The sequence below is a fragment of the Priestia sp. TSO9 genome (genome assembly GCF_021029645.1).
Classification (GTDB): Bacteria; Bacillota; Bacilli; order Bacillales; family Bacillaceae_H; genus Priestia; species Priestia megaterium_E.
On the sequence record NZ_JAJEKD010000015.1, the window covers coordinates 1,827,189 to 1,878,916 of the forward strand.

At 38.5% G+C, this 51,728-nt stretch carries 52 protein-coding genes, 3 tRNA genes, 2 riboswitches and 1 other annotated feature (1 of these 58 only partly in view); of the genes, 18 read left to right on the top strand and 37 right to left on the bottom strand.

Features of this window, described 5'->3' with window-relative positions; all coding sequences use genetic code 11:
- The 6 genes from leuS to LJC66_RS24620 all read right to left on the bottom strand — a co-directional run.
- Positions 1-1,351: the 5' portion of a leucine--tRNA ligase gene (leuS, locus tag LJC66_RS24595; RefSeq protein WP_230933692.1), read on the bottom strand. The gene continues 1,064 nt to the left of window position 1, outside the view; the window shows 1,351 of its 2,415 coding nt (coding positions 1-1,351); its start codon is at positions 1,349-1,351; the stop codon falls past the left edge of the window.
- A 64-nt stretch (positions 1,352-1,415) separates the two neighbouring features.
- Positions 1,416-1,634: a binding site (T-box leader), on the bottom strand.
- A gap of 243 nt (positions 1,635-1,877) precedes the next feature.
- Positions 1,878-2,069, bottom strand: coding sequence for a hypothetical protein (locus tag LJC66_RS24600; RefSeq protein ID WP_230933743.1), 192 nt, complete (start codon positions 2,067-2,069; stop codon positions 1,878-1,880).
- A gap of 64 nt (positions 2,070-2,133) precedes the next feature.
- Complete coding sequence (locus LJC66_RS24605; RefSeq protein ID WP_028410479.1) at positions 2,134-3,456, bottom strand: GntP family permease; 1,323 nt, start codon at positions 3,454-3,456, stop codon at positions 2,134-2,136.
- Between the two features lie 156 nt (positions 3,457-3,612).
- Positions 3,613-4,800 carry an MDR family MFS transporter gene (locus LJC66_RS24610; protein ID WP_050688648.1) on the bottom strand — a complete coding sequence of 396 codons (1,188 nt, stop codon included), beginning with the start codon at positions 4,798-4,800 and terminating at the stop codon, positions 3,613-3,615.
- Between the two features lie 158 nt (positions 4,801-4,958).
- The gene (locus LJC66_RS24615; RefSeq protein ID WP_013059527.1) at positions 4,959-5,114 is read right to left on the bottom strand and encodes a hypothetical protein; all 156 of its coding nucleotides are present in this window, start codon (positions 5,112-5,114) and stop codon (positions 4,959-4,961) included.
- A 12-nt stretch (positions 5,115-5,126) separates the two neighbouring features.
- A complete protein-coding gene (locus LJC66_RS24620; protein ID WP_013059528.1) occupies positions 5,127-5,390 on the bottom strand; it encodes a YtzC family protein in 264 nt (87 codons plus the stop codon).
- 169 nt (positions 5,391-5,559) lie between these two features.
- Here LJC66_RS24620 and mnmL point away from each other — a divergent pair, with 169 nt between their 5' ends.
- The gene (mnmL, locus tag LJC66_RS24625; protein ID WP_230933693.1) at positions 5,560-6,522 is read left to right on the top strand and encodes a tRNA modification radical SAM protein MnmL/YtqA; all 963 of its coding nucleotides are present in this window, start codon (positions 5,560-5,562) and stop codon (positions 6,520-6,522) included.
- Positions 6,519-7,088, top strand: coding sequence for a tRNA 5-(aminomethyl)-2-thiouridylate-methyltransferase MnmM (mnmM, locus tag LJC66_RS24630; protein ID WP_230933694.1), 570 nt, complete (start codon positions 6,519-6,521; stop codon positions 7,086-7,088). The genes mnmL and mnmM overlap by 4 nt, the downstream gene beginning before the upstream one ends.
- A 12-nt stretch (positions 7,089-7,100) precedes the next feature.
- Here the strand turns inward: mnmM and LJC66_RS24635 are convergent, their stop codons facing one another.
- A complete protein-coding gene (locus LJC66_RS24635) occupies positions 7,101-8,159 on the bottom strand; it encodes a tetraprenyl-beta-curcumene synthase family protein (protein ID WP_050688650.1) in 1,059 nt (352 codons plus the stop codon).
- Between the two features lie 31 nt (positions 8,160-8,190).
- On the bottom strand, positions 8,191-8,967 hold the full coding sequence (locus tag LJC66_RS24640) for an alpha/beta fold hydrolase (RefSeq protein ID WP_013059532.1): 777 nt from the start codon (positions 8,965-8,967) through the stop codon (positions 8,191-8,193).
- Between the two features lie 108 nt (positions 8,968-9,075).
- On the opposite strand from LJC66_RS24640, the gene LJC66_RS24645 reads away from it, so the two are divergent.
- From LJC66_RS24645 to LJC66_RS24655, 3 genes are all read left to right on the top strand, one after another.
- The gene (locus LJC66_RS24645; RefSeq protein ID WP_014457969.1) at positions 9,076-9,603 is read left to right on the top strand and encodes a gamma carbonic anhydrase; all 528 of its coding nucleotides are present in this window, start codon (positions 9,076-9,078) and stop codon (positions 9,601-9,603) included.
- Positions 9,604-9,794: 191 nt separating this feature from the next.
- A complete protein-coding gene (locus LJC66_RS24650) occupies positions 9,795-10,319 on the top strand; it encodes a phosphatase PAP2 family protein (protein WP_014457968.1) in 525 nt (174 codons plus the stop codon).
- Positions 10,320-10,337: 18 nt separating this feature from the next.
- Complete coding sequence (locus LJC66_RS24655) at positions 10,338-11,483, top strand: glycosyltransferase family 4 protein (protein WP_195695782.1); 1,146 nt, start codon at positions 10,338-10,340, stop codon at positions 11,481-11,483.
- A gap of 32 nt (positions 11,484-11,515) precedes the next feature.
- Here the strand turns inward: LJC66_RS24655 and metK are convergent, their stop codons facing one another.
- Positions 11,516-12,718 (bottom strand): methionine adenosyltransferase, encoded by a 1,203-nt coding sequence (metK, locus tag LJC66_RS24660; RefSeq protein WP_013059536.1) that lies wholly within the window; start codon positions 12,716-12,718, stop codon positions 11,516-11,518.
- A gap of 132 nt (positions 12,719-12,850) precedes the next feature.
- Positions 12,851-12,968, bottom strand: a riboswitch (SAM riboswitch).
- Positions 12,969-13,342: 374 nt separating this feature from the next.
- Between metK and pckA the strand changes: the two genes are divergently transcribed.
- Complete coding sequence (gene pckA / locus LJC66_RS24665) at positions 13,343-14,932, top strand: phosphoenolpyruvate carboxykinase (ATP) (RefSeq protein ID WP_230933695.1); 1,590 nt, start codon at positions 13,343-13,345, stop codon at positions 14,930-14,932.
- Between the two features lie 34 nt (positions 14,933-14,966).
- On the opposite strand, the gene LJC66_RS24670 is transcribed toward pckA, so the two are convergent.
- Positions 14,967-15,209, bottom strand: a complete 243-nt coding sequence (locus LJC66_RS24670; protein ID WP_013085261.1) for a DUF2584 domain-containing protein — start codon at positions 15,207-15,209, stop codon at positions 14,967-14,969.
- A gap of 54 nt (positions 15,210-15,263) precedes the next feature.
- A complete protein-coding gene (locus LJC66_RS24675) occupies positions 15,264-16,046 on the bottom strand; it encodes an alpha/beta hydrolase family protein (protein ID WP_013059539.1) in 783 nt (260 codons plus the stop codon).
- A 172-nt stretch (positions 16,047-16,218) separates the two neighbouring features.
- On the opposite strand from LJC66_RS24675, the gene LJC66_RS24680 reads away from it, so the two are divergent.
- From LJC66_RS24680 to LJC66_RS24690, 3 genes are read left to right on the top strand one after another with little or no spacing between them, the layout of a single operon-like run.
- Positions 16,219-17,217 carry an ABC transporter substrate-binding protein gene (locus LJC66_RS24680; RefSeq protein WP_028410470.1) on the top strand — a complete coding sequence of 333 codons (999 nt, stop codon included), beginning with the start codon at positions 16,219-16,221 and terminating at the stop codon, positions 17,215-17,217.
- Between the two features lies 1 nt (position 17,218).
- Positions 17,219-17,989, top strand: a complete 771-nt coding sequence (locus LJC66_RS24685) for an ABC transporter ATP-binding protein (RefSeq protein ID WP_230933696.1) — start codon at positions 17,219-17,221, stop codon at positions 17,987-17,989.
- Positions 17,976-18,782, top strand: a complete 807-nt coding sequence (locus tag LJC66_RS24690; RefSeq protein ID WP_230933697.1) for an ABC transporter permease — start codon at positions 17,976-17,978, stop codon at positions 18,780-18,782. The genes LJC66_RS24685 and LJC66_RS24690 overlap by 14 nt, the downstream gene beginning before the upstream one ends.
- A gap of 46 nt (positions 18,783-18,828) precedes the next feature.
- On the opposite strand, the gene ytkD is transcribed toward LJC66_RS24690, so the two are convergent.
- The 5 genes from ytkD to LJC66_RS24715 form a co-directional block, all read right to left on the bottom strand.
- Positions 18,829-19,299 (bottom strand): RNA deprotection pyrophosphohydrolase, encoded by a 471-nt coding sequence (ytkD, locus tag LJC66_RS24695; RefSeq protein WP_013059543.1) that lies wholly within the window; start codon positions 19,297-19,299, stop codon positions 18,829-18,831.
- 104 nt (positions 19,300-19,403) lie between these two features.
- On the bottom strand, positions 19,404-19,724 hold the full coding sequence (locus LJC66_RS24700) for a hypothetical protein (protein WP_025750716.1): 321 nt from the start codon (positions 19,722-19,724) through the stop codon (positions 19,404-19,406).
- A 74-nt stretch (positions 19,725-19,798) separates the two neighbouring features.
- A complete protein-coding gene (locus LJC66_RS24705) occupies positions 19,799-20,224 on the bottom strand; it encodes a phage holin family protein (RefSeq protein ID WP_014457957.1) in 426 nt (141 codons plus the stop codon).
- Between the two features lie 81 nt (positions 20,225-20,305).
- Positions 20,306-20,746, bottom strand: coding sequence for a Dps family protein (locus tag LJC66_RS24710; protein WP_013059546.1), 441 nt, complete (start codon positions 20,744-20,746; stop codon positions 20,306-20,308).
- A 164-nt stretch (positions 20,747-20,910) separates the two neighbouring features.
- Positions 20,911-21,384 (bottom strand): S-ribosylhomocysteine lyase, encoded by a 474-nt coding sequence (locus LJC66_RS24715; RefSeq protein WP_013059547.1) that lies wholly within the window; start codon positions 21,382-21,384, stop codon positions 20,911-20,913.
- Positions 21,385-21,534: 150 nt separating this feature from the next.
- Here LJC66_RS24715 and yidD point away from each other — a divergent pair, with 150 nt between their 5' ends.
- Positions 21,535-21,762: a membrane protein insertion efficiency factor YidD gene (gene yidD, locus LJC66_RS24720; RefSeq protein WP_013059548.1), complete on the top strand. Its 228-nt coding sequence runs from the start codon at positions 21,535-21,537 to the stop codon at positions 21,760-21,762.
- A gap of 3 nt (positions 21,763-21,765) precedes the next feature.
- Here the strand turns inward: yidD and LJC66_RS24725 are convergent, their stop codons facing one another.
- Positions 21,766-22,338 (bottom strand): beta-class carbonic anhydrase, encoded by a 573-nt coding sequence (locus tag LJC66_RS24725; RefSeq protein ID WP_230933698.1) that lies wholly within the window; start codon positions 22,336-22,338, stop codon positions 21,766-21,768.
- A 119-nt stretch (positions 22,339-22,457) separates the two neighbouring features.
- Between LJC66_RS24725 and LJC66_RS24730 the strand changes: the two genes are divergently transcribed.
- Entirely contained in the window at positions 22,458-23,645 is a 1,188-nt protein-coding gene (locus LJC66_RS24730) for a GTP-binding protein (protein ID WP_195695779.1), read from the top strand.
- 83 nt (positions 23,646-23,728) lie between these two features.
- Positions 23,729-24,688: a metal ABC transporter substrate-binding protein gene (locus LJC66_RS24735; RefSeq protein WP_230933699.1), complete on the top strand. Its 960-nt coding sequence runs from the start codon at positions 23,729-23,731 to the stop codon at positions 24,686-24,688.
- A gap of 29 nt (positions 24,689-24,717) precedes the next feature.
- On the opposite strand, the gene LJC66_RS24740 is transcribed toward LJC66_RS24735, so the two are convergent.
- Positions 24,718-24,963, bottom strand: a complete 246-nt coding sequence (locus tag LJC66_RS24740; protein WP_013059552.1) for a type B 50S ribosomal protein L31 — start codon at positions 24,961-24,963, stop codon at positions 24,718-24,720.
- Positions 24,964-25,115: 152 nt separating this feature from the next.
- On the opposite strand from LJC66_RS24740, the gene LJC66_RS24745 reads away from it, so the two are divergent.
- Entirely contained in the window at positions 25,116-26,450 is a 1,335-nt protein-coding gene (locus LJC66_RS24745; RefSeq protein WP_013085272.1) for a cytochrome ubiquinol oxidase subunit I, read from the top strand.
- A 15-nt stretch (positions 26,451-26,465) separates the two neighbouring features.
- Positions 26,466-27,503 (top strand): cytochrome d ubiquinol oxidase subunit II, encoded by a 1,038-nt coding sequence (locus LJC66_RS24750; protein WP_050688658.1) that lies wholly within the window; start codon positions 26,466-26,468, stop codon positions 27,501-27,503.
- Positions 27,504-27,532: 29 nt separating this feature from the next.
- On the opposite strand, the gene LJC66_RS24755 is transcribed toward LJC66_RS24750, so the two are convergent.
- The 3 genes from LJC66_RS24755 to LJC66_RS24765 are packed head-to-tail and all read right to left on the bottom strand — an operon-like array spanning position 27,533 to position 29,098.
- Positions 27,533-27,991 (bottom strand): flavodoxin, encoded by a 459-nt coding sequence (locus LJC66_RS24755; RefSeq protein WP_098599933.1) that lies wholly within the window; start codon positions 27,989-27,991, stop codon positions 27,533-27,535.
- Positions 27,992-28,006: 15 nt separating this feature from the next.
- Positions 28,007-28,762: a hypothetical protein gene (locus LJC66_RS24760; protein WP_230933700.1), complete on the bottom strand. Its 756-nt coding sequence runs from the start codon at positions 28,760-28,762 to the stop codon at positions 28,007-28,009.
- Between the two features lie 54 nt (positions 28,763-28,816).
- Positions 28,817-29,098, bottom strand: coding sequence for a DUF2325 domain-containing protein (locus LJC66_RS24765; protein ID WP_013059557.1), 282 nt, complete (start codon positions 29,096-29,098; stop codon positions 28,817-28,819).
- Between the two features lie 207 nt (positions 29,099-29,305).
- On the opposite strand from LJC66_RS24765, the gene LJC66_RS24770 reads away from it, so the two are divergent.
- Both LJC66_RS24770 and LJC66_RS24775 read left to right on the top strand, forming a co-directional pair.
- Positions 29,306-29,464: a DUF1540 domain-containing protein gene (locus LJC66_RS24770; protein ID WP_013059558.1), complete on the top strand. Its 159-nt coding sequence runs from the start codon at positions 29,306-29,308 to the stop codon at positions 29,462-29,464.
- A gap of 66 nt (positions 29,465-29,530) precedes the next feature.
- Positions 29,531-29,734 carry a hypothetical protein gene (locus LJC66_RS24775; RefSeq protein WP_013059559.1) on the top strand — a complete coding sequence of 68 codons (204 nt, stop codon included), beginning with the start codon at positions 29,531-29,533 and terminating at the stop codon, positions 29,732-29,734.
- Between the two features lie 29 nt (positions 29,735-29,763).
- Here LJC66_RS24775 and LJC66_RS24780 read toward each other — a convergent pair whose 3' ends face one another.
- The 8 genes from LJC66_RS24780 to LJC66_RS24815 form a co-directional block, all read right to left on the bottom strand.
- Positions 29,764-30,807 carry a ribonucleotide-diphosphate reductase subunit beta gene (locus LJC66_RS24780; RefSeq protein ID WP_013059560.1) on the bottom strand — a complete coding sequence of 348 codons (1,044 nt, stop codon included), beginning with the start codon at positions 30,805-30,807 and terminating at the stop codon, positions 29,764-29,766.
- Between the two features lie 16 nt (positions 30,808-30,823).
- On the bottom strand, positions 30,824-33,067 hold the full coding sequence (locus tag LJC66_RS24785) for a ribonucleoside-diphosphate reductase subunit alpha (RefSeq protein WP_115655009.1): 2,244 nt from the start codon (positions 33,065-33,067) through the stop codon (positions 30,824-30,826).
- Positions 33,068-33,200: 133 nt separating this feature from the next.
- Positions 33,201-33,386: riboswitch (cobalamin riboswitch) on the bottom strand.
- A 278-nt stretch (positions 33,387-33,664) separates the two neighbouring features.
- Entirely contained in the window at positions 33,665-34,768 is a 1,104-nt protein-coding gene (gene menC / locus LJC66_RS24790) for an o-succinylbenzoate synthase (protein WP_230933701.1), read from the bottom strand.
- A gap of 3 nt (positions 34,769-34,771) precedes the next feature.
- Positions 34,772-36,235 (bottom strand): o-succinylbenzoate--CoA ligase, encoded by a 1,464-nt coding sequence (locus LJC66_RS24795; protein ID WP_230933702.1) that lies wholly within the window; start codon positions 36,233-36,235, stop codon positions 34,772-34,774.
- A gap of 82 nt (positions 36,236-36,317) precedes the next feature.
- Positions 36,318-37,136 carry a 1,4-dihydroxy-2-naphthoyl-CoA synthase gene (menB, locus tag LJC66_RS24800; protein WP_013085280.1) on the bottom strand — a complete coding sequence of 273 codons (819 nt, stop codon included), beginning with the start codon at positions 37,134-37,136 and terminating at the stop codon, positions 36,318-36,320.
- Between the two features lie 16 nt (positions 37,137-37,152).
- Positions 37,153-37,962, bottom strand: a complete 810-nt coding sequence (gene menH, locus LJC66_RS24805; RefSeq protein WP_230933703.1) for a 2-succinyl-6-hydroxy-2,4-cyclohexadiene-1-carboxylate synthase — start codon at positions 37,960-37,962, stop codon at positions 37,153-37,155.
- Positions 37,963-37,965: 3 nt separating this feature from the next.
- Entirely contained in the window at positions 37,966-39,720 is a 1,755-nt protein-coding gene (gene menD / locus LJC66_RS24810) for a 2-succinyl-5-enolpyruvyl-6-hydroxy-3-cyclohexene-1-carboxylic-acid synthase (protein ID WP_230933704.1), read from the bottom strand.
- Positions 39,707-41,128, bottom strand: coding sequence for an isochorismate synthase (locus LJC66_RS24815; protein WP_230933705.1), 1,422 nt, complete (start codon positions 41,126-41,128; stop codon positions 39,707-39,709). The genes menD and LJC66_RS24815 overlap by 14 nt, the downstream gene beginning before the upstream one ends.
- Positions 41,129-41,479: 351 nt before the next feature.
- Between LJC66_RS24815 and LJC66_RS24820 the strand changes: the two genes are divergently transcribed.
- Both LJC66_RS24820 and LJC66_RS24825 read left to right on the top strand, forming a co-directional pair.
- Positions 41,480-42,232, top strand: a complete 753-nt coding sequence (locus tag LJC66_RS24820) for a TraR/DksA C4-type zinc finger protein (protein ID WP_230933706.1) — start codon at positions 41,480-41,482, stop codon at positions 42,230-42,232.
- Between the two features lie 93 nt (positions 42,233-42,325).
- Positions 42,326-43,123, top strand: a complete 798-nt coding sequence (locus LJC66_RS24825; protein WP_013059569.1) for a TIGR00266 family protein — start codon at positions 42,326-42,328, stop codon at positions 43,121-43,123.
- Positions 43,124-43,161: 38 nt separating this feature from the next.
- Here the strand turns inward: LJC66_RS24825 and LJC66_RS24830 are convergent, their stop codons facing one another.
- From LJC66_RS24830 to LJC66_RS24865, 8 genes are all read right to left on the bottom strand, one after another.
- Positions 43,162-45,573 (bottom strand): glycogen/starch/alpha-glucan phosphorylase, encoded by a 2,412-nt coding sequence (locus LJC66_RS24830; RefSeq protein WP_230933707.1) that lies wholly within the window; start codon positions 45,571-45,573, stop codon positions 43,162-43,164.
- A gap of 13 nt (positions 45,574-45,586) precedes the next feature.
- Positions 45,587-47,017 carry a glycogen synthase GlgA gene (gene glgA, locus LJC66_RS24835; protein WP_230933708.1) on the bottom strand — a complete coding sequence of 477 codons (1,431 nt, stop codon included), beginning with the start codon at positions 47,015-47,017 and terminating at the stop codon, positions 45,587-45,589.
- Positions 47,014-48,039, bottom strand: coding sequence for a glucose-1-phosphate adenylyltransferase family protein (locus LJC66_RS24840; protein WP_230933709.1), 1,026 nt, complete (start codon positions 48,037-48,039; stop codon positions 47,014-47,016). The genes glgA and LJC66_RS24840 overlap by 4 nt, the downstream gene beginning before the upstream one ends.
- Before the next feature lie 22 nt (positions 48,040-48,061).
- A complete protein-coding gene (locus LJC66_RS24845; protein ID WP_016765788.1) occupies positions 48,062-49,213 on the bottom strand; it encodes a glucose-1-phosphate adenylyltransferase in 1,152 nt (383 codons plus the stop codon).
- Positions 49,164-51,125 (bottom strand): 1,4-alpha-glucan branching protein GlgB, encoded by a 1,962-nt coding sequence (gene glgB / locus LJC66_RS24850; RefSeq protein ID WP_195695770.1) that lies wholly within the window; start codon positions 51,123-51,125, stop codon positions 49,164-49,166. The genes LJC66_RS24845 and glgB overlap by 50 nt, the downstream gene beginning before the upstream one ends.
- 293 nt (positions 51,126-51,418) lie before the next feature.
- Positions 51,419-51,490 (bottom strand) — tRNA-Glu (locus tag LJC66_RS24855).
- Positions 51,491-51,510: 20 nt separating this feature from the next.
- Positions 51,511-51,601: transfer RNA gene (locus LJC66_RS24860), tRNA-Ser, on the bottom strand.
- A gap of 3 nt (positions 51,602-51,604) precedes the next feature.
- Positions 51,605-51,679 (bottom strand) — tRNA-Asn (locus LJC66_RS24865).
- Between the last annotated feature and the right edge of the window lie 49 nt (positions 51,680-51,728).

Here is a 51,728-nt window from a genome sequence, read left to right on the forward strand (position 1 = left end):
TTGGTAACACAAGCGGAAGCTGATCTTCAGGAACTGCCGTTGTTGTGCCATCTTCCCAGTGAATAACAGGAATTGGTTCACCCCAGTAGCGCTGACGGCTGAATAACCAGTCACGCAGACGGTACGTTACTTGTTTTTCACCTTTTTCATTTGCTTGAAGCCACTGAATCATATTTGAAATTGCTTCTTCTTTATCTAAACCATTTAAGAAGTCTGAATTAACGTGCTCGCCGTCGCCTGTATAAGCTTCTTTTGAAACGTCTCCGCCCGCTACCACTTCTTTAATCGGCAGTTCAAATTTAACCGCAAATTCATAATCACGCTCATCATGAGCCGGAACAGCCATAATTGCACCGGTGCCATAGCTCATTAAAACATAGTCAGCAATCCAAATTGGCATTCTCTCGCCGTTTACAGGGTTAATTGCATAAGCACCAGTGAATACGCCAGTTTTGTCTTTAGCTAAGTCTGTACGTTCTAAATCGCTTTTGCTTTTAATTTGATCTAAATACGTTTCTACTGCTTCTTTTTGTTCGGCTGTTGTAATTTTTTCTACAAACGGATGTTCAGGTGCTAAAACGGCATACGTTGCCCCAAATAGCGTGTCAGGACGCGTTGTAAACACAGTAAACGTGTCCTCGTATCCATCGATTGTGAAGTGTACGTGAGCTCCTTCAGAGCGGCCAATCCAGTTGCGCTGCATTTCTTTAATACTTTCTGGCCAATCAAGCTCATCTAAATCTTCTAGTAAACGATCTGCATAAGCTGTGATTTTAAGCATCCACTGCTTCATTGGACGACGCTCAACCGGATGTCCTCCACGCTCACTTTTGCCGTCAATAACTTCTTCGTTCGCAAGTACTGTTCCTAGAGCAGGACACCAGTTAACAGCTACTTCATCCACATAAGCTAAGCCCTTTTTATATAGCTGTAAGAAAATCCACTGCGTCCATTTGTAGTAGGTAGGATCCGTTGTATTAATTTCACGCTCCCAATCGTAAGAGAAACCTAACGATTTGATTTGACGACGGAAATTATTAATGTTAAGTTCAGTGAACTCAGCCGGATCATTTCCTGTATCCAATGCGTACTGTTCAGCAGGTAGTCCGAATGCATCCCATCCCATTGGATGAAGTACATTGTATCCTTGCATACGCTTCATACGAGATAAAATATCCGTTGCTGTATAACCTTCTGGATGCCCAACGTGTAAACCCGCTCCAGATGGATAAGGGAACATATCTAATGCGTAAAACTTACGCTTTCCTTCATCTTCTGTTGTTCTAAATGTTTTATTTTCTTCCCAAACTTTTTGCCATTTTTGTTCGATCTTTTCATGATTAAAAGCCATACATAATCCTCCTTGTACGCTCCAGCTGTATTTAATTAAACTAAAAAACCCCTCATCCCTCAAACAAAGGGACGAGAGGTTGAATAAACTTCCCGCGGTACCACCCAAATTAGCACAATTATGTACTCACTCATTTTCCTTAACGCGGATAGACGGCAAATGTTACTTTACTTCACATTTACAACTCCAAGGTGAGTTCATGAACGCTCGTTTGCTGACTCGCACCACCCGTCAGCTCTCTTAGCTCGCTTCGTTCACTACTATTCCTTATCATAGTTTTTACATCATACTACCTTGTATTGTAAATAATATGTTCGTAAACTGCAAGTTGTTCAAGGGATTTTGTAAAAGTTTCTGCACTGCAGCACTGCTTTGTTGCTAAATCCTCTCTTTTATTCTTATATATGAACAACTTCTCCCAAAAACATACATCCACGGCCAAACAAAAAAGAGAGTGAGACATAATTAAATCAATCCAATTTAAAAACGAACAAATGGGATAAATGCGCTAGTATGAATTTCTTGGTTACACCGCTGTTGATTTCCGTGCAAGGCTCCTCTTTCCTCTGGCAGCCGATGATCCTCCTCGTTTCTTACACTCATGCGGGGTCTCACCTACTTCAGGAGTCTTTGTCTTGCCCTCCACTCCGCAGCTAGAAGCACCTAAACAAATGAAACCTACGTTCACTATAAACATGAAAAAATCCGAACGATTCATCGTTCGGATCTTCTTTCACCTAAAATACTTTTATCCCAGTCCCTACTTTCTTTAGCTGCTATTATTAAATGCCAAATCCAAAAGAAAACAGGATGATCGCAAGTACAAGACCAACAAGCGGCACAATCACCGTCATTGCTGCAACTGATCCATACGCATCTTTATGAGTTTCTCCGCAAATAGAATTAATTGTTGTTACGACATAACCATTATGAGGCAAGGAATCTAATACTCCAGAGGAAATAGCTACTACGCGATGGAGAGCTTCTGGATTTACACCAGCATCTAGATAGTGAGGCGCTAAAATTGGCAAAGCAATCGCCTGACCTCCTGAAGCCGAACCAGTCATCCCTGCGATAACACTCACGGCAATAGCTCCTCCAATCAACGGACTTCCTGGAATATGCGTCATGGCATCTACAGCCACTCCAAACGCGGGAACAGCCTTAGCAACCCCTCCAAAACCTACGACAGCAGCTGTATTCCCAATAGCAATTAACGCACCCAGCGTTCCTTCTGAAGCTGCATTCCAAAATCCTTTAAAATGCTTTCGATTTACAATGTATGTGACAATGATGCCGCTTAAAAGTGCGACAATCAGCGCAGATTGCTGAAGGGGCTTATGAAGTGCAAAAGAAATAATGAGCACGACCACAAGCGGAAGCAAACTTAATAAAGGATTAGGAAGAGACTGATTTTCCGTTACTACTGGATCTTTCTCGCGTGATATAAAACGCTCCCCATTTTTAACTGCTTTTGAAATCAAGCGCTTTAACCACCAGTAGCCGAATACAGCCATCACTACCGCTACAACTAAACTAACTTCCCATCCTGCATACGGACTAGTCTTTAAATATTCAATTGGAATCCAGTTTTGGATTTCAGGCGACCCAGCCGAGGTCATCGTAAACGTAACCGAACCAAATGCTAAAGCAGCAGGAATAAACCGCCTCGGCAAATCGGCTTGTTTGAATAAGCTTAAAGCCATTGGATAAACAGAGAATGCTACTACAAACAGACTGACTCCTCCGTATGTTAAGACCGCACAGGCAAGTACAATCGCCAACACTGCTCTTTTCATTCCTAGTTTACTGACAATCCAGCGGGAAACACTATCAGCGGCCCCGCTGTCTTCCATTACTTTTCCAAAGACGGCCCCCAATAGAAACATTAAATACCAAGCCGCAATAAATCCTGTGAAACCAGACATGTAATTTCCAACAAAATTTGCTTCTCCTTCTTTCACAAGCTGTGGAAATAAAGGCATTCCGCTTGTTAACGCAACAACTAAAGCACTGAGCGGACCTGCTATAAATAAATTCATGCCTCTCATCGTTAATACAATGAGCAGCAATAATCCTCCAATTAATCCAATCATACTAAGCATGTTTAGCCCCCCATGAAGTCATATAATTAGAAAACGCTTACATATTTACAGGTATATACTCCTTTCTTTGCTTGTCACGACCCTTACTATATTATTAAAGGAATACTGAAGACATTCCTACGTTTATTAAGCAGTCAAAAATAAAACCATCTCTATTTATTTAGAGATGGTTAACGAACGCTGACGTTTTTCTTTTAATTTATAATCGTATATCCATGTTGTACACATGCTGAATAGCAATAGCCCAATTAATAAATAGCACAGCGTAGACATATTAAAAGCATCGAAAATAACGCCTCCAAAGAGAGGACCAATCATTTTACCTGCAGTAGCCATGCTGTTAACTACACCTTGATAAAATCCTTCTTTTCCAGATGGAGCCAACTGACTTGCAACAGCTGGAATGGCCGGCCAAACGAACATTTCTCCAATTGTTAACACAACCATTGCTGTTAAGAACTGCGGAAATGTTGTAGCATTCACCACGATAACAAAAGAAGCCACAAAAATAACCGTTCCAATTAGGACCTGTACTTTTAACGTTTTTGCTACTTTTTGAATGATGGGTACAATCAAAGGCTGACCGACTACAATTAAAATCCCGTTAATCGTCCAAAGCAAACTGTAGCTGGAAAGAGGTATATTCAGCTCACGCGTATGCGTAGCAATCGTTGTTTGCCACTGAACATACGCCACCCAGCATAAGACATACCCCGTACATAAAATAAGAAGAGCAGTCAGCTTCGTTCTATGCCCAATGCTCCCTGCTTCATTAAGGACATTCGTTTGTCCCACGGTAACCGAAATATGACGATATGAAAAAATAGCAATAAGCAGAAAAATAACGTATAAAATTGTATTAGCTAAGAAAATATACGTAAATGAATAAGACGCTACAATGCCCCCTACCGCGGCGCCAATAGCTACTCCTGCATTTTGAGCAACGTACATCGCATTAAATGCTTTTCTTCCGCCTTGTGGCCAAACGGACCCTGCCATTGCATACATAGACGGAAACACAATACCAGATCCAAACCCTACAACAACCAAGAGAACAACGTATGTAGGCCAACCATGGAAAAACACGAGTCCCACTAATGCAATAAGAGTAATAATAATCCCTGATAAAATGGATTTATATCCTCCAATTTTGTCAAAAAGCGTTCCTCCAAGCAAATTTCCTACTACGCTTGCCGCAGAATTCAGCATAAGAACCACTCCTGCGACGGATAACGACTTTCCTAAATGTTCATTTATATAAATTGTATTGAGAGGCCATAAAAATGAAGCTCCCGTTACGTTTACAAGCATACCAATAATCAAAAACCAAAGTGATTTGGGCATTGATCTCCCCCCTATCTATTCGAATGCCAACGTACATTCTAGTCTTTTCTTAAAGGGTTCGCAATGCTTTTACATATAGACAATTTATTTGAAATTCGCTGACTATTTAAAAAGGTGATTTCACATGACAATATCATGCAAAACCACCTTTTTATCGCTTATTTTTGCTTCGAACGAACCGGCTGTGCACGCTTGCTGTTTCGTGCTTTTAATTCTTTTACCGGATCAAAATCTTTTCCTAGCTCAATGTCATTGCTGTTGATCCCGTTTTTTGTTTTTTGTTCCGGATTATTTTGATTTGAACGCGTTGCCATAAAATCCTCTCCTTAATGCTGAGTTGTGATCAATTTATTTTGCAGCTGCTGAACTTGCAGGCGCATGCGATATAGCTGCTCTCTTTGCTGTGCATTTGCACTGTGAGAAAACTCTTCAATTTCTTTATAAGCATTTTCTAATTTTTCCTGTGCTTTTGTATATTCAGTGTCGTTATAATGTTCTTGCTTCATGCCTTCCTGCAACTGACCTTGTCCAAAGCGAATAGCATCTTCACACTGTTGCATAAGTTGATCCACTGCTTGACGAGTTGTCATTCTCTATTCCTCCTATTCGTTCATTTCTGTCTTATATTGCGCAACTTTACTTCCCTTTACGACAAGAAGAACCTGTTAAATATAAGCATCCTTAAATTTGTTTGGCACTTTTTCACGTTTTTGATACAATTTGTTGATGTATATTGCATGTAAAAAGGAGGTTGCTGATTTGAGTCAGACAAACCCATTTCCGTATAAATCTGAAAACAAACGTTATCACACCTGGAATTACCACTTACGTAACCACTTTGGCCATAAGGTATTTAAAGTAGCCTTAGATGGAGGATTTGATTGTCCAAACAGAGACGGCACGGTAGCTCACGGCGGCTGTACGTTTTGCAGTGCTGCCGGCTCAGGGGATTTTGCCGGAAACAGAGCGGATGACCTCGTGACACAATTTAATGAAATCCGTGAAAAAATGCATCATAAATGGAAAGACGGAAAATACGTTGCTTACTTTCAAGCATTTACTAATACTCATGCTCCTGTCGAGGAGCTTCGTGAAAAATATGAAGCCGTCTTAAAGCTTCCCGGAGTTGTTGGGCTTTCTATCGCCACGCGCCCTGACTGTCTCCCCGACGATGTGGTGGAATACTTGGCTGAATTAAATGAACGAACTTATCTATGGGTAGAACTTGGACTGCAAACTGTGCATGAACGAACTTCACTGCTTATTAACCGGGCACACGATCATCAACGCTATGTAGATGGGGTAGCTAAGCTTCGAAAACACGGTATTCGCGTTTGTTCTCACATCATTAATGGTTTGCCTTTAGAAACACCTGATATGATGATGGAAACCGTACGTGAAGTAGCAAAATTAGACGTTCAAGGAATTAAGATTCATCTGCTTCATTTGCTAAAAGGAACTCCTATGGTCAAACAGTATGAAAAGGGCCTTGTTGAATTTCTTTCATTTGAAGAATACGTAAAGCTTGTATGCGATCAGCTCGAAGTAATCCCTCCTGAGATGATTGTTCATCGTATTACAGGCGATGGACCGATAGACCTCATGGTTGGACCGATGTGGAGCGTAAATAAGTGGAGCGTATTAAATGCCATTGACCAAGAGCTCCAACGTCGCCAAAGCTATCAAGGAAAATATTACGAAAAAGAGTTGATGGAAAGATGAAAATAGAACGTATCCTGCCTTTTGCCCGCAAATTGCTCACTAATGCTGTGGCCCCAGGAGATGTCGCGATTGATGCCACAGCAGGAAATGGACATGATACATTGTTCTTAGCTAACTTAGTCGGAGATACAGGTCATGTATATGCATTTGATATTCAACCTCAAGCCATTCAAGCAACTCAGCAGCGATTGACCGAACACCATGTAGAAAACAGAGTAACACTTATCCAAGAAACCCACAGCAATATAAACATGCTTCCTCGTTCTATTAAAGGACGAGTCACGGGCGCTGTCTTTAATTTAGGTTATTTACCAGGTGGAGATAAAGACATTGTCACCACTTCTGAAACAACAATCTCTGCAATTGAGCAGTTACTTGATTTGCTAGCACCTGAAGGAGTGATTGTGCTCGTTATTTATCATGGACACGAACAAGGGAAACAAGAAAGAGACGATTTACTAACATATGTCCAAAATCTTGATCAAAAAGACGTTCACGTTTTACAATATCGTTTCATGAATCAGCAAAACAACCCTCCCTTCATCATTGCTATTGAAAAAAGATAAGCCGCATATGGCTTATCTTTTTAACATTCGGTACAAGCGTCCGTTGATATAGAAAAAGTAGCTGAGGGCTCCCCCCGCTTTTATTAACCTACGTGCATTCACATGAACATGTTTTTGTGCCCGCACTTTTTGATCCGACAAATAAACGCCCAAGAGTCCTTTATAGATAAAGCAGTGAAAGTGATAATCCGGCAGTTTTTTAGCATATTCGTCCGCTTTTACGACAAAATGCAAAAAGCGATCCATCATTTGCTGATAATGAGGATAATAAAAACAAAAGTTCAAATCTCCTCCTGCTTTATCTTCTTCTTGGTCAATTAAATAATCGAGTAAAATATGTAAGCCTTGAATATAAGGAAAATATCCTGCTTTTATTTTCTGCGTCATTTCTTCGGTCATCTCTTCTTGAAAGCTATAAGCAACTAAACAAAAAATTCCTAACGTTGAACCAGAGCACGCTGAAAATTCATACCACTCCATTTCAGGAACACTGTGCCGGTGAGCATCGAACCAATTCTCTAATCGTGGAACTCTTTCCTTGATTTCAACATGCTTATGTATTTGCAAATCACAATAATAATTAGCTAGTTCTAATAAATGTGAAGAGACTATATGGTAATTACAAGCTTTTCGCAAGGACTGCTGACAAGTCTGGACAAGTCCGGCTAAGTATCCTCCGTCGTCTTTATCCGTTCGAAAACGATAGTAATCCCCAAGAGGTGCATGAGGATTCAACGCATCTGGCATTGATTCATGTAAGGCGGCAAAATCTTTAGGGTCAAGCGAATTGCTGCGGTCACATAAGTTATCTAAGTAATCGCTGATTGTTTGGTAGGCAACAATAAATTTCACGCATTCAATCATATTTTCTTTCGCTAAAATCGATAGGATACCGCCCCCTTCACAATGAAAAGTTTTTGTATCGATACTTGCCAATGCTTGAGTACGCAATTCTTTATTAGGAATCTCTTTTGCTCGTCCGCGCCAATAATTAAGCTCATGATGAACGACAGGAAACACTTCTCGATAAATTTTTCTCATTAAGGAAATAGGATGAGACGGAATCTTCATTTATTTTCACCTCAATTTCTTACCGCACTTATTAAATGTGAAGATCGACAAAACTTTTTGCATATGTAAAAACGTATTCTCTTTCAGGCTCATTAAAGATTTCATGATACAGCTGAGACCATTCTTTGTAGATTTTTTCACTTAGCTCTATTTCATCAAACCACTGCCTAACAATCAGCTTTTCAATAATTTTATCTTCTCCTGCCTGCATCACAAGAAGCGGGACATCAGGCAAACGATCGATATCTTTAAAAGCTAAGTTGACAGCTTGGATCAATTCCCGGTACCATCTTACAGAAACTTTTGTAACATACAGTGAGTCATTTTCATCTTCATCTCGAACTTCTTGGTTTCTTGTTGCTTTTTCAACAGTGAGACCTAAATCGAAAAGTTTGTTCGGCATGACTTTATTTAACCCTTTAGATAGCATATCTAAATAAGCCGGTACTTGCTCTTTTAATCCTAGACAAGGAGAGGAAAGAATCGCACCCCATATAGGGAGGTTTTTTGTCTGGAGCGTACGAATAACCGCCAGCCCTCCCATACTGTGACCTAACAGGAAAATAGGCAAATCATATTTTTGCGCTTCACGTACCCATTCTTCCACTTCATACACATATTCATCAAAGGATAGGATATGTCCTCTTCTTCTTGTTGTTAAGCCTTGGCCAGGAAGGTCTCCCATAATTACGTGCATTCCAACCGAACGCCACATCTCAATCAGCCAGCGATAGCGTCCGTGATGCTCCGCTGCTCCATGGACCATGACAATAACGCCTTTTGGATTTACTGCTTCCCATTTATGCATTTGAGTTACTCCTTCTTCCTTTTTTTTGTTTACCTGCTTAAAAAACCTTTGTACACTTACATTAGAAGATTTACTACTTTTTTTCAACTAATAAAGGGAGATGATTTGATGATTTATCCATATAAAGAAAAAATGCCTACCATTGCACCCAGCTGCTTCATCGCAGACTATGTCACGATTACTGGAGATGTCACCATTGGTGAAGAAAGCAGCATTTGGTTTAACACTGTTATTAGGGGAGATGTTTCACCTACGATTATTGGTAAACGAGTAAATATACAAGATCAATCAACACTCCACCAAAGCCCAAATGCTCCTTTGCTTATTGAGGATGATGTAACAGTAGGACATCAAGTTATTTTACATAGCTCCATCATCCGCAAACGCGCGCTCATTGGCATGGGTTCTATTATTTTAGACGGTGCGGAAATTGGTGAAGGTGCTTTTATCGGTGCTGGAAGCTTAGTGCCTCCCGGTAAAAAAATACCGCCTAATACTCTCGCACTCGGCCGACCTGCTAAAGTGATCCGCACTCTGACAGAAGAGGATTTAAAAGATATGCAGCGCATTCGTACAGAATATGTAGAAAAAGGGCAGTATTATAAGTCTATTAAGAAATCTGATTCTTCATTATAAAGGAAACGTTCCCTCAGAAAGTCATACTGAGGGAATTTTTTTAGTATCTCCACAAACTCTCCAATCATGTTCTATTCTCTCCACAATTGTAAAGAAATTTCCATATTAATTTACATCGTTTTAGTACTGCCTCCACAATTAAAGATTAAACTGAATAATAAAGACGTATCTATTGAAAAGGGAGCGACTCTATGAAAGCCAAGTTAATTCAGTATGTATACGATGCCGAATGCCGATTATTCAAAAGCGTAAACCAACATTTTGATCGAAAGCACTTAAATAGATTTTTACGTTTACTCACTCACGCCGGCGGAGCCACGTTTACCATTGTGATAGCGTGCTTGCTGTTATTTCTGCATCCTTCATCTGTCGCTTACGCTTGTGCGTTTTCTCTAGCCGTTAGTCATATTCCTGTGGCCATTGCTAAAAAACTATATCCGAGAAAACGACCTTATATTCAATTAAAACATACAAAAGTATTAGAAAATCCATTAAAAGATCATTCATTTCCATCTGGGCATACAACAGCTATTTTTTCGTTGGTTACCCCTCTTATGATTGTTTATCCAGCCTTCGCTGCTGTTCTTTTGCCTCTTGCAGTAACGGTAGGAATTTCAAGAATTTATCTCGGTCTGCACTATCCGACGGATGTCATGGTAGGCCTGATACTGGGCATCTTTTCAGGTGCTGTTTCACTGAACATATTTTTAACTTAATTAATAGGAGGAGTACTAATGAGAATTGCTTTATTTACGGATACATTTGCTCCAGAAGTTAACGGAGCTGCTAAAACACTTTATCAGTTTACTCAGTACGTCAAATCAAAGCAAATTCCCATCCAGGTATTTGCTCCTGAATTTGCTCATGATCAGTCATTTTCAACGTATGTTCACCGTTCGCCCAGCATGCCGTTTTTTCTTTATCCAAACAGCCGCTTTTCATTGCCAAACGTTCTAAAAATTAAAAAGCAGCTGCAGGAATTCAATCCTTCTATTATTCATTTGGCCACTCCTTTTACAATGGGGCTTTGCGGCTCCTATTACGGGAAAAGATTAGGTGTTCCTCTTGTCGGCTCTTATCATACCAATTTTGATGATTATTTATCTCACTATGAACTTGAAAAAATGCGTGTACCACTGCAAAAATATATGAAATGGTTTTATAAACCTGTACAAAAAATATTCGCTCCCTCTGAAGTGACCAAACAGCAGCTAGAAGAACAAGGGTTTCACAACGTATCTATTTGGTCGCGAGGAGTAAATCATAAATTATTTCACCCCCACTATGACCGCTTTGATATTCGCATTAAATATAATATTAAAAAGCCCTACATTTTAACGTATGTAGGAAGATTAGCTAAAGAAAAGAACGCTGATTTTTTAATAAAAATCGCACGATCTCTACCGGATCATATCCGCCATCAAATTCACTGGGTTATTGTGGGAGACGGCCCTTTAAAAGAACAAATGCAGCAGCAAGCATCTGAGCATATGACATTTACAGGCTTCCTTGAAGGTAAGCAACTTGCTCATATCTATTCATCATCTGATTTGTTTGTTTTTCCTTCAGAAACAGAAACCTTCGGAAATGTTGTACTGGAGTCTCTTGCTTCTGGAACTCCTGTAGTGGCAGCAAATGCAGGAGGAGTTAAACAGATGGTTCAGCATGGGCGAAACGGCTACCTTTGCAAACCTCACTCCTTAGAAGAATTCAGTTCGGCTATTACAGATTTACTCGATGATTTGCATCAGCGGCTTCACTTTGGCCATGCAGCGAGACAATACGCTCTTACTCAATCATGGGACGCCATTTTTCAGCATTTGCTTTCAGAATATGAAGGTGTCGTAGAAAAATCTGCTGCAGGTATTCAATGGGCATAAAAAAAATCTCCGTTTTCACGGAGATTTTTTTATTATTTAGCTAAAGCTTGAGTTTTTAATGCTTCCGCTTTGTCTGTGAACTCCCAAGGAAGCTCCACATCCGTACGACCAAAGTGGCCGTAAGCTGCTGTTTGCTTATAAATTGGGCGACGTAAATCAAGCATTTTAATGATGCCTGCTGGACGTAGGTCAAAGTTTTTGCGTACTACGTCTACTAGTACTTCTTCAGAAACTTTTCCTGTACCGAATGTATCAATTGAAATAGATACTGGTTGTGCAACACCAATTGCATATGCTAGTTGTACTTCACATTTATCAGCAAGATCAGCTGCTACAATGTTTTTCGCAACATAACGAGCTGCATAAGCTGCTGAACGGTCTACTTTTGTTGCGTCCTTACCAGAGAATGCACCGCCGCCGTGACGAGCATATCCGCCGTAAGTATCAACGATAATTTTACGACCAGTTAAACCAGCATCTCCTTGAGGACCGCCGATTACGAAGCGTCCTGTTGGGTTAATGAAATACTTTGTATTTTCATCAATTAACTCGTTTGGAACAACTGGATTAATAACATATTCTTTTAAGTTACGTTGAATTTGCTCTAACGTTACTTCTGGGTGATGCTGAGTTGAAATAACAATTGTATCGATGCGAACAGGTTTGTTGTTTTCATCATATTCAACTGTTACTTGTGTTTTACCATCCGGGCGAAGGTAAGGAAGAATTTCTTCTTTACGTACTTCTGTTAGACGGCGAGCAAGTTTATGAGCTAATGAAATTGGAAGAGGCATTAGTTCTTTTGTTTCGTTACATGCATAACCAAACATTAACCCTTGGTCTCCAGCTCCGATTGCTTCGATTTCTTCATCTGACATTTGACCTTCACGTGCTTCTAACGCTTGGTCTACACCAGCAGCGATATCAGCTGACTGCTCGTCGATAGATGTTAATACTGCACAAGTTTCAGCATCAAATCCATATTTTGCACGAGTATAGCCAATTCCTTTAATTGTTTCACGAACTGTTTTAGGAATATCCACGTAAGTAGAAGTTGTAATTTCACCACTTACTAAAACTAAACCAGTTGTTACGCTTGTTTCACAAGCAACACGAGCATTTGGATCCTTTGCTAGGATAGCATCAAGAATTGAGTCAGAAATTTGGTCACAAATTTTATCGGGATGTCCCTCTGTAACAGATTCTGACGTGAACAGACGACGTTGTGTTGACATCAGTTTTCCTCCTTATAAATACGATACATTGTGATACGGTACTCATTCCCTTATTTTCATTACACGTTAAAAAATATAAAAAAACCTTTCCTTGTATCGAGGAAAGGTATCAAATTCTACATAAGCCTTTCACTCTTATCGATCAAGGTTGTGCCCTTGCATCAGGTTAGCACCTTATCGTCTACACAAAAAAATGACGATGGTTGCTGGGTTTCATAGGGCCTGTCCCTCCACCAGCTCGGGATAAGAGAGTATCCGTTCAAGGACATATAATACATGAAAAAGCGCTTCACTGTCAACAACATTCAAATGGAAATCATCTCTTTATGTTTGAATCTGTTTTAATGTAACATACTCAAATTCTGAAATAGTACATCTTATTAAGAATTATCACTAAGTTTAGTTAATAAGACAGATCAAAATAAGGCTTTCATTTAAAACAGCTTCACTTTTTTCGCTTCTAGCACATATACATGTGTCTAAAATAGGTATAACGTACATTTTTTTATAATACACAAACATTTTTAGTTAAATAGTATAGAATAATTAAATAAATGTGTTATACTAATTATAAATTTCAAACATTAATGAATAAATAATAGCTAAAAAAGGAAGGTAGTGCACATGAGTACTGTTGATATGTCTATCGAATTAAATGGTTTGCTTCAATTAAAAACAACAAAACACCAATTATCTGTTCCACAACTTGTTGAAAAAATTCTAGCTCGACGCGAAGGAACGCTGACTTCTACAGGTGCTGTGTCAGTCGAAACCGGAAAATATACAGGTCGCTCTCCTTTAGATAAATTTATTGTAAGCGATGCTGTGTCTTCAAAAACGGTTGAATGGGGACCTGTCAATCAGCCAATTTCTGCTCAGCGATTCGATGCGCTATACAAAAAAGTCTTAACCCACTTAAAGAAGCAGGATGAACTTTTTGTTTTTAATGGATATGCTGGAGCTGATAAAAAGTATCAGTTACCAATTCAAGTAGTTAATGAATTTGCATGGCACAACCTATTCGCTCAGCAGTTATTCATTCGCCCTTCAGCCGAACAAAAAACAAATGATGATGTGAAGCCGTTTACAATTGTAGCAGCTCCAACGTTCAAAGCTGATCCTGAAACAGACGGGACGAACTCTGAAACCTTCATTATTCTTTCGTTAGAGCGACGTATTGTGCTAATTGGAGGAACTGAATACGCTGGTGAAATGAAAAAATCTATTTTCTCAGTGATGAACTTCTTGCTTCCTCAAAACAATATTCTATCCATGCACTGTTCTGCTAACGTAGGAGAAGAAGGTGACGTTGCATTATTCTTTGGTTTATCTGGAACGGGTAAAACAACGCTTTCTGCTGATGCAAACCGTCGTTTAATCGGAGATGACGAGCACGGTTGGTCAAGCTCTGGTGTATTTAATATTGAAGGAGGATGCTACGCGAAGTGCATTCAGCTTTCCGAAGAAAAAGAACCGCAAATCTTCAATGCAATTCGCTTCGGCGCCGTACTGGAAAATGTAGTGTTAAATCAAAATACGAAAGTAGCAGATTACAATGATAATAGTTTAACAGAGAATACTCGTGCCGCTTATTCAATTGACTCTATTGATAATATAGTATTGCCAAGCGTTGCTGGGCACCCTACAGCTATTGTCTTTTTAACTGCCGATGCTTTCGGGGTCTTGCCTCCAATCAGCAAGCTTACAAAAGAACAAGCGATGTACCATTTTCTGAGCGGATACACTAGTAAGTTAGCTGGAACAGAGCGCGGCGTAACATCGCCACAGGCTACTTTCTCTACATGCTTTGGTGAGCCTTTCTTGCCTCTTGCTCCAACAACTTACGCAGAAATGCTAGGAAAGAAAATCGATGAACATAATGTAAATGTCTACCTTGTAAATACTGGATGGACCGGTGGTGAATACGGCATCGGCGAACGAATGAAGTTAAGTTACACTCGAGCTATGGTTCAAGCAGCCCTTGAAGGAGAACTAGCTAATACCGAAACAGTAACAGACGCTATTTTTGGTTTATCGATTCCAACTCATGTTCCGGGAGTTCCTGATGAAGTGCTTCAGCCTTCTAAAGCATGGAACGATGCAACAGCTTATAATCAAAAAGCAACTGAGCTTGCTGCTAAATTCAAAGCGAACTTCAAGCGTTTTAATGATGTGGCATCTGATATTTCCACATTAGGAGGACCTAGGGTCTAATAAAAAACCGATCGTCTTAGAGACGATCGGTTTTTTAGTTAGTCGAATGTAATTTTGTCAGTTCATATGTGACAATGGTTTTTTCCTGTTCCATTTCTACCTTACGCACAACAGCAGTTCCAATACATTCTCCAGTTTTCGTTTTGTGAATGTTTAATGGAATATCTAACGGATACAAGCGATATCCTTTTTTCTCAATTTGAAAAATGTTATCCGTTACACGCTTTTCGTTGCCTTTTGTCACAATCATTGTATTTAATTCTAGCGGCATCCCCATTTTTTCTCACTCCTCACTGTTATTCTACTTGTTTTCTCTATCGTAGCATATCTTTTATTGCGCTTTCATCCACTTCGTTAACTTCTTCACCGTTTCTCGGTTTTCTTTTGGTGGAAAAGCATGTGGAAAGTTTTCGAAGTACCAGCTGGTAACTTTTTTATTGGACTTCTTTAGTTTAGATTCGAGCTGATAGGAATGATCAATCGACACGTTTTTATCTTCTAAACCATGAATAAGCAAGACCGGCGGCTCGACGAGATGAGCACGGTGCAAAGGTGTCCTCCATTCGTATCTTTCAGGATATTTAGAAGGAGTTCCTCCAATCACCCGCTTCATCATTCTTCTTAAATCTTCTCTTTCTTCATATGTCAGCACCATATCCGTGACGCCTCCCCATAACACAAGAGAGCGGCTGTCGTTTTTTTCAATGGCTGTGAGTAAAGCCATCACTCCCCCTCTTGAAAACCCAAAAATATGAATGCGGTCATGGTAGACGTTGGGGAGCTGTTTCAGTAAATCGTAAGCAGCAAAAGCATCGTAACGATCATCTCCTGCAAAATCTTCGTTTCCTTCGCCTCCTTGATTTCCCCTATAGAACGGAGCCATCACAATAAAACCTTGAGAAGCAAATTGAATGAGTCGAGCAGGACGAACCGTTCCTACGTTCTTAATACCTCCTCTTAAGTATAAAAAGCCGTCATACATTCCTTTTTCTTTTGGCTCTGCGAGCATTCCTTTAATCTTAAGCCCTTGACATGCATATGTAATCACCCACAGCGCCACACGAGGGTTTGATGATGGGAAACGCTGTTTATGAAGAATTGTTCCATCTTTCATTTTTTTCCTCCATTCTTTATATAACTAGCCTGCTTTCTCCCGCTAAGGTGTACTTTCAATTGTTGGCTAATACTTCTTTGATTTTACACATAGTTATATAGGCACTCACCTTCTTCTACTTTCTTACATACATTATCATAAAATATTTTATTCTTTTAAGGAGGTTTGCTTTATGAAACCAATCAAATGGCTTTTTTCTTTGCTTGCTATTATGATTTTACTCATTCCACTAATTAGCTGCAGCAAAACAACATCTGTACAAACGGTTCGTGTCGGCGAAGTAACTCGCTCTATCTTTTATGCTCCCCAGTACGTTGCTATTTCAAAAGGCTTTTTTGAAGAAGAAGGACTAAAAGTAGATTTAAAAACAACGTGGGGCGGAGATAAGACAATGACGTCACTTTTATCTGACGGCATCGACGTCGCCTTAGTCGGCTCGGAAACTTCAATCTACGTATATGCACAGGGGTCTAGTGATCCCGTCATCAACTTTGCACAACTAACCCAAACCGACGGAACATTTCTAGTAGCGCGTAAAAAAGTCGATCACTTCTCATGGGATCAGCTTAAAGGCAAAACGTTTCTTGGTCAACGTAAAGGCGGTATGCCGCAAATGGTAGGGGAATATGTGTTGAAACAGCATAATATTGATCCTAAAAAAGATGTAAAACTCGTTCAAAACATTGATTTTGCTAACGTTGCGAATGCTTTTGCTTCTGGTACTGGAGATTACGTTCAATTATTTGAGCCAACGGCTAGTATTTTAGAGCAACAAGGAAAAGGACATATCGTTGCTTCCTTCGGAAAAGAATCAGGAACAGTTCCTTATACAACATTTATGGCCAAAGAAAGCTATTTAAAAAATAATCCTGAAGCGGCAGCTAAATTTACTCGAGCTATTTACAAAGCACAAAAATGGGTGAATACACATAGCTCAGATGAAATTGCTGAAGTGGTTGCACCGTATTTTGAAGATACACCTAAAGACACGCTAAAAACCGTGATTGACCGCTATAAATCCCAAAAATCTTTTGCAACCAACCCTTTATTAGATCAAAAAGAGTGGGATCATTTACAAAAGATCATGGATGAATCTGGAGAACTTCCAAGACACATCGATCACAACAAGCTCGTCAACACAAAATTCGCAAAAGATGCAATGAGTGAGTAATATGACAAAACTTCACATTCAAGATGTTCAGCATATGTATCTTACGACAAAGTCTGCTACCACTGCACTTGAACATATTAATTTGTCTATTGAAGAAGGAGAATTTGTTTCCTTTCTCGGCCCAAGCGGATGTGGAAAAACGACGCTTCTATCGATTATTGCAGGCTTGATTGAACCAACGTTCGGCTCTGTCACAATAGACGGTGAAAATATCGGAACATCAGTCCCAAACATCGGTTATATGCTTCAACAAGATTATTTGTTTCCGTGGAAAACCATTAAAGAAAATATTTTACTTGGTCTTGAAATTCGCGGACAGCTAACAGATAAAACAGAGAGTAAAGCACTGTTACTCCTAAAAGAAATTGGTCTACAAGGCGTAGATGACCTATATCCACACCAGTTATCCGGAGGCATGAGACAACGCGTCGCTTTAGTCCGAACACTTGCCATTGACCCCGCTATTTTACTCTTGGATGAACCTTTTTCAGCACTTGATTTTCAAACAAAACTCAAGCTTGAAGAACTTGTCTCCAAAACGCTGATGACTTATCAAAAAACGGCTGTTTTGGTCACGCACGATATCGGCGAAGCCATTGCTATGAGCAGCCGAATCTTTTTATTCTCAGCCAAGCCGGGAAAAATCGCAAAAACATTCACGGTTCCTTCTATTTTACGAACCCTTTCTCCGTTTGAAGCACGACAGCATCCTGTCTATAACGATTTATTTATGGACATATGGAAGGAGCTTGATCAACTTGAAACCCACTAGTTCCCTAGATACTCTTCACGAAAGCTACCTTCGCAAGGTTCGGGGCGAAAAACGATTAGTACTGAGCGTACAGCTGGTCATTTTCTTAGCCTTTTTTAGCTTCTGGGAACTGGCTTCTCGTTTAAAGTGGATTGACCCTTTAATTTTCAGTTCCCCTACTAAAGTATGGCATTTATTTTTAATTAAACTTGCCGACGGCTCGCTGGCAGAACATATTGGTTTTACATTATTTGAAACGGTTCTTGGCTTCATTCTAGGCACATTACTAGGTATTTTACTTGCAACGGCCCTTTGGTATTCAACTAGGCTTGCCCATATATTAGATCCTTACCTCGTTATTTTAAACGCCATGCCTAAAGTAGCGCTGGGCCCTATTTTAATTGTAGCAATCGGGCCAGGGTTTTTCTCAATTTTAACGATGGGAGCGATCATATCCGTTATCATTACATCCATCGTCGTTTACACAGCCTTTAAAGAAGTTGATCCAAACTATATTAAATTACTAAAAAGCTTCGGGGCAACAAAAACCCGCTGTTTTAAAGAAGCAATTCTTCCAGCTTCCATGCCTGCCATTATTTCCACATTTAAAGTAAATGTCGGCTTATCTTGGGTAGGCGTCATCGTAGGAGAATTTTTAGTTTCTTCGAAAGGGCTTGGATATATGATTATTTATGGTTTCCAAGTCTTCAACTTTACCCTTGTTCTTCTCAGCTTATTATTAATTGCCATTTTCGCTACGATTATGTACCAAGGCGTTGCTTATTTAGAAAAGAAATTGATCCGACGCTCATAAAAAATCCCCCCGTACAAACGGGGGGATTTTTATTGATACGATGCTTTTACAAAAATGTTCTCTTTACATATTTCATTACATATTGTAAAACATTATCTTTCATGATGAAGCTGTATGCATCATCTTGTTGAATGCCCGAAGGTAGTTCATCAATCATCACGGGACCATCTGTTTCCATATAGTCTTCTTTTTTAATTACATTTCCAATAGTAGCAAAATAAATATTTTTAATAATGGTCTTTCCTTTACTTACTACTTTGTACTGACCAATATAAGTCAAAGAAGAGACTTCTCCGCCTGTTTCTTCAAATACTTCTCGAACCGCTGCTTCTTCTGGTACTTCATTGCCTTCTAGTTTTCCTCCGGGAAATTCTAAACCTCGTTTTGAGTGATTCGTTAGCAACCATTGATTTTCATACCTGCATACGACCCAAACATGACGTGGAGTTTTCGAGAATGGATTTTTTTCAAATGATAAAAATACTTGATTATGATATGCATCCTTAAATGTGTACATGGTCGACTCAAACTCCATTTGATTTTTCCCTTATTTTATCATACATTACGGTCATACCTGATAAGAAAAGTATGCTCGTACTTTTTTTATTTACTTTTTACCCCTTATTCCATTCTATCTGAAGATAAAATATTCATCTGTTTGATATGTGATTTTGTTTCATCATCTCCCAGCTGATAAAGCATGGCATATATGTCAACTGTTGTTTTATCGTACATATCATTTTGAGAATCATGATGATACTCCAGATACGGAATATGTGATCGCCAAAAGCTTGACCAATCGCTTGAAGCGCGCTGATCTAAATAGGTTCTCAGCTGCTCCACTTCTTCATCTGTTGCTTCAATCGCATAATTCCAATCTGAAGCAGTATTTGACTGATTGATTTCCCCTGAACTCAGAGATACATAATATTTTTTTGTCATGAAAGATATTCAGCTCCTTCTTTCTAGTGCCAACTTATCTTTCTTATTTGTATCTTATTCTTTTTTTATACACTCTAAGATTTAAAGCGGTCTTTTAAAATCGCTATTGCTTTTTTTAACGGCTCTGGAATCGGAACCCCTACAATTCTTGCGTTTTCTGTAATTGAAATCATTTCGTTTAAAATATAGAACAAAATAGCTCCATCTCGAATAATATGACCGTTTTCCCAAAATACAGAATCGATAAAGTTTGCTACAGCAATCATGGCAAAAATAAAAATCTTTTTGGCAATTCCTTTAAAACCTACTTTGCTAGATAAACGTTTATTTATAAAAGCTGCAATCGTGCCTGTCAAGTAATCCATTGCCACTAATGCTACTAAAGCCATTAGTAAATAGTCCCACTCTCCAAATAAAAAAAAAGCCAGTGAACCTAAACTTGAAATTATCAAGACAGAAAGCTTCTGCATATCCACTTTTTTCACCCTTTCAGCAGTCATATCCCTACAGTATATGCCGGTGAAAGAAAAGTGTTCGTCCATCTTATCATAAAAAAACCTGCGATTACTCGCAGGTTTTAATTATTTGCCTAGGAATGATTTTAACATCCACGTATGCTTTTCTAAGCTTTGATGAATGGCTAACAGCATGTCTCCTGTTGTTTCATCGCCCGCTTCACCGGCTGCGTCCATTCCTTCTTTTAATTCAGCAGTTAGCGTATCAAAATCGCTTACTAAAGAAGCAACCATGTCTTTAGCCGTTTCGCTTCCATCCGCTTCTTTAATAGAAGAAAGTTCTAACGATTCTTTCATTGTTGCCACAGGTTTTCCTTCTAATGCTAAAAGGCGTTCTGCAAGGTCATCAATAATTGTAGCTGTTTCCGTATACAGCTCTTCAAACTTTTCATGAAGAGTGAAGAATTGTTCACCTTTTACGTACCAGTGAAAGTTATGAAGTTTTATGTACATTACACTAAAATTCGCTACTTGTTTATTAACGATTTCATTTACATTTGCTGCCATGTTTTTCGCTCCTTTGTGAACTCTTTATATAATATAGTTGTACCCTTTTTTAGTTGATTAAAACATTTTTTTCATAAAAAGAGACATTTCCCTTTCTTTAGACTCAGCGAAACTTCTTCAACTTTTTTCAAATAAAATAAGCAGCCCAGCGGACTGCTTATTTTTTAACCAAATACTTTTTCTAAATCTTCTTTGTCCTGTTCTAGCCAGAACTTCATCAAGCGTTTTGCTCCTTCTAAATCGTGAAGTTTCGCTTGACCGCACTGCTTTTCGTTTGCTGCTGGAATTTCAGTAATGTTAATTGCATCTTTTAACGTATCGTCTAACAAGTCAATAATTTCACGCACAGTTGGCTCGCCGCTCACTACTAAGTAGTACCCAGTTTGACATCCCATAGGCGAAATATCAATAATATCAAAGTGATCGTATTTTTCTACATGAGTACGAATATTAAAAGCTAATAAATGCTCTAGCGTATGAATAACGTCCGGCTTCATTGCTTGTTTGTTTGGCTGGCAAAAACGAATATCAAATTTATTTACAACGCCGTCGCTTCCCACTTTGTGAACACCGCAGTGTCTTACGTAAGGTGCTTTAACCGCATTATGATCTAGCTCAAAACTTTCTACTGATGGCATAATCCCACTCCTTTTTTCTTCTTTCACCTATCATAACATGCAATTCCGATATATTTCATCCATTTAATAACCTTTATTTCTTTTAGTTGCTTTTTATTCCTTCTATCCCTTATAGTATGAGCAAACACGAAAGAAAGAACGTGATAATAAATGATTGCAAAGCTTTTGCTTTTACTTATAAAAGGATATCAAAAAGGAATTTCACCTTTTCTTCCGGCAAGGTGCCGGTTTTACCCTACTTGCTCCCAGTACGGAGTTGAATCCATTAAACGCTTTGGTGCCGTAAAGGGATCTTATTTGACTGTAAAACGCATTTTAAAATGCCACCCGTTCCATCCGGGTGGCATCGATGAAGTACCTGAGAAAAAATCACACTAAGCTTTAGTTGTTTTCGATTGCTTCATACCCATTTACAACAACGTCTAGCTTTCCTGTATTTGGATCAATAACTAGTCCATGTACAGGAGTATCTTTTGAAAATAGAGGATGATTACGGATTGTCTCTACACTATGCTGAACAGTCTCTTCTACTGAATCAAAACCCGTTAACCATTGTTTCAAGTCCATAGAATATTCAATGGTATTAATCACTTCATCTGAGATGCCTTTTGCTCTTACTTTCTCTAAAAAAGGTTCCGCCTGAAGTTTACCTGCTCCGCAGTCATGGTGACCAATTACACATACCTCATCAGCTTGTAGCTCGTACACAGCTACTAAAATGCTTCGCATAATACTTCCAAATGGATGTGAAACAAGTGCTCCTGCATTTTTAACAATTTTCACGTCTCCGTTGCGCAGATTTAAAGCGTGCGGAAGCAATTCTACTAATCTTGTGTCCATACACGATAAAATAACCATTTTTTTATCAGGGAATTTGCTTGTTTCGTAAAATTCATACTTCTTTTCTTCTACAAATTTTTTGTTGAATTCTAAAACATCTTGTAATAAGCTCATTTGCTGTCTTCTCCTTCATAAAAAAAATTCTTTCTTGTATTATAATACTTTTTCCTATAAGATGAAAAGTGTTAAATCGTAATCATTATTATTTAAAGACAAGAAAGTAGGTTAAAACAGTGAAAAAAATTCCCGTTACCGTTTTAAGCGGATACCTTGGTTCAGGTAAAACAACGCTTTTGAACCATATTTTAAAAAATAAAGAAGGTTTAAAGGTCGCGGTCATTGTCAATGACATGAGCGAAGTAAATATTGATGCAGACTTAGTTAAACAAGGCGGATTTTCTCGAACAGAAGAAAAACTTGTTGAAATGCAAAATGGCTGTATTTGCTGTACGCTCCGAGACGATCTAATGAAAGAAGTAGAACGCCTAGCTGACAATGGTGATATTGATTATATTGTCATTGAATCCTCCGGAATCAGCGAACCGATCCCTGTTGCTCAAACATTTACTTATATTGATGAAGAGCTTGGCATTGATTTAACTCAGAAATGTTCGTTAGATACGATGGTCACTGTGGTAGATGCTAATCGCTTTTGGGAAGACTTTTCATCCGGCGAAAGCTTATTAGACCGCAAAGAAGGAACAGATGAAAACGATACAAGAGAAGTGATTGATTTATTAATCGATCAAATTGAATTTGCAAACGTCATTTTATTAAACAAAGTTGATTTGTTAACAAAAGATGATGCAGATGAGCTGCAAGCTGTTCTTCACAAATTAAATCCAGAAGCCACTGTTATCCAAACAATTAATAGTGAAGTAAGCCTTGAAGCCATACTTCATACTGACTTATTCGACTTTGAAAAAGCTAGTCAAGGAGCCGGATGGATTAAAGAATTAAATGAGGAACACCATACGCCTGAAACGGAAGAGTTTGGTATTTCTTCTTTTGTATACAGAAGGAATCGTCCCCTTCATCCTGAACGCTTTATGAAATGGTTAGAGAACTGGCCGGTTGATATCGTACGTGCAAAGGGATTTTTCTGGCTTGCTTCGCGTAATAATATGGCAGGACTTCTTTCTCAAGCGGGTACGTCCATTATGATTCAAGCAGCAGGTGAATGGATAGCAACTTACGCACCGGAAGAAAGAGAACAAACCTTAAAAGAAGAGCCTGAATTACGAGCAAAATGGGATGAACAATTTGGAGATCGTATTAACGAGCTCGTGTTCATTGGTATTGATATGAACAAAGCGGAAATAATTGAAACTTTAGACCGCTGTTTGCTGACAAATGAGGAAATGAATCAAGATTGGGCTACTCTCAAAGATCCCCTTCCGAAGTTTACAGTAAGCGCGTAAATTTTTAGTTTTCAAATCGTAATAATTACGATATAATAACATAGGTCATAAATGGTTACGATACAAACGGAAGGAGCAACATAATGAAATTCAAACCACTTTTAATGGTGCTGGCATTAGGAATTGGAACAGCTCTTGCAGGGTGCAGTTCAAGCAGTGCAAATAACGCATCTGATAATAAAAACAAAAAATTAGAAGTTTATACAACAATCTACCCTTTACAGGACTTTACTGAAAAAATCGGTGGAAAATATGTAGAAGCTAAAAGCATTTTACCAACCGGTGTAGATGCGCACTCATTTGAGCCTACAACAAAAACAATGGTCAAAATCGCCAACGCGGACGCATTTGTTTACTCAGGAATTGGACTTGAAGGTTTTGCAGATAAAGCACAGTCTACACTTAAAAATGAAGATGTAGCTTTAGTAGAAGCTGCAAAAGGAATTAAATTAGCAAAGAGTTCTGAAGATGAGCATGCCCACGAAGACGAACATGCCCATGAAGAAGAGCATAACCACGGAGATACAGACCCTCACGTTTGGCTTGATCCTGTTTTAGCTATTCAATTAGCAGAAAATATTAAAGACGAACTTATTGAATTAAAACCAGATAAAAAAGCAGAGTTTGAAAAGAACTTCCAAGCGTTAAAGACTCAGCTTGAAGATGTGGACCAAGAGTTAAAAACAACAATTGGCGACGCACCTCATAAAGAAATTTTAGTATCACATGCAGCCTATGGCTACTGGGAAAAACGATACGGCTTAAAGCAAATTAGCGTAGCGGGTTTATCTCCTACAAATGAGCCGTCTCAAAAACAATTAGAAAACATCGTAAAACAAGCAAAAAAAGACCATATCAAATACTTTATCTTTGACCAAAATTTAAAGCCTAAAGTGTCTACGCTTGTAAAAAATGAAGTAGGAGCTCAAGCTTTAACACTTCATAACTTAGAGTCATTAACAAAAAACGATGTTAAAAATAAAGAAGATTATTTCTCCATTATGCAACACAACATTGATACGTTGAAAAAAGTATTATATTAATAAAAAAACTAGCCTCCGGGCTAGTTTTTTTATTGTAATTTATATTTTTGCTTAAAGCGTTCTACACGGCCGCCTTTATCAGCAAATTTTTGTTTTCCTGTATAAAATGGATGTGTATCCGAACTGATTTCAACTTTTAAAAGCGGATATGTGTTGCCATCTTCCCATTGAACGGTCTCATTTGATTGTTTTGTAGATCCTGATAAAAATGATGTTCCGCTATTTGTGTCCATAAATACAACTTTACGATAGTCTGGATGAATATTGGTTTTCATAAAATATCTCTCCTTTAAAACAATATACGTTCATTATAATCGTAATGATTACTATTATCAAGTGATATGTTTTACCAATTCCGATGCATAAAGCGTGGTAAAAAGTGGACAATAAGGTTTATCAATACTTTACTGGAAAGGTTGAAAAATGAATGGATCATTTAGTTACTGCACGTTCAATGTTTGGCCTGAACATGGGAGTACATATCATTTTTGCCACCCTTGGTGTTGGCATTCCTCTCATGATTTTATTGGCTGAAATTCTTTACTACAAAACAAAAGATAAAGATTATGAACTTATGGCACAGCGCTGGACAAAAGGAGCTGCCGTCCTGCTTGGAGTCGCTATTCCTACGGGAACAATTGCTGGTGTACAACTAGCGTTGCTTTGGCCGGGTTTTATGGAAATTGTAGGAAAAGTAATGGCTCTTCCCTTTCAAATTGAAATTTATGCTTTCTTTATTGAGGCTCTGTTTCTCTCTATTTACGTATACGCAGCGGACCGTATTTCTCGAAAAATGAGGATTATCAGTCTGATTTTAGTAGCAATAGGAGCACTTGCCTCTGCCGTTTTAATTACCAACGTGCATGCATTTGAAGGGACACCTGCTGGCTTTCGAATTTTAAATGGAGACATTGTAAGCGTAGATCCTTGGGCAGCTTTCTTTAATCCGAGCTTCTTTGTAACGTCCGGTCACGTAGCCGTTTCTGCTTATACAACCGGAGGCTTCGTCATTGCTTCAGTCGCTGCCTTTAAAATGCTTCGTGCGCGAAAACATAATCCAAGAGAATATAAGTTTCATCATAAAGCGTTGATGATGGGATTAGTAATCGGCGGGATTTTCTCTTTTGTAACGGCTTTGAATGGACATGAATCTATGCAAAAAGTATACGAATATCAACCCGAAAAACTTGCAGCAGCTGAAGGTCTATTTGAAACGCAAGATCATGCGCCATTAGCTTTAGGCGGATTTACAGATGAAAAAGAACAGCGAGTCAAGTATGGAATTGAGTTTCCATGGATGCTCAGCTTCTTGTCGGGTAATAGCTTTAATACAGTGATTACTGGACTCAATGACTTCCCTAGGGATTATTGGCCGCCGCTTTTTGTGCATACCTTGTTTAACGGTATGGTCATTATCGGATCGATTTTAATTTTAGTGGCGCTAGTGGGCGTTGTTTGGTACAAGTTTTTAAAGAAGAAAAGCTTCCCGAAAATTTTCATGTGGGCATTTGTCGCAACCGGTCCTCTTGCAATCATGGGCATTGAATTCGGATGGATTTTTGCATGTACAGGAAGACAGCCTTGGGTCATTTACCGCATAATGCGTACATCAGAAGCTGTTACTACTTCTGCTAATTTGCATATTCTATTTTTTTTATTTTTGCTTGTTTATATCGTACTTGTGGCCGCAGTCGCCCTTGTACTGGTGTTTTATTTCAGAAGAAATCCGCTTTCTAAAGAGCTTGCTGCGCAAGCAGATTAAAAAGGATGTGAGAATATGGGTGATTCATTACTAGCAATTACTGTAATATGGGGCTTCATTTTTATCTATGCCGTAATGGGAACGATGGACTTTGGAGCTGGTTTTTGGTCGATGGTATATATTAACCGTACGAAAACAAATGCTACAGATGTAGCAAACAGATATCTATCGCCTACTTGGGAAGTAACCAATGTATTTATCGTTGCGATTGTTGTTGCGCTGTTTAGCTTTTTTCCTCGAGCTACATTTACGCTTGGAACAGTGCTACTAGTACCGGGAAGTATCATTTTACTTCTCTTATCTATTCGAAGCGGATTTTTAGTGTTTTCACACTATGCTAGCAGCTTCAAATATCGGAGAGCGTTAGTTTATATATCCGGTATCTCTGGCGTGTTAATTCCTGCTTTTTTAATCGCCGTACTGCCAGTAAGTCAAGGGGGATTTATTGATGTAATTGACGGCACGCAGCGATTAAATTTAGCAAGAGTGTTTTCAAGTCCGCACGTTTATTCATTTATTGGTTTTGCCATTACCTCTTCCCTGTTTCTTTCGTCTCTTTTATTAGCAGATTACTCGAAGTCATCTGACGAAATGGAAGCTTATGCGGTCTATCGGCGCGATGCGCTCATTACAGGACCTCTTTCACTGCTAATGGCTATCTTTATTATGATTACAATGCAATCAGAAGCCAGCTGGTTATATGATAAAATGATGCAGTTTAAGCCTCTTCTTTACGGATCTGTAGGTCTATTTGTAGTAGCTGGTATTGCTCTGCTGCTTCCTTCTCAAAAAGGAAAAGGAATGCCTCGTTTAGCCGTGGTATCAATCGTCCTTCAATATTTCTTAGCAAGTTACGTATACGGACGAAGTCATTTACCGTATGTCGTGTATCCAAACGTAACGATTGAGAATGGATTTACACATCCCGATGCGTTCCATTCGTTATTTATTGTGTATATTGTTGGCTTTGCGATTTTATTTCCTGGATTCTTTTATTTCTGGCGTCTATTTATGAAAGATAATAAAGAATACAGCAAAAAGAAGCCATATTAAAAACCCGGTCAGCACTTGACCGGGTTTTCTTATGAAGCAGCAGATTTTGCTACTATTTCAGCAAAATCTTTAGCAAATACCTTACATTTTTCTACATCTTCTCCAAAGGGAGAGAGCTCAATTTTCAAACCGGGAACGGCTATATTTCCGTTGCGTTCCTTTATTTTTTCTTCAATTAAATCAACTGCTCCGCAAAAAACATCATATGAGGAATCACCTGAGCCAAATACAGCCATCTGCTTTTGAGTGAGATCTATATCATCCATTTCATCATAAAGATCTAAAAAATCATCTGGCAGCTCTCCATCTCCCCACGTATAAGCTCCAAAGATAATAGATTCCGCGGATACAAGGTCAGAAGCATCAATGTCATATACTTCTGCTCGTTTTACATGCAATCCATGCTTGACTAATTCTTCTTCGATCAAATCGGCTATCGCTTCTGTGTTACCTGACATACTCGCATAAGCTAGTAAGATTTCCTTCATGTAAACAACGCTCCTTTACACCAGCAGTGTTGGCCGCACATCCCCTTCTTCAGCACATTCTTGTTGAAGAGGACAGTTTTCACACTCACTGGATGCATAATTCTTTTGAAAATGTTTTGGTTCCATTAACACACTTTTGACAATATGTAGTTGAAGTATGGCTTTTTGATAATCGTCTGGGGCAATATGATAAGTTGTTGTTTCTCCAGTTAATAATGAATAAAAACGAATTTGTTCAGGAACCTTTTTAAAAGCTTGTTTCGAAAAAACGATAATAAAGTCTTTCATTGCGTTTTTCACTTCTTCATGGTCATCTAGAATGAATTTTGTTAGCGTATAAGATTTTTCTGTCCATGCAGCAAAATCAATGGTTAGAGAAAGGTTGCTTTGAATTTCTTCTACATAAACGCTGTATTTCTCAAACACAAAAAGCGGTAGTTCCACATGTGCTTTCTTTCCTAAAAACCTTAGTAAATAATCGCTTACTTTAGCTAACACATCGTAATAGTGAACGGGTGATGAAAACATATTTGGCTTTAGGCGCCAATATTTTTCAATAAGCTGTAAAACATAGAGGTTTGAGCGATACTCAACCGGCTTGCTATAGTATGTTTTAATGATTTGATGGACAGTTACTTGAACGAGCTGTTTCCAATCTATAGATGTTTTTTTCAAAAGAAGCTGCTGCTGATAAAATTTGTACGGACATCGAATAAATTGTTCGACGTGGTCGTTAGAGAGTGTTTTTATATGTACTTTTATCGGTTCCACCTATGTCTCACCACCCTAATTGAAATTCATTCTCAATAATAAGTAAAAATTAAATCATGAAATCTGCTCAATTACTTTACGAATAGCACTCCATGAATGTTTGACGAAATAAATGGGTTTTTTTTGTTTTTTTGCTTTCTCTTTAATGACTTTTGCCATATTGTGATTAATAAAATCCGTAATAACTAATACAAACCCAATATGTTCGGGTATTTCTCGCTTCACCATATTGCTTTTACGGCCATCTAAATGAATGACTTCATTAAACCCTTCTCCCGCTAAACGATCTGTAATATGCTTTAACCTGTCTCCTCCTACAACCATAACTGATGACATGTTTGTTCCCTCCCAATTAATTATTCATTTAATGATTTGCCAACAACTTGTATTCTTTACTATATACACAGTTTAATTGAGAATGATTCTCTTTGTCAATGTTTAATTGATAAAAATTCTCAATTAAAATGAAAGTCTACCACCTTTCTTATAAGTTGGTTGAATTTTGACCATACTATAGCTATCACATACGAAGGAGGGTTAACGTTGGAACAAAACATTCTTTGTGAAGTAAATAACTGTCACTTTTGGAAAAATGGAAATCACTGCAGCGCAGAAGAAATTTACGTGGTAAGTCATAGCGGAAAACATGCAGCAAGCAGTTATGAAACAGACTGTAAAACGTTCAAGCCAACTGAAGCGTAACCCGCAAAAGGACAGCCTCTGGGTTGTCTTTTTTCTCTCTTCAAAATCATAAAAAAGGAGACTAATATGAAAACTGAACAACTGATTCATTTTTTTAAAGAAGAAGCAATAAAAGCAAATGAACAAACCTTTCCAATCTATGTACAATCGTTCACTCATTTATGGACATACAAATGGGGAACACTTGAAAACATTCCAGAAGAAATTGATGACTTAATTACTACACGTGCGTTAGAACTTGGACTTATTCACTTAAAAAAAGCTGACTAATCAATAAGAAAATTAGTCAGCTTTTGTGTTTATAGATCATCAAATCCATTCGCATCTGATGCTTTTGTATATTGTCGTGATTTCTGTTCAAAGAAATCCGTTTTCCCTAAATCTACCTCTTGGTAAGCAATAATCCAACGAAGGGGATTTTCAATCGGTGCTTCTGGGAAAGCAGCTCGGCCGAAGCCTAATTGATTACAGCGTTTATTAGCCATGTATTCAATATACTGCTGCAGTTCTTTCATCGTGATGCCGTCGAATTTTTCTCCGATAACAGATTCCGCCCATTCAATTTCAAGACGAGCTGCCTCTTGGAACGTTTCAACTACAAACGTTTCTAGCTCCTCCGTACGATAAGCTGGATTTTCATTTAGTACTTCCTTGAAAATCTTTTCAAATAACCCAACGTGAAGCTGTTCATCACGATTGATATAGTTAATCATCGTAGATGTCGCCACCATCTTTTGATTTCTCGCAAGATTATAGAAGAACGCAAATCCACTATAGAAGAAAAGGCCTTCTAAAATAACATCATATACCATAGACTTCAAAAAGTTTTCAACCGTTGCTTCTTCGCTAAATGCTTTATATCCGTTTGTAATAAAGTCATTTCGAGCGCGAAGCTTTTCGTCTGTGCGCCAGTATTCAAATACTTCATCTTGTTTTCCTTTTGGTACAAGACTTGATAAAACATATGAATACGAATGATTATGAACCACTTCTTGCTGCGCTAAAATAATCATTAAAGCATTAATCGAAGAATCGGTTACATAATCAGCTACTTTGCTAGCATAATCTGATTGAATACTGTCCAGTAGCGCCAGCAAGCCAATAATTTTTAAAAAGCTCTCTTGTTCGTCAGCCGTTAACTGAGGGAACTGCTTAATATCTTGACCCATATTAATTTCAAACGGCGTCCAGAAGTTAGCTAGCATACGCTTGTATTTAGGGAACGCCCATGAAAATCGGACGTCATCCCAGTTTAGAATATTTGAGCTCTTGCCGTTGATGATTCCTGTCGAACGGTTCGGAGCTGTTTCATTCATTAATTCTCGTTTTAACATGCTTGTCATCAATTATTCACTCCTTTTAACTATGACAGCTTTCACATTCTTCAATGACTTCACTTGATGTTGAACGTACGTAGTAGGTCGTTTTTAACTTTTCTTTCCATGCCGTCATATGAAGATCCAGCAGCTCTTTTGCTCGGATATCATTTTGTACATATAAGTTGAATGAAATGGATTGATCAATATGGCGCTGGCGCTTGGCGTTTTGCTTAATGCTCCAGTGCTGATCAATTAAATAAACGGACTTATAATACCAGTTTGTTGCTGGCGATAAATCCGGTGCCGTCACCGGGATTTTATAGTTTTTCTTTTCCTCTGAATAAAACTTACGGAAAATCGGATCAATACTTGCAGTAGAACCCGCAATAATAGATGTTGATGAATTAGGTGCTACAGCCATTAAGTAGCCATTTCTTATCCCATTGTTTTGAACTTCGTTACGCAGTTCACTCCACGCTTCGCTTGTGTATTTACGTGTTTCAAAATAAGCGCCTGACTCAAAATCTGAGCCTTTAAATAATGGATATGCGCCTTTTTCTTTAGCTAAGTTCATGCTTGCCTGTACGGTTAAGTAAGCGATTTGCTCATACAATTCATCGCAATATGCTACCGCTTCATCTGTTTCCCATGCTATTTTCTTTAAGGCAAGCAAATGGTTCCAACCAAATGTGCCAAGCCCTACTGCGCGGTACTTTTGGTTTGTTAGTTTTGCTTGAAGTACCGGCAAATCATTTAACTCAATAACATTATCAAGCATGCGTACTTGAATTGGAATTAAACGTTCAAGCACATCTTCAGTTACGGCTCTCGCTAAGTTGATAGACGAAAGATTACATACAACAAAATCGCCCGGATTCTTTGTAATAATAATTTTTCCGTCTTCCGTAATTTCCTCTGTTACGACCGTTGTGCTTTGGTTTTGCGTAATTTCTGTACATAAGTTGCTGCAGTAGATCATGCCCTCGTGGCGGTTTTGATTAGCTCGGTTAACCGTATCACGATAGAACATATAAGGCGTCCCTGTTTCAAGCTGCGAAAGCATAATGCGCTTGAAGATTTCAATAGCAGGTACTGTTTCTCTTGAAAGCTGTTCATTATTTACACACTCAGCGTAACGAGTGCGGAATGAACCGCTGCCTTCTTCTTCATCATAAAAATCTTCTAACGAGTAGCCCATCAGCGTACGAACTTCGTGAGGATCGAATAAGTGCCAATCTTCACGTGCTTCTACTTTTTCCATAAACAAATCTGGCAAACATACGCCAGTGAATAAATCATGCGTGCGCTGGCGTTCGTCACCATTGTTCAACCGCGCGTCTAAGAATGAAAAGATGTCTTTATGCCATACGTCTAAATATACGGCAATAGCTCCTTGTCGTTGACCTAGCTGATCGACACTTACAGCCGTATTATTTAGCTGTTTCATCCATGGAATTGTTCCTGATGATACGCCTTTAAAACCTTTTATATCACTTCCTCGGCTTCTAATATGACCGAGGTAGACACCAATTCCGCCTCCATTTTTACTAAGCGTGGCCAAATCTGTATTGCTATCATAAATACCGCGTAAGCTGTCATCAATCGTATCAATAAAGCAGCTAGATAGCTGTCCGTAGCTCTTTCCTGCGTTTGAAAGCGTTGGTGTGGCAACCGTCATATATAGACTAGAAAGCGCCCAGTACGCTTCTTTTACTAATGCTGTTCGATTTTCTTTCTTTTCTTGAGACATCAGCGTCATAGCAATGATAAGAAAACGTTCTTGCGGTAATTCGTATACGCGCTTATCATGTGATGTCGCTAAATAGCGATCTGCTAATGTCAACAATCCAATGTATGTAAATAAACGATCGCGTTCAGGAATAATGACTGAAGCAATTTCATTAATTTCTTCTTCTGTATATGTTTTTAATAGCTGTTTATTATAAATACCGATTTTTGTTAGTTCTTGAATAAGCTGATAAAACGAACCGTATTTCTCTTTTTTATCATAGCCTCGGTTGTCCGCTGCTTTTCGATATAGTTCGTTTAAGTAGACGTCTGCCGCTACGTACGTCCAATCTGGTTCTTCCATTGAAATACGCTCTAAGGCTGCTAAAATTAGGACGTTTGCAACCTTTTCGTCCGTCATATTTTCCTTTACTGTAACAGTTTGAATAACCTTTTCCTCATACAAAGAAAAATCAAGCTGCGTAAATTCTTTTTTTAAACGTTCAATATATGCAGTTAATTCATGTAGAATTGTAGGCTTTAATGTATTCACCATAAATATGGCTCCTCTCTTCACTTCAAAATAAAAAATCGCTCACCGTACCTCGGTGAGCGAATAGAACGAAGATAGAAGAAGACACTAAGTCTTTTCTCAATCCTCGCTCTACCCTCTCACCTCCCGAAGAAGATAAAACGACATAAAAAAGGCAGGTCTCCTGACTTATGCTTCTTTTTACTTTAAGGCCTTCCCATGATGTTTACTCACAGTGGATCTCCTTATTTCATCAGCATTCACAGTTGCGGGGACAGCTTTGGATTTTCACCAAATTCCCTTTTAAGTCTTTTTATCAGACACCTTTTTCACTGGAAAACACAAAATATAGTATTTTATTATCGATTTCAAAACAACATATTGTGTTATGTTATAAACACATTATATAGGACAACTTAGAAAACTATCAACCTATTTTCAAAAATAATTTTGTTTTTTACGATAAAATCCTTCGACTTTTTTCATCAAACTATTCCATCATAACATGTTTTGACACGCTTGATGGAACAATGTGCTCTTTTTAAAAAATTTGTCCTATTTTTCTACTAAACATTGACAACCTCAATAAAAAAACCGTTTTACATAAAAAACGGTTTTTAATTATTTGTATTCTTTTTCAAATGCTGTGATTGTTTTGATAAAGTTTTTATCAATATCGTATCCTATCCCCGGTTTTCCCTTCACCTTTATTACTCCGGCTTCTACCTCTACTTCGGGCTTAATAATATCTTTTTCCCAATAGCGAGACGACGCAGAAATATCACCTGGTATCGTGAAAGAAGGCAATGTCGCAAGGGCGATGTTATGAGCACGTGAAATGCCGGCTTCTAACATTCCTCCAACCCAAAGTCTTACACCATGCTGGGCGCACAAATCATGAATTTGCTTTGCTACGGACATTCCGCCAACTCGACCGATTTTCACATTGATAATCTTACAGCTTCTTTGTTCAATTGCATGACGTGTATCTTCATAGCTCACAATACTTTCATCTAAGCAAATTGGCGTCTGCATTTGCTTTTGTAACAATCGATGATCAAGGATATCATCAGAACTTAACGGCTGTTCGATCATCATTAAATTCAAGTCATCTAGTTTCTTCAATGAATCACTATCGCTTAACGTATAGGCTGAATTGGCATCAGCCATAAGAGGAATGTTTGGAAATTCATCTCGAATTTGTTTCAGTAGCTCATAGTCAGCACCCGGCTTAATTTTCACTTTAAAGCGCTTATAGCCATCTTTCATGTAAGTCTTTATTTGTTCTTTCATTATGGAAATATCATTTAAGCCAACTACCACTCCAGCTTCTACAGCAGACCTTACTCCTCCAATTACTTCAGATAACGGCTTGTTTTGCCTCTTTGCATACAAATCCCATACAGCACAGTCCAAAGCTGCTTTAGCCATGTTATTTCGCTTTAGAGGTTTGAATAACTTTTGAACATCCTCTGGTTTTTGAAGCTGCTGATGAAGAAGCGAGGGAATTAAAAAATCGTCTAACATATGAAAACATGTTTGAATCGTTTCTTCCGTATACCAAGGAGATGAAAAAGCAACTACTTCTCCCCACCCTGTAAATCCTTTTTCATCTTCTACTTCAAGCAAAATCAATTCTCGATCCTGCACTGTACCATAGCTTGTTGAAAAAGGAGAAAGAAGCTTCATGTCAATTTTATAAAGGTGTACTTTTTTTATAATCATCGATTAGCTCCCTTTCTGTATGAAAGATGATAGCTTCCGGCGTATGATTTTATTAGAAGCCGTTCGCGGCAGCTCCTCTACTCGAACGAAATACTTTGGAAGTTTGTACTTTGCTAAAAATTGTTGAATGTGTAAAGATAATTCTTCATCTGAAACGTCTTCGTTTACAACAATACATGCAGCTGGCACTTGTCCCCATTTTTCATCAGCTACTCCCGTTACACCGGCCTCTTTAACAGCGGGATGCTTCAACAAAACATTTTCAATTTCAGCTGGATATACATTTTCTCCACCTGAAATAATAAGGTCTGAACGTCTGTCTAACACATATAGAAAGCCTTCTTCATCCACTTTCCCGATATCTCCTGTATAGAACCAGCCTTGTTGAAGGGCTTTTTCAGTAGCTTCAGGTTTATTTAAATATCCTGTTGTAACATTTGGACCTTTAACAATGATTTCTCCTGCTTCGCTGGTCTCATTTCCTTTTTCATCTACAATTTTCATTGCACATGGAAATAACGGTTTACCTGCTGATCCCAGTTTTCGCAAACTATCTTCAGGTGAAAGCGTAACGAACTGTGAAGATGTTTCTGTCATTCCATACGTTTGATAAACAGGAATTTCTTTATTCACACAAGCCTCTAAAATAGTAAGCGGTGCAGGTCCTCCTCCTAAAAGCATGCACCGAAACGTATGCGGATATTTTCGTTCCCCTAACTCATCGAGCATATTAGACAGCATGGAAGTGACAACCGAAATAATCGTTACCTCTTTGTTTTCAATCGCTTCATTTACTGCTCCTGCTTCAAACCGTTCTTCTAAAATGATTTTCATTCCGTAAAAGACGCTCCGCATTAAAATAGATAAGCCACTAATATGAAACAAAGGAACCGCTATAAGCCAGCAGTCTTTTTCATTTAATCCTAAATTAAGCGCTGAGCCAACGGAACTCCACCAGTGATTTCCATATGTCTGCAGCACTCCTTTTGGATGACCTGTTGTTCCAGACGTATACATAATGGTGAATGTGTCCTCGAGATTCCACGTTTTTTGAAAATCCGTTTCTGCTTCTGGAGAACTTTTTAAAGCAGGTAAAGTAAGCTGAGTAATGGAACTTTGGAATTCTCTCATTAAAAATGTTTCATCCGTAATAAGCAACGACACGTTTGCATCTGTTAGCTGATAATTAATTTCTTCGTTTGTCAAACGCGTGTTGACGAGCAGCAACTTTGCACCAATATAAGAAACCGCATGTAAAATCTCAATAAACTCCACGCTATTTTTCATGTATAAAGCAGTCGTATCGCCTTGCTTTACACCGTTAAACGAAAGCTGATGTGCTACTTTTTGAACACGTTTATGAAGCTCTTGAAACGTAAGAGACGTTTGCGGTGTTTCTACCGCCACTCGATTTGGCGTCAAATATGCTCTTTGCATAAGCCCATTGGGAATCGTTTGGCTACTCATGAATTTCTCTCCTTTTTATACTGATTAACTAAATTAAATTGAAAAAACAGCCTGATGATAATCACCAAGCTGTTTCAGCTGTTTAAGGGAAACGTGGGAACTGTTGGAAGTCTGGATTGCGTTTTTCCTTAAATGCATCGCGACCTTCTTTTGCCTCATCGGTTGTGTAATAAAGAAGCGTTGCGTCACCCGCAAATTGCTGGATACCAGCTAAGCCATCCGTATCAGCATTAAATGCTGCTTTTAAGAAACGAAGAGCGGTTGGACTTTTTTCTAACATCTCTTCACACCATTGAATTGTTTCAGCTTCAAGCTGTTCTAATGGAACGACTGTGTTTACTAATCCCATGTCTAGTGCTTCTTGAGCGTTGTACTGACGGCATAAGAACCAGATCTCACGCGCTTTCTTATGACCTACGATGCGAGCTAAGTAACCAGAGCCATATCCTGCATCGAAGCTTCCAACTTTAGGACCTGTTTGTCCAAAGACTGCGTTATCCGCTGCAATTGTTAAGTCACATACAACGTGAAGAACGTGGCCACCACCAATTGCATAGCCTGATACCATCGCAACAACCGGCTTTGGAATTACGCGAATTAAACGCTGTAAATCTAGAACGTTTAGACGTGGAATTTCATCTTCTCCTACATAGCCGCCGTGGCCGCGAACTCTTTGGTCTCCGCCTGAGCAAAATGCTTTATCTCCAGCACCTGCTAATACAATTACTCCAACGCTTGCATCGTCACGAGCATAAGCAAATGCATCGATCAATTCCATTACTGTTTTTGGACGGAATGCATTGTGCACTTCCGGACGGTTAATCGTAATTTTAGCGATTCCGTTATATGTTTCGTATAAAATGTCTTCATACTGACGTACTGATGTCCATTCAACTGTCATCTTTATTTCCTCCTAATTATGTAGTAGCTAAGAACTCAATTACTATTCTACCAAAAATCTCGGGTTGTTCCACGTGAATTGCATGGCCTGTCCCTAAAATAATTTTAGAAGTAGCATTTGGTATTAATGTTTGCATTTCTTTGGAAATTAAACAAAACTTTTGATCTACTTCTCCTGTAATAAGCAAAACCGGCATCACCAGATCGTCCAGCTTCTCCCAAAGGGACGGCTGGACTCCTGTCCCCATTCCTTTCAAACTGTTGGAAAGGCCGATCTCTGTATGAGAAAGTCTTTCTTTACGCACCGCTTCTTGAACATGACGAGGCAATTGCTTTTGAGAACGAAAAAGAGGGATTTCCTCCCAATCGTTCACAAACTCTTCAATCCCATTTTCCATAATGCGGCTCGCCAGCTGTTCATCTTTTTCTTTTCTTAGATTTTGTTCTTCTCGTGTTTTTAAACCAGGCGATGCGCTTTCTAATACCAACTTTTTCACAAGGTGTGGATATCGCTGAGCAAATGAAAGAGCAAGTCTTCCTCCCATCGAATATCCGATTACATTCACCTGTGATAAAGATAGCTGTTGAAGCAGCTCATGCAGTGCTTCAACAACTGCTTCCATTGAATATGGTTTGATTTCTTTCGGAGCTGCTGATTGGCCATGACCAATAATATCAACAGCAATCACCTGATAGTCTTTAGCGAATTTCTTCATAAAGGTACGCCAGGTTTGAGAAGAACCGGTAAAACCGTGAAGCAGAAGGAGCGGCTCTCCTTTCCCCTCGGTGTGCACATAGTAAGATACACCACTTAATTGATACCTCATTGCTTATTCCTCACCGTTTGACAAATTTATTTCCTCGGAAACAAGTTTCCACAAACTGCGATGAGTCTCTACATTTTCTGTACGAGTTGTACGAATCTCTACAACATGCAACCCGCCTTTTGCAAAAGCATGATTCATTGCATGTCGAAATTCTTCCCAGCTGCTTGCTGAAGAAAATGTGCCATCATACAGACGAGTGGCATGCTCAAAGTTTAATCCAGTTGGCGTACCGAATAAAAATTCAAAGTGCTTTTCTTGTTTTGACTGCGGTAAAAATGAAAAAATTCCTCCGCCGTCATTATTAACTAGCACAACGGTTAAATTTAAATTATGCATTTTAGCTGCCAAAAGACCATTTAAATCGTGATAAAACGATAGGTCACCAATAAATAAAACGGTGTGATCGTAAGCCGTGCTTACGCCTAGAGCAGACGAAACTACACCATCAATTCCATTTGCGCCCCGATTTACAAAGAGTGGAATATCTTTTTCCGTATTTAAGAAGAAAGAATCAATATCTCGAACAGGCATTGAATTTCCAGCAAACAACGCCGTGCCTTCAGGTACTACATCAACAATTTCTTGAACTACTTGTCCTTCGAACCATTCCTGGCCAGAAGTTAATGTCCTCAGAGCCTGTGCAGTTTGAGCATTAATCTTTTTCCACAGACTCAGCCATGAAGTAGACTCCTCTTGATTCGCTGAAAGACGCTTGATCAGTTCTTCACAAAATAATATCTCATCGGCTTCAATCATCACTGTCGAACGTAAAGTAGGGTCTCTCCAGCCTTTACCTTGGTCAACTACAAACATTTCTGTCGGCTCGTGTGCTTTCAAAAATTGCAATAGCGGTTTCGATACCGGCATCGCGCCAAAACGAATGACAACTTCCGGGTAAAAACGCTCATCAACCTTATCACTTTTTAAAAATGTATCATATGTCTCTATTACATTTTCTTTTGAATGCTTGCCGCTTCTTAATTGTGATAACGGATCTGCGAGCACCGGAAAGCTTAAAGATTCAGCTAAATGGCATACGCTGTCTACTGCTTTTAAAGACATTTGATCTCCGCATATAATAAGTCCTTTTGTTGTTCCCTCTAAGCGCTTCGCAATTTCTTCGAAACCTTTTTCAGATAGAGATGCTTCTCCATGAATAGCAGACACATATGATTTGCCGCGTTTCCCTTGACTCCATAAATCTTCAATAGATAAATCTGGTACAATCGGTTCACGTAAAGGTACGTTAATGTGTACAGGACCGCTCGGTATAGCTTGAGCTGTATGAACAGCCCTTGAAGCTACTGTTCGGATATAACGATTCATATCTGCACTTTCTTCTGGTAAAGCTGTATCTACAAACCACTTCGCATATTGACCGAAAAGATGATTCTGATTAATGGCCTGGGGGGCACCTATATCCCTTAACTCATGCGGCCGATCCGCTGTGATAACTACTAAAGGAATGCGTGAGTAGTGAGCTTCAATTACTGCAGGATAATAATTCGCTGCAGCTGTTCCAGATGTACATACAAGCGCCACTGGTTTTTTCTTTGCTTTTGCTATTCCTAGAGCAAAAAAGCCGGCGGAACGTTCATCAATATTTAAGTGTACATGAATATCAGGGTGCTCAGCCATAAGCATCGCAATAGGTGTTGAACGTGACCCTGGACTGACCACTACTTCTTCAACATTTGCTTCTACTAATTCATCCACGAATGACGCAATATACGTTGTTAATGATTTAATGTGTTCCACGCATAATCCCTCCTAAAGCTGAAAGCATCGGGTTGAATTTAATTCTTGTTTCTTCATATTCACTTTTAGGCGTAGAATCTGCTACAATTCCACAGCCCGCAAATAAAACGGCTTCTTTCTGCTGAATAACAGCGGAGCGGATTCCTACTATAAACTCACCGTTTCCGTTGATATCCATCCATCCTAAAGGAGCTGCATACCACCCTCGGTCAAAGGATTCTAGCTTTCGAATAATAGGCAGGGCCTCCTGTTGAGGATATCCTCCTAGCGCTGGTGTTGGATGGAGCTTTTGAATAAATGAAAATAGCGTCACATCTTCCTTTATACGTCCTTTAACAGGTGTATACAAATGTTGAATATGCTTTGTTTTATATAAACTTGGCTTACTTGGAATTTCTACTTCATAACAGTAAGAATTCATCGCTTCTTTAATCATATGAACAACAACATCGTGTTCAATTAAGTTCTTTGGATCTTGAAGCAATTCCTCACCTAGTTCGTGATCTTCCTGCCTTGTCTTTCCTCTTGGAATCGAACCCGCTAAACACGTGGAAAACACATAATCTCCTTGTTTTTGCACTAGCCTTTCTGGGGAAGCGCCGATAAAATGCTGATGCTCCCCCTCTAAAATATATGTGTAGCTAGTTGGCTGTTCCTTTAACAGACGCTGAAGCACGTATTCAGTAGAAATATCTTCATTAAATTTTACTTTTAATTGACGAGCAAGAACCACTTTCTCTATAGCCTGTTGCTTAATTAAAGTAGTAGCTCTTTCAATATTTCCTTTAAATTTCTCTACCCCAATTTCCTCTTTTTCCAACAGCAAAGGTGAAATATGCGATTCCCCGTCGTACTCTTCACAAAGAACAAGTTTTTGGACCTCTTCGAAATAATTGATGTGCTCTTTTACAGAATCTTGTCCTTTAACCATCATATTAACGGTAAAATATCCTTCTTTATCTACCTGGGTATATAACACTGTTGGAATCATAAATTTTGAACTCGGGAAATCACTCCAATAGTTTTCTCGATACTGATTTGGGTCAAATGAAAATCCTCCAAATAAAAGAGGACCTGTCCCATCCGGGAAAATTTGGTTGTTTTTATAAAAGTCTTCTTTTATAAAGCGCTTCCATTCATTTTCAATGTGGAAATAACGTTCTTTTGCCGCATTGGTGCAAATAGTATGCGCATATCCTAATCCAACAAATGTATAATAACTGTTGGGATCTTTCCAAAAAAAGCGTTCTTTATAAAACTGGTCATGTCCGTTCGCATAAAAAATAAGGGGGTCAATAGGTCTTACTTTTTTTACTAAACTGACCAATTTTGGCTGATTTTCATTTTTTGCACACTCAATCGCATCTTTAATGTATTCTTGTACTAACTGTTCGGTCGTTGCAATCACACTACGTCCCCCCGTTCATCTTTTTTCTTAAGTCTGTAACTAATTTATTATAAACTTTCAGTTCAAAAAAATCTAGCATCGCGATTCACGAGAAAAAATTAATTTCGCTTGTCTAAATTATGCCTTTTCATTAAATGAATCAAAAATCTTTATGATCTATTTAGTACTCCTTACACCTCGAGAACGTTATTTTTATCGTACCCTTTTCTATAACCTTTAACTTTCTTTAATTTTCCACTCCTTTTCTCTCTTAGGTTCATGAATACCCCAAATACTCCTAATATGAATCGTGTTTTTTTGAATTTTTAACACATACTACAAAAGCACAATAAATTTTTAAGGGGGAGCTTCATGACACTTTCAAAACAAGAAATCAGTCAGTTAAAACAAAATTTACAGCAGCAGCAGGCTGATGTTCAATCGCACTTTGACCAAAATGATCATTTTGGTCTAACTCGAAGCGACGCTCACGATGCTGTAGGAGAACTTTCAAGCTACGATAACCACCCTGGTGACACAGCCACGGAAACATATGAGCGTGAAAAAGACCTTGCACTAAATGAACATGCAAAACAAGAGCTACATGAAATAGAAGAAGCACTTCAGGCAATCGCTCACAGCACGTATGGAACATGCAAAGTATGTGGAACAGATATCTCGTTTGAAAGACTTCAGGCTGTACCAACTACTTTATACTGTAGAGAACATAGTCCATCACAGGATATTCCAAAGCACAGACCTGTAGAAGAAAATGTTCTCCATCACCCATTTGGTCAATACGACTATGACGATACCGAAACGACAGGATATGACGCAGAAGATTCTTGGCAAGACGTTGCGCGTTACGGGACGTCTGAATCTCCTTCTGATTTTATAGAAGATACGTCTAACTATAGTGAAACCTATATTGAGGCAGATGAAGCTATCGGGTACGTTGAAGATTATGAAAACTTTGCCGCTACCGATTTATATGGACAGCCTCTTCCTATTTACCCTTCAAAAGAGCATGAGCGATATGAAAATGCATTGGATGAAGAAGGTACGATGACCATATTTGGAGACTTACCGGCCTATGAGAAAGATCCATACACTGAAAAGGAGTAGTTCTTCATACTACTCTTTTTTCTATTTTTAGTAGGAGCTATAGGAGATGACATCGAATGAATAGGAGATTAGAATTATAATGAGGTGAAAATGATGAATGCACATGAAATTGATTACAAATTGTATGGAGATGACATGCAGTTTGTTGAAATTGAATTAGATCCTTCAGAAAGTGTTATAGCAGAAGCTGGAGGAATGATGATGATGGAAGATGATATTGAGATGGAAACCATTTTTGGTGACGGTTCTTCCTCCAACAGCAGCGGGCTTTTTAATAAACTAAAAGGAGCTGGGAAACGCGTATTAACTGGTGAAAGTTTATTTATGACGGTATATACAAATAACGGATATCACAAACGAAAAGTATCTTTCGCTTCACCTTTTCCAGGCAAGATTATTCCTGTCGATTTAGAGCAGCTCGATCATAAAATCATTTGTCAAAAGAGCTCCTTTTTATGCGCTGCCAAAGGCGTATCCGTTGGCATTGATTTTCAAAAAAAACTAGGAACGGGCTTCTTTGGCGGTGAAGGTTTTATTATGCAAAAATTAGAAGGTAATGGCTTGGCATTTTTGCATGCAGGCGGGACCATTCATAAAAGACAGCTGCAGCCGGGTGAACGCCTTCGCGTGGATACTGGATGTTTAGTGGCCATGACCCGTGATGTAAACTACAACATCGAATATGTAGGGAAAATTAAAACAGCTCTGTTTGGAGGAGAAGGCATGTTTTTTGCTACTCTGTCAGGACCAGGAACAGTTTGGATTCAATCTCTTCCTTTTAGCCGACTAGCCGATCGCGTTTTATCAAGTGCAGTTTCGCCAACGGGAGGTAAAGGTGAAGGCAGTATCCTTGGTTCTTTAGGTGATTTCTTAAACGGTGACAACAGATAAAATAAAAAAGGTGTAGTCTTTGACTACACCTTTTTTATTTATTGATTTAATAAATTTTTAGTGGAGTGAATTCCCCAAATATCAGATGCATATTCCTCAATCGTTCGATCACTAGAAAAAAAGCCGGAATGTGCAATGTTCGTCGCACTCATTTGAAGCCATTTATTTTCATTTCTATAAGCCTCGTTTACTTTTTGCTGTGCCGTAACGTATGAGTCAAAGTCACGGAGTACATAGTATTCATCATTTTGCATTAATAATGAATCATATATAGGCTCGAACAAGTCATATGTGTCTGGTAGGAAGCCGTTTGTAAGCTGCTCGAGCACTTGTCGAATCCGCTTATCATGATGGTAATAATCATAGGCACGGTATCCCCCATTTTGCTGATAGCTCAACACTTCTTCGGCTTTTAATCCAAAAAGAAAGGCATTATCTTTTCCTACTGCCTCGCTAATTTCGACGTTCGCTCCGTCCAGCGTGCCAAGAGTTAACGCTCCGTTCATCATGAATTTCATATTTCCCGTTCCCGAAGCTTCTTTGCTGGCGGTTGAAATCTGTTCACTGACATCCGCTGCAGGAAAGATATACTCAGCAAGTGACACCCGATAGTTTTCTAAAAAAACGACTTTTAAAAACGGTGATGTTTGTGGATCATGATTGACAACATCAGCTACAGAATTAATTAGCTTGATGACTTTTTTTGCATAATAATAACCGGGAGAAGCTTTCGCACCAAAAATAAATGTACGAGGAACGATTTGAAAATTAGGGTCTTCTTTTAATCGATTGTACAAATACATAATGTGCAGCACATTTAAAAGCTGTCTTTTATAAGCATGAAGCCTTTTAACCTGCACATCAAAAATAGAATTAGAATCGATTTTAATTCCCGTTTGCTCTTGAATAATATCCGCAAGCAGCTTTTTACGCTGTTGTTTTACTGTTTTTAGTCCTTGTAAAAAGCTTGGATCTTCCACATACTCTTGGAGCTTTATAAGAGAATGCGGCTGTTTAATCCATTTATCTCCTATCACCTCGGTAATAAGGGAGGAAAGCTGCGGATTAGCTTTTAACAACCAGCGCCGGTGGGTAATTCCGTTCGTTTTATTGTTAAATTTAGCAGGATAAAACTGATAAAAATCTTTCATTTCTCGTTCTTTTAAAATATCAGTATGAATCTTTGCCACGCCGTTTACTTTGTAACTTCCCACAATTGCTAAATGAGCCATCTTTACTAACCCGTGCGCTAAAATAGCCATATTTTCAATCCGCTGCCAGTCTCCTGGATATACTTCCCATAATTCTTTACAAAAGCGTTCATTAATTTCTTCAATAATCATATACACGCGTGGAAGCAAGGGTTGAAATAAGTCAATCGGCCATTTCTCAAGGGCTTCAGAAAGAGTCGTATGATTTGTGTATGATATGGTATTGGACGTAATATGCCATGCATCTTCCCATTCCATTTTTTCTTCATCCAGTAAAATTCTCATTAGCTCAGGAATCGCAAGTACAGGATGCGTATCGTTAATATGAATGGCTACTTTTTCGTGAAAATTTGTAAGTGTTTGATAGGTATTTCGATGTGCTCTGATAATACTTTGTAAGCTAGCTGACACAAGAAAATATTGCTGTTTCAATCTTAATATTTTACCATCTTCATGTGTATCATCTGGATATAAAAATTCTGATACAGCCTCTGTTTGACGCTTATACTCCATCACATCTTTATGTACTGGAAATGATGAAGGTTCCGCATTCCAAAGGCGAAGTGTATTCACTGTATCTGTTTTATATCCGATAACCGGGATGTCATAAGGAACAGCAGAGACCGGTTCTCCTTTTACATGACGAAAAGAAAATTTTCCGTCTTCCTGTACCATTTCAACTTCGCCCCAAAAATTCACTTCGATAGCTTGATCTAATTTGCGTACCTCCCATGAATTCCCATGCCTTAACCACTGTTCTGGGAGCTCAATTTGAAAGCCGTTTACAATCTTTTGATCAAACAAACCGTGTTTATAGCGAATCCCATAACCGTGGCCAGGAAGATTAAGTGAAGCAAGAGAATCTAAAAAACAAGCAGCCAGCCTGCCTAATCCGCCGTTTCCTAATCCGGCGTCTACTTCTATCTCTTCAATATTTTCAAGTGAAATATTCAGCTCACTTAATCCTTCTTTTACAACTTCCCGAATTCCTAAGTTCAACAGATTTTGACCTAATAGTCTGCCTAATAAAAATTCGATAGAAAGATAATACACTTGCTTTGTATGTGAAGACCTATGAATTTCATTGGTTGAAATCCAATCGCTGCTAATATACTCTCGCACCATATTTCCTAATGTATGATAGTGATCTTGAACAGTAGATTCTTTAAAGCTCTTTCCATATGTCATTTCCAGCTTTTTTAAAAAAGCCTCTTGAAAGCTTTTTTTATCAGAGAACAATCTGCTCACCCTTTCACGATGGAGTAGATGTCAAATTTGAATACAATTGATTATATTTAAATGCCGATTGCCCCCAGCTATAATCCTGACTCATAGCATCCATCATTAATTTTTTCCATACATCTTTCTGGTGATAAAATGAAACAGCTCTTTCTAACGTATGAAGCATGTCATGAGCATTATAATTTTTAAAAGAGAAGCCATTTCCCTCTCCGCTATATTCATTATAAGCTTTGACCGTGTCATTCAGGCCGCCCGTTTCACGAACGACTGGAATGGTTCCATATTTTAAGGCTATTAATTGTCCGAGTCCGCAAGGCTCAAAACGGGAAGGCATTAAAAATAAATCCGTACCGGCATAAACTTTATGAGCAAGTTCCTCATTAAAACCAATAATGGCTTTTACTTGTTGCGGGTACGTATCTTCCATCTCACGGAAAAACTGCTCAAACTCGTGTTCTCCAGTTCCTAAAATAACAATTTGGGCCCCTAAGTTAACCGTCTCATGGAAAACGTGCTTAACTAAATCCAATCCCTTCTGCTGAGTTAACCTTGTAACCATCGAAATAATTGGAACATCCTTATTTTCTTCTAATTCAAGATAGCGCTGGAGCTCTTTTTTATTTTTATATTTTCCTTCAATCTCTTCTACCGAATAAGGATAAGATATAAGCTGATCTGCGTCTGGGCTATAAGCTTCTTCATCGATTCCATTTACAATCCCAATCAAATCTTGATTTCGCTGACGCAATAATCCATCTAAACTTTCTCCGTAATATGGCATTTGAATTTCATCTCGATATGTAGGACTTACCGTGGTAATTTTATCAGCTGATACAAGCGCAGCTTTCATAAAATTAATATTCCCATAAAACTCGAGCTGGCTTGTAGTAAAATAATAATCATTTAAATTTAATAACTCATATAAATTGCTCTTAGGGAAAATTCCTTGGAATTGCAAGTTATGAATCGTAAAGACCGTCTGAATATGATCATACATATCATAATTAGCACGAAGTAAAAATGGAATCATAGCCGTATGCCAGTCGTGACAATGAATAATATCAGGCTCATTCTCTAAAAATGGGATAGCTTCAAGCACAGCTCTACTGAAAAAAGCAAATCGTTCAGCGTCATCGTAGTGCCCATATAAGCTATCTCTTTTAAAATAATATTCATTATCAATGAAAATATATTTAACGCCATCCATCGTTAACGATTCAATTCCGCAGTACTGTCTTCTCCACCCAACCTGCACATGAATAACTTTTTCAATCACCATTTCATCTTGATAATGTTGAGGAATCGTTCCGTACTTTGGCATGACTACACATACGTTCGTTCCTAACTTTTTTAATTCTTTAGGCAGGGCACCAGCTACGTCTGCTAATCCTCCTGTTTTAATAAAAGGTACACATTCTGATACAGCAAATAATACATTCACGACTTCATCAACGCTCCTTGAGTTGTTCCTTTAGCAATGACTCTAGGTAGACCTGACTCACCTAGCAACGTTTCATTACTTCCTATTTTCACATCTTTGTCTAAAACAACATTTTCTAATACACTATTTTCTAAAATAACGCCTTTTTGCATCACAATGCTATTCTTAACGACCGTACCTTTTCCAATTTTAACGCCTCGGAAGATAATACTATTTTCCACATACCCTTCAATCACGCACCCGTTTGCGATCATTGAGTTTTTCACAACCGCTTTTTTTGCGTAACGAGTAGGCGGTTCATCTTTTACTTTAGTGAAAACAGGACGTTCGTTAATAAATAGCTGCTTCCAAACATCTGGAGATAAAATTTCCATACTTGTTTTATAGTAGGCATCTAAGCTAGAAATCTCAGCCGTATATCCATGGTGCTCATACTTTTCTACACGATGAGATTGTGCCATATATCGAACCATTTCTTTAATCGTATAAAAATCATGCGATTCATTTTGCAAAATATTAACTAAAATCGATTTATTAATAATATACATATTAAGCGATTTATCACCCTGCTTCATTTCAGTAATATCTGCATTTGAAGCAATATGACGTTGTAGCACGTGCTCAAAGTCAACTGTACATATCGTATAACTATTCGCAATTAATACGTATTCCTGCTTACTTCTTAAGAAATAATCAATATGGTAACGGAACTGCGTGAATAGTGATGGACTTTCTAAGTGTAAATCACTTGTCATAGGAGGGAAGATAAACAATCCATCTCGCTTTCGATCCAAATCCCATTCTTTTCCTGAACCTATATGATCCATCAATGCGCGGTAGCGGTCACGAGGAAAAATGGCAACGCTCGAAATTCCAGAGTTCACCATATTAGAAAGCGTAAAATCGATTAATCGATAGCGCCCTGCAAAAGGAATGGCAGCAATCGATCTATAAAAAGTTAAAGGCTGCAGCGCTGTTGTGTTTGTACAAGCATCAATAATACCAAGCATTTGATTATTCAATGTCGTTCATCCTCTCTGTTCGTTAAATGCATTTAGCAACTGATTCAATCAATTCTTGAGTAACAAGAATTACTTCTTCGCTTCCTTTGGTCGGTCGAATAATAGTACCGTCTGGAACTTCAATATCCGATGGAACAATTGCGTTTTCAATATATACGTTAGAACCTATCTTTGCAGTAGGCATGACAACCGTTTTCTTAACCTCAGAACCTGAGCCGATTTGTACACCTGGAAATAACACGGACTGCTCTACGTTTCCTTCGACAACGCACCCTTCATTTACTAATGACTCCACCACGCAGGCGTTTGGCGCGATATATTGAGGAGGCTGATTAGGGTTAACAGAGTATACTTTCCATGAAGAGTCAAATAAATTAAGCTCATCTTTATCACATAACAAATCCATATTCGCTTCCCACAAGCTTTTTACAGTTCCTACATCTTTCCAATAACCTTGGAATGGGTATGCAATTAGCTTTTTCTTTTCATCTAGTAAAAGCGGAATAACATCTTTACCAAAATCATGGCTTGAATACGGATTGCGTGCATCCATTTCTAAATATTCTTTTAAAATACTCCATTTAAAAATATAAATTCCCATGGAAGCTAGATTATTTTTAGGACGCTGTGGTTTTTCATCGAACTCCATTACGTCTAGATCACTATTTGTATTTAAAATACCAAAGCGGCTCGCTTCTTCCCAAGGTACTTCAATAACAGAAATCGTTACGTCTGCTTCTTTGTTTATATGATAATCAAGCATATTTTCATAGTTCATTTTATAAATGTGATCACCTGATAGAATCAGTACGTACTCAGGATCATATTGTGTCAAATAGTTTAAATTTTCATAAATAGCACTAGCCGTGCCTTTATACCACTTTACTCCATCTGACTCTGCATATGGAGGCAATACCGTGACGCCACCATTCCGTCGGTCCAAATCCCAAGCGCTTCCGATTCCAATGTATGAATTGAGAACTAGCGGTTGATATTGGGTTAATACACCTACTGTTTCAATACCTGAATTTGTACAATTACTTAAAGCAAAATCAATAATTCGATACTTACCACCAAATGGTACAGCTGGCTTTGCTAGATTTTTTGTAAGCGAACTTAGCCGACTACCTTTTCCTCCTGCCAATAACATCGCTACGCATTTCTTTTTTAACATGTTGTTTTCTCTCCCCTCGTTTTCTCTTTGCTCGTAGTATACTAATGCCAAACGGCGGAATATTCATTTCAATGCAAAAAGGTTGGCCGTGAAACGATTCATCCACTGATTTTAGTGCCTTTTTATTTACAATGCCTGAACCGCCGTACACTTCGTCATCACTGTTAATAACTTCAATGTACTCTGTCTCAACTGGAACTCCAACTTTGTAAGAATGATATGGATGCTCAGAAAAATTGCTAACAACTATAAAAATCTCTTGATTTTCTTTCGACTTACGAATAAAAGAGAAAATTTGTTGATGATGGTTGTTAACATCAATCCATTCAAATCCATCTGGATTATGGTCTAATTCGTATAAAGGCTTGCTTCTTTTATAAATCTTGATGAGATCCTTCATATATCCGTTAAGATTGCGATGCATGTCAAAGTCATAAAGCATCCAATCCAACTCCTCTAAATCTTTCCACTCATCAAATTGGCCAAACTCTCCGCCCATAAATAAAAGCTTTTTCCCAGGGTGTGCAAAGAAATATCCATATAGCAGTCGAAGCTGTGCAAACTTGCGCCAGTAATCACCTGGCATTTTATTAAGTAATGATTTTTTCCCATGTACGACTTCATCATGAGAAAGCGGCAAAATAAAGTTTTCGTTAAACGCATACATTAGGGAAAAGGTCATTTTATCGTGAAGATAGGGACGTCTTTCCACGCCAGCTTCCATGTATGTTAAAACGTCATTCATCCATCCCATGTTCCACTTATAATTAAAGCCTAAACCGCCCTCATACGTAGGTGCTGTAACAAGCGGCCAGTCCGTTGAATCTTCTGCCATCATTAATACCGTTTCATCAGATTCAAAAACAGCTTCATTCAACTTTTTCAAGAAGCTGACAGCTCCATCATTCACTGCTTTTCCAGAAGAATTTTGCCAATAAAGCATATTAGCTACAGCATCTACTCGAAATCCATCTATATGGAAGTACTCCAACCAAAACAAAGCATTCGAAATCAGAAAACTTTGTACTTCAGGCTTTCCTAAATCGAAATTAGCTGTTCCCCAAACGTAGTTTTCACGATCGGGTTCTTGTTTGTATTCATAAGTAGGTTCTCCATCGAACATATACAGACCATGTTCATCCTTACAAAAATGCCCGGGTACCCAATCTAAAAGAACCCCTATATTGTTTTGATGACACTCATCTATAAAGTTCATCAACTCTTTAGGTGTACCGTATCGACTGGTAGCAGAATAGTATCCAATTCCTTGATATCCCCAGGATCGGTCGAGCGGATGCTCAATGACTGGTAATAACTCAATATGTGTAAAACCTTGTTCAGCAATATAAGGAATAAGCTCCTGTGCTAATTCACTATATGTATAAAGGCTGCCATCTTCATGAGTCCTCCAAGACCCTGCATGCAGCTCGTAAATACACAGTGGTCTTTCATATATATTTTGCTGTTTTTTCTTTCTACGCCAATATTGATCGTTCCATTTGTACCCATCCAATGAGTAAACAATAGACGCAGTGTTTGGACGTACTTCACTGAAGAAAGCGTATGGATCTGCTTTTAATTTTTTTTGATTGCTTTGTGTAATGATTTCATATTTATAAATAGTCCCTTGTTCTAATTCAGGGATAAATGTCATCCAAATACCTTCTTCATTAACTTTAACCATTGAATGTTGAAAACCGTTCCATTTATTAAAATCACCTACAACGCTTACACCCTTTGCATGAGGTGCCCACACGCAAAATCGTACGCCTTCAATTCCTTCTACCGTTACCTGATGCGCACCGAAAATAGAGTAACTGCGAAATAAGTTTCCTTCGTGATACAAATGAACATCAAATTCAGTAGGCTGAACCGCTAGATTCACTTTTGCCACCCCTTTAACTTCAAACATAATATACGCACATAATACATGCTTCTTACCACTCATTCCCTTTTACAGTAAAAACATAAACCTTTTCTACAAATATAATAGAATAAATGTTCTTTTAAATTGCTCTTTATCCCATACTCTTCATACTTTATTACTTTATGAATAATTCCATATAACATAGGGAAAATCCTGCTTAAAACTTACTTTTTATTCTGAAAATTCATGGTAATTATTCCTAACTATTATTTCTGTTTACTTAATCTTTAAAAAAGCGCAAATAAAAAAGGTTTGCATATATGCAAACCTTTTTGAGATGACCCGTACGGGATTCGAACCCGTGTTACCGCCGTGAAAGGGCGGTGTCTTAACCGCTTGACCAACGGGCCATATTTAAATTTAAAACGACTGGCGGAGAAGGAGGGATTTGAACCCTCGCGCCGCTTACACGACCTACACCCTTAGCAGGGGCGCCTCTTCAGCCACTTGAGTACTTCTCCGTATGGCTCCACAGGTAGGACTCGAACCTACGACCGATCGGTTAACAGCCGATAGCTCTACCACTGAGCTACTGTGGAATATGGTGGGCCTAAGTGGACTCGAACCACCGACCTCACGCTTATCAGG

What these genes read in the sequence shown, in the direction of transcription:
- LJC66_RS24600 (WP_230933743.1), bottom strand. Translation starts at nt 2,069, where the DNA reads ATGAATCGTTCGGATTTTTTCATGTTTATAGTGAACGTAGGTTTCATT.
- LJC66_RS24605 (WP_028410479.1), bottom strand. Translation starts at nt 3,456, where the DNA reads ATGCTTAGTATGATTGGATTAATTGGAGGATTATTGCTGCTCATTGTA.
- LJC66_RS24610 (WP_050688648.1), bottom strand. Translation starts at nt 4,800, where the DNA reads ATGCCCAAATCACTTTGGTTTTTGATTATTGGTATGCTTGTAAACGTA.
- LJC66_RS24615 (WP_013059527.1), bottom strand. Translation starts at nt 5,114, where the DNA reads ATGGCAACGCGTTCAAATCAAAATAATCCGGAACAAAAAACAAAAAAC.
- LJC66_RS24620 (WP_013059528.1), bottom strand. Translation starts at nt 5,390, where the DNA reads ATGACAACTCGTCAAGCAGTGGATCAACTTATGCAACAGTGTGAAGAT.
- mnmM (WP_230933694.1), top strand. Translation starts at nt 6,519, where the DNA reads ATGAAAATAGAACGTATCCTGCCTTTTGCCCGCAAATTGCTCACTAAT.
- LJC66_RS24635 (WP_050688650.1), bottom strand. Translation starts at nt 8,159, where the DNA reads ATGAAGATTCCGTCTCATCCTATTTCCTTAATGAGAAAAATTTATCGA.
- LJC66_RS24640 (WP_013059532.1), bottom strand. Translation starts at nt 8,967, where the DNA reads ATGCATAAATGGGAAGCAGTAAATCCAAAAGGCGTTATTGTCATGGTC.
- LJC66_RS24645 (WP_014457969.1), top strand. Translation starts at nt 9,076, where the DNA reads ATGATTTATCCATATAAAGAAAAAATGCCTACCATTGCACCCAGCTGC.
- LJC66_RS24650 (WP_014457968.1), top strand. Translation starts at nt 9,795, where the DNA reads ATGAAAGCCAAGTTAATTCAGTATGTATACGATGCCGAATGCCGATTA.
- LJC66_RS24655 (WP_195695782.1), top strand. Translation starts at nt 10,338, where the DNA reads ATGAGAATTGCTTTATTTACGGATACATTTGCTCCAGAAGTTAACGGA.
- metK (WP_013059536.1), bottom strand. Translation starts at nt 12,718, where the DNA reads ATGTCAACACAACGTCGTCTGTTCACGTCAGAATCTGTTACAGAGGGA.
- pckA (WP_230933695.1), top strand. Translation starts at nt 13,343, where the DNA reads ATGAGTACTGTTGATATGTCTATCGAATTAAATGGTTTGCTTCAATTA.
- LJC66_RS24670 (WP_013085261.1), bottom strand. Translation starts at nt 15,209, where the DNA reads ATGGGGATGCCGCTAGAATTAAATACAATGATTGTGACAAAAGGCAAC.
- LJC66_RS24675 (WP_013059539.1), bottom strand. Translation starts at nt 16,046, where the DNA reads ATGAAAGATGGAACAATTCTTCATAAACAGCGTTTCCCATCATCAAAC.
- LJC66_RS24680 (WP_028410470.1), top strand. Translation starts at nt 16,219, where the DNA reads ATGAAACCAATCAAATGGCTTTTTTCTTTGCTTGCTATTATGATTTTA.
- LJC66_RS24685 (WP_230933696.1), top strand. Translation starts at nt 17,219, where the DNA reads ATGACAAAACTTCACATTCAAGATGTTCAGCATATGTATCTTACGACA.
- ytkD (WP_013059543.1), bottom strand. Translation starts at nt 19,299, where the DNA reads ATGTACACATTTAAGGATGCATATCATAATCAAGTATTTTTATCATTT.
- LJC66_RS24700 (WP_025750716.1), bottom strand. Translation starts at nt 19,724, where the DNA reads ATGACAAAAAAATATTATGTATCTCTGAGTTCAGGGGAAATCAATCAG.
- LJC66_RS24705 (WP_014457957.1), bottom strand. Translation starts at nt 20,224, where the DNA reads ATGACTGCTGAAAGGGTGAAAAAAGTGGATATGCAGAAGCTTTCTGTC.
- LJC66_RS24710 (WP_013059546.1), bottom strand. Translation starts at nt 20,746, where the DNA reads ATGGCAGCAAATGTAAATGAAATCGTTAATAAACAAGTAGCGAATTTT.
- LJC66_RS24715 (WP_013059547.1), bottom strand. Translation starts at nt 21,384, where the DNA reads ATGCCATCAGTAGAAAGTTTTGAGCTAGATCATAATGCGGTTAAAGCA.
- yidD (WP_013059548.1), top strand. Translation starts at nt 21,535, where the DNA reads ATGATTGCAAAGCTTTTGCTTTTACTTATAAAAGGATATCAAAAAGGA.
- LJC66_RS24725 (WP_230933698.1), bottom strand. Translation starts at nt 22,338, where the DNA reads ATGAGCTTATTACAAGATGTTTTAGAATTCAACAAAAAATTTGTAGAA.
- LJC66_RS24735 (WP_230933699.1), top strand. Translation starts at nt 23,729, where the DNA reads ATGAAATTCAAACCACTTTTAATGGTGCTGGCATTAGGAATTGGAACA.
- LJC66_RS24740 (WP_013059552.1), bottom strand. Translation starts at nt 24,963, where the DNA reads ATGAAAACCAATATTCATCCAGACTATCGTAAAGTTGTATTTATGGAC.
- LJC66_RS24745 (WP_013085272.1), top strand. Translation starts at nt 25,116, where the DNA reads ATGGATCATTTAGTTACTGCACGTTCAATGTTTGGCCTGAACATGGGA.
- LJC66_RS24750 (WP_050688658.1), top strand. Translation starts at nt 26,466, where the DNA reads ATGGGTGATTCATTACTAGCAATTACTGTAATATGGGGCTTCATTTTT.
- LJC66_RS24755 (WP_098599933.1), bottom strand. Translation starts at nt 27,991, where the DNA reads ATGAAGGAAATCTTACTAGCTTATGCGAGTATGTCAGGTAACACAGAA.
- LJC66_RS24765 (WP_013059557.1), bottom strand. Translation starts at nt 29,098, where the DNA reads ATGTCATCAGTTATGGTTGTAGGAGGAGACAGGTTAAAGCATATTACA.
- LJC66_RS24775 (WP_013059559.1), top strand. Translation starts at nt 29,531, where the DNA reads ATGAAAACTGAACAACTGATTCATTTTTTTAAAGAAGAAGCAATAAAA.
- LJC66_RS24780 (WP_013059560.1), bottom strand. Translation starts at nt 30,807, where the DNA reads ATGACAAGCATGTTAAAACGAGAATTAATGAATGAAACAGCTCCGAAC.
- LJC66_RS24785 (WP_115655009.1), bottom strand. Translation starts at nt 33,067, where the DNA reads ATGGTGAATACATTAAAGCCTACAATTCTACATGAATTAACTGCATAT.
- menC (WP_230933701.1), bottom strand. Translation starts at nt 34,768, where the DNA reads ATGATTATAAAAAAAGTACACCTTTATAAAATTGACATGAAGCTTCTT.
- LJC66_RS24795 (WP_230933702.1), bottom strand. Translation starts at nt 36,235, where the DNA reads ATGAGTAGCCAAACGATTCCCAATGGGCTTATGCAAAGAGCATATTTG.
- menB (WP_013085280.1), bottom strand. Translation starts at nt 37,136, where the DNA reads ATGACAGTTGAATGGACATCAGTACGTCAGTATGAAGACATTTTATAC.
- menH (WP_230933703.1), bottom strand. Translation starts at nt 37,962, where the DNA reads ATGAGGTATCAATTAAGTGGTGTATCTTACTATGTGCACACCGAGGGG.
- LJC66_RS24820 (WP_230933706.1), top strand. Translation starts at nt 41,480, where the DNA reads ATGACACTTTCAAAACAAGAAATCAGTCAGTTAAAACAAAATTTACAG.
- LJC66_RS24825 (WP_013059569.1), top strand. Translation starts at nt 42,326, where the DNA reads ATGAATGCACATGAAATTGATTACAAATTGTATGGAGATGACATGCAG.
- LJC66_RS24845 (WP_016765788.1), bottom strand. Translation starts at nt 49,213, where the DNA reads ATGTTAAAAAAGAAATGCGTAGCGATGTTATTGGCAGGAGGAAAAGGT.
- glgB (WP_195695770.1), bottom strand. Translation starts at nt 51,125, where the DNA reads ATGTTTGAAGTTAAAGGGGTGGCAAAAGTGAATCTAGCGGTTCAGCCT.